Annotated in this window: 53 protein-coding genes and 2 riboswitches (2 of these 55 only partly in view); of the genes, 25 read left to right on the forward strand and 28 right to left on the reverse strand. The window is 39.5% G+C overall.

Annotated features, from left to right (window positions below; all coding sequences use genetic code 11):
* The 3 genes from ACDX78_RS01160 to ACDX78_RS01170 form a co-directional block, all read left to right on the forward strand.
* A protein-coding gene (locus ACDX78_RS01160; RefSeq protein WP_486024632.1) for a DeoR family transcriptional regulator crosses the window boundary here: on the forward strand, positions 1–433 show its 3' portion. 158 nt of this gene lie to the left of the window's left edge; the window shows 433 of its 591 coding nt (coding positions 159–591); its start codon lies off the left edge, out of view; it ends in the stop codon at positions 431–433.
* A 25-nt stretch (positions 434–458) separates the two neighbouring features.
* Positions 459–1,043 carry an SCO family protein gene (locus ACDX78_RS01165; protein ID WP_486024634.1) on the forward strand — a complete coding sequence of 195 codons (585 nt, stop codon included), beginning with the start codon at positions 459–461 and terminating at the stop codon, positions 1,041–1,043.
* Between the two features lie 109 nt (positions 1,044–1,152).
* Positions 1,153–1,665 (forward strand): FixH family protein, encoded by a 513-nt coding sequence (locus ACDX78_RS01170; protein ID WP_486024636.1) that lies wholly within the window; start codon positions 1,153–1,155, stop codon positions 1,663–1,665.
* Positions 1,666–1,775: 110 nt separating this feature from the next.
* On the opposite strand, the gene rpoN is transcribed toward ACDX78_RS01170, so the two are convergent.
* Positions 1,776–3,083, reverse strand: coding sequence for an RNA polymerase factor sigma-54 (rpoN, locus tag ACDX78_RS01175; RefSeq protein ID WP_486024637.1), 1,308 nt, complete (start codon positions 3,081–3,083; stop codon positions 1,776–1,778).
* Between the two features lie 177 nt (positions 3,084–3,260).
* Positions 3,261–4,997: an adenine deaminase gene (gene ade, locus ACDX78_RS01180; RefSeq protein WP_486024639.1), complete on the reverse strand. Its 1,737-nt coding sequence runs from the start codon at positions 4,995–4,997 to the stop codon at positions 3,261–3,263.
* 596 nt (positions 4,998–5,593) lie between these two features.
* On the opposite strand from ade, the gene ACDX78_RS01185 reads away from it, so the two are divergent.
* On the forward strand, positions 5,594–6,688 hold the full coding sequence (locus ACDX78_RS01185; protein WP_486024641.1) for a M24 family metallopeptidase: 1,095 nt from the start codon (positions 5,594–5,596) through the stop codon (positions 6,686–6,688).
* A 13-nt stretch (positions 6,689–6,701) separates the two neighbouring features.
* The gene (locus ACDX78_RS01190) at positions 6,702–8,276 is read left to right on the forward strand and encodes a glutathione ABC transporter substrate-binding protein (RefSeq protein WP_486024643.1); all 1,575 of its coding nucleotides are present in this window, start codon (positions 6,702–6,704) and stop codon (positions 8,274–8,276) included.
* 145 nt (positions 8,277–8,421) lie between these two features.
* On the opposite strand, the gene mgtE (ACDX78_RS01195) is transcribed toward ACDX78_RS01190, so the two are convergent.
* The 4 genes from mgtE (ACDX78_RS01195) to ACDX78_RS01210 all read right to left on the reverse strand — a co-directional run bounded on the left by mgtE (ACDX78_RS01195) (position 8,422) and on the right by ACDX78_RS01210 (position 13,003).
* Entirely contained in the window at positions 8,422–9,780 is a 1,359-nt protein-coding gene (mgtE, locus tag ACDX78_RS01195; protein ID WP_486024645.1) for a magnesium transporter, read from the reverse strand.
* Positions 9,781–9,836: 56 nt separating this feature from the next.
* Complete coding sequence (gene ftsW, locus ACDX78_RS01200) at positions 9,837–10,949, reverse strand: putative lipid II flippase FtsW (RefSeq protein ID WP_486024646.1); 1,113 nt, start codon at positions 10,947–10,949, stop codon at positions 9,837–9,839.
* Between the two features lie 63 nt (positions 10,950–11,012).
* The gene (gene rodA / locus ACDX78_RS01205; RefSeq protein ID WP_486024648.1) at positions 11,013–12,179 is read right to left on the reverse strand and encodes a rod shape-determining protein RodA; all 1,167 of its coding nucleotides are present in this window, start codon (positions 12,177–12,179) and stop codon (positions 11,013–11,015) included.
* A 233-nt stretch (positions 12,180–12,412) separates the two neighbouring features.
* Positions 12,413–13,003, reverse strand: coding sequence for a helix-turn-helix domain-containing protein (locus tag ACDX78_RS01210; RefSeq protein WP_486024649.1), 591 nt, complete (start codon positions 13,001–13,003; stop codon positions 12,413–12,415).
* A gap of 377 nt (positions 13,004–13,380) precedes the next feature.
* Here ACDX78_RS01210 and ACDX78_RS01215 point away from each other — a divergent pair, with 377 nt between their 5' ends.
* The 7 genes from ACDX78_RS01215 (at position 13,381) to ACDX78_RS01245 (ending at position 20,779) form a co-directional block, all read left to right on the forward strand.
* Positions 13,381–14,040, forward strand: a complete 660-nt coding sequence (locus ACDX78_RS01215) for a phosphatase PAP2 family protein (RefSeq protein WP_486024651.1) — start codon at positions 13,381–13,383, stop codon at positions 14,038–14,040.
* Positions 14,041–14,056: 16 nt separating this feature from the next.
* A riboswitch (M-box (ykoK) riboswitch) is annotated at positions 14,057–14,222 on the forward strand.
* Positions 14,223–14,534: 312 nt separating this feature from the next.
* Positions 14,535–15,899, forward strand: coding sequence for a magnesium transporter (mgtE, locus tag ACDX78_RS01220; protein WP_486024652.1), 1,365 nt, complete (start codon positions 14,535–14,537; stop codon positions 15,897–15,899).
* 71 nt (positions 15,900–15,970) lie between these two features.
* Complete coding sequence (locus ACDX78_RS01225) at positions 15,971–17,110, forward strand: YibE/F family protein (RefSeq protein ID WP_486024654.1); 1,140 nt, start codon at positions 15,971–15,973, stop codon at positions 17,108–17,110.
* Positions 17,107–17,877 carry a YibE/F family protein gene (locus ACDX78_RS01230; protein WP_486024655.1) on the forward strand — a complete coding sequence of 257 codons (771 nt, stop codon included), beginning with the start codon at positions 17,107–17,109 and terminating at the stop codon, positions 17,875–17,877. Before ACDX78_RS01225 ends, ACDX78_RS01230 begins: the two co-directional genes overlap by 4 nt.
* A 190-nt stretch (positions 17,878–18,067) precedes the next feature.
* On the forward strand, positions 18,068–19,483 hold the full coding sequence (locus tag ACDX78_RS01235) for a class II fumarate hydratase (protein WP_486024657.1): 1,416 nt from the start codon (positions 18,068–18,070) through the stop codon (positions 19,481–19,483).
* A 136-nt stretch (positions 19,484–19,619) separates the two neighbouring features.
* Positions 19,620–19,835 (forward strand): hypothetical protein, encoded by a 216-nt coding sequence (locus tag ACDX78_RS01240; protein ID WP_486024659.1) that lies wholly within the window; start codon positions 19,620–19,622, stop codon positions 19,833–19,835.
* Positions 19,836–19,879: 44 nt separating this feature from the next.
* On the forward strand, positions 19,880–20,779 hold the full coding sequence (locus ACDX78_RS01245) for a GNAT family N-acetyltransferase (protein ID WP_486024661.1): 900 nt from the start codon (positions 19,880–19,882) through the stop codon (positions 20,777–20,779).
* Between the two features lie 512 nt (positions 20,780–21,291).
* On the opposite strand, the gene dapA is transcribed toward ACDX78_RS01245, so the two are convergent.
* From dapA to ACDX78_RS01260, 3 genes are all read right to left on the reverse strand, one after another.
* Entirely contained in the window at positions 21,292–22,185 is an 894-nt protein-coding gene (gene dapA, locus ACDX78_RS01250) for a 4-hydroxy-tetrahydrodipicolinate synthase (RefSeq protein ID WP_486024662.1), read from the reverse strand.
* Positions 22,186–22,282: 97 nt separating this feature from the next.
* A riboswitch (Lysine riboswitch) is annotated at positions 22,283–22,462 on the reverse strand.
* 89 nt (positions 22,463–22,551) lie between these two features.
* Entirely contained in the window at positions 22,552–23,874 is a 1,323-nt protein-coding gene (dsdA, locus tag ACDX78_RS01255) for a D-serine ammonia-lyase (RefSeq protein ID WP_486024871.1), read from the reverse strand.
* 69 nt (positions 23,875–23,943) lie between these two features.
* Positions 23,944–24,999 (reverse strand): FUSC family protein, encoded by a 1,056-nt coding sequence (locus tag ACDX78_RS01260; RefSeq protein WP_486024664.1) that lies wholly within the window; start codon positions 24,997–24,999, stop codon positions 23,944–23,946.
* Between the two features lie 374 nt (positions 25,000–25,373).
* Here ACDX78_RS01260 and ACDX78_RS01265 point away from each other — a divergent pair, with 374 nt between their 5' ends.
* Both ACDX78_RS01265 and ACDX78_RS01270 read left to right on the forward strand, forming a co-directional pair.
* Entirely contained in the window at positions 25,374–27,005 is a 1,632-nt protein-coding gene (locus ACDX78_RS01265) for an ABC1 kinase family protein (RefSeq protein WP_486024665.1), read from the forward strand.
* Between the two features lie 681 nt (positions 27,006–27,686).
* Positions 27,687–28,493, forward strand: a complete 807-nt coding sequence (locus ACDX78_RS01270) for a polysaccharide deacetylase family protein (RefSeq protein WP_486024667.1) — start codon at positions 27,687–27,689, stop codon at positions 28,491–28,493.
* A 67-nt stretch (positions 28,494–28,560) separates the two neighbouring features.
* Here the strand turns inward: ACDX78_RS01270 and ACDX78_RS01275 are convergent, their stop codons facing one another.
* The 8 genes from ACDX78_RS01275 to ACDX78_RS01310 all read right to left on the reverse strand — a co-directional run bounded on the left by ACDX78_RS01275 (position 28,561) and on the right by ACDX78_RS01310 (position 36,096).
* Complete coding sequence (locus ACDX78_RS01275; RefSeq protein WP_486024669.1) at positions 28,561–29,208, reverse strand: HAD family hydrolase; 648 nt, start codon at positions 29,206–29,208, stop codon at positions 28,561–28,563.
* Positions 29,209–29,333: 125 nt separating this feature from the next.
* A complete protein-coding gene (locus ACDX78_RS01280) occupies positions 29,334–29,918 on the reverse strand; it encodes a nicotinate-nicotinamide nucleotide adenylyltransferase (RefSeq protein WP_486024873.1) in 585 nt (194 codons plus the stop codon).
* A 92-nt stretch (positions 29,919–30,010) separates the two neighbouring features.
* Positions 30,011–31,477, reverse strand: coding sequence for a nicotinate phosphoribosyltransferase (locus ACDX78_RS01285; protein WP_486024670.1), 1,467 nt, complete (start codon positions 31,475–31,477; stop codon positions 30,011–30,013).
* A gap of 74 nt (positions 31,478–31,551) precedes the next feature.
* The gene (locus tag ACDX78_RS01290; RefSeq protein ID WP_486024672.1) at positions 31,552–32,370 is read right to left on the reverse strand and encodes an NUDIX domain-containing protein; all 819 of its coding nucleotides are present in this window, start codon (positions 32,368–32,370) and stop codon (positions 31,552–31,554) included.
* Positions 32,371–32,864: 494 nt separating this feature from the next.
* Positions 32,865–33,989 carry an NAD(P)/FAD-dependent oxidoreductase gene (locus ACDX78_RS01295; protein ID WP_486024673.1) on the reverse strand — a complete coding sequence of 375 codons (1,125 nt, stop codon included), beginning with the start codon at positions 33,987–33,989 and terminating at the stop codon, positions 32,865–32,867.
* A 297-nt stretch (positions 33,990–34,286) separates the two neighbouring features.
* Positions 34,287–34,871: a TetR/AcrR family transcriptional regulator gene (locus ACDX78_RS01300; RefSeq protein ID WP_486024674.1), complete on the reverse strand. Its 585-nt coding sequence runs from the start codon at positions 34,869–34,871 to the stop codon at positions 34,287–34,289.
* 12 nt (positions 34,872–34,883) lie between these two features.
* Complete coding sequence (locus tag ACDX78_RS01305; RefSeq protein WP_486024676.1) at positions 34,884–35,666, reverse strand: DNA alkylation repair protein; 783 nt, start codon at positions 35,664–35,666, stop codon at positions 34,884–34,886.
* Position 35,667: 1 nt separating this feature from the next.
* Positions 35,668–36,096 (reverse strand): VOC family protein, encoded by a 429-nt coding sequence (locus tag ACDX78_RS01310; protein WP_486024677.1) that lies wholly within the window; start codon positions 36,094–36,096, stop codon positions 35,668–35,670.
* Positions 36,097–36,349: 253 nt separating this feature from the next.
* Here ACDX78_RS01310 and ACDX78_RS01315 point away from each other — a divergent pair, with 253 nt between their 5' ends.
* Together ACDX78_RS01315 and ACDX78_RS01320 are read left to right on the forward strand one after the other, a co-directional pair.
* Entirely contained in the window at positions 36,350–36,910 is a 561-nt protein-coding gene (locus ACDX78_RS01315; protein WP_486024679.1) for a hypothetical protein, read from the forward strand.
* Positions 36,907–38,613 carry a GMC family oxidoreductase N-terminal domain-containing protein gene (locus ACDX78_RS01320; protein WP_486024681.1) on the forward strand — a complete coding sequence of 569 codons (1,707 nt, stop codon included), beginning with the start codon at positions 36,907–36,909 and terminating at the stop codon, positions 38,611–38,613. The genes ACDX78_RS01315 and ACDX78_RS01320 overlap by 4 nt, the downstream gene beginning before the upstream one ends.
* Positions 38,614–39,066: 453 nt before the next feature.
* Here the strand turns inward: ACDX78_RS01320 and ACDX78_RS01325 are convergent, their stop codons facing one another.
* The 6 genes from ACDX78_RS01325 to ACDX78_RS01350 all read right to left on the reverse strand — a co-directional run bounded on the left by ACDX78_RS01325 (position 39,067) and on the right by ACDX78_RS01350 (position 45,254).
* A complete protein-coding gene (locus tag ACDX78_RS01325) occupies positions 39,067–40,776 on the reverse strand; it encodes a GMC family oxidoreductase N-terminal domain-containing protein (protein WP_486024682.1) in 1,710 nt (569 codons plus the stop codon).
* 2 nt (positions 40,777–40,778) lie between these two features.
* Positions 40,779–41,699, reverse strand: coding sequence for a hypothetical protein (locus ACDX78_RS01330; RefSeq protein ID WP_486024684.1), 921 nt, complete (start codon positions 41,697–41,699; stop codon positions 40,779–40,781).
* Positions 41,700–41,961: 262 nt separating this feature from the next.
* Positions 41,962–42,099 carry a hypothetical protein gene (locus ACDX78_RS01335; RefSeq protein WP_486024686.1) on the reverse strand — a complete coding sequence of 46 codons (138 nt, stop codon included), beginning with the start codon at positions 42,097–42,099 and terminating at the stop codon, positions 41,962–41,964.
* Positions 42,100–42,378: 279 nt separating this feature from the next.
* Positions 42,379–43,173 carry an ABC transporter ATP-binding protein gene (locus ACDX78_RS01340; protein ID WP_486024687.1) on the reverse strand — a complete coding sequence of 265 codons (795 nt, stop codon included), beginning with the start codon at positions 43,171–43,173 and terminating at the stop codon, positions 42,379–42,381.
* A 12-nt stretch (positions 43,174–43,185) separates the two neighbouring features.
* Positions 43,186–44,160: an ABC transporter permease gene (locus ACDX78_RS01345; protein ID WP_486024688.1), complete on the reverse strand. Its 975-nt coding sequence runs from the start codon at positions 44,158–44,160 to the stop codon at positions 43,186–43,188.
* 95 nt (positions 44,161–44,255) lie between these two features.
* The gene (locus ACDX78_RS01350) at positions 44,256–45,254 is read right to left on the reverse strand and encodes an ABC transporter substrate-binding protein (RefSeq protein WP_486024689.1); all 999 of its coding nucleotides are present in this window, start codon (positions 45,252–45,254) and stop codon (positions 44,256–44,258) included.
* A 551-nt stretch (positions 45,255–45,805) separates the two neighbouring features.
* Between ACDX78_RS01350 and ACDX78_RS01355 the strand changes: the two genes are divergently transcribed.
* From ACDX78_RS01355 to ACDX78_RS01365, 3 genes are all read left to right on the forward strand, one after another.
* Entirely contained in the window at positions 45,806–45,991 is a 186-nt protein-coding gene (locus tag ACDX78_RS01355) for a hypothetical protein (RefSeq protein WP_486024690.1), read from the forward strand.
* Positions 45,988–47,373, forward strand: coding sequence for an amidase (locus ACDX78_RS01360; RefSeq protein ID WP_486024691.1), 1,386 nt, complete (start codon positions 45,988–45,990; stop codon positions 47,371–47,373). The genes ACDX78_RS01355 and ACDX78_RS01360 overlap by 4 nt, the downstream gene beginning before the upstream one ends.
* A gap of 105 nt (positions 47,374–47,478) precedes the next feature.
* Entirely contained in the window at positions 47,479–49,536 is a 2,058-nt protein-coding gene (locus ACDX78_RS01365) for a catalase (RefSeq protein ID WP_486024692.1), read from the forward strand.
* Between the two features lie 59 nt (positions 49,537–49,595).
* Here ACDX78_RS01365 and ACDX78_RS01370 read toward each other — a convergent pair whose 3' ends face one another.
* The 4 genes from ACDX78_RS01370 to ACDX78_RS01385 all read right to left on the reverse strand — a co-directional run bounded on the left by ACDX78_RS01370 (position 49,596) and on the right by ACDX78_RS01385 (position 52,359).
* Positions 49,596–50,003: a YugN family protein gene (locus tag ACDX78_RS01370; RefSeq protein ID WP_486024694.1), complete on the reverse strand. Its 408-nt coding sequence runs from the start codon at positions 50,001–50,003 to the stop codon at positions 49,596–49,598.
* Positions 50,004–50,065: 62 nt separating this feature from the next.
* Positions 50,066–51,013: an AEC family transporter gene (locus ACDX78_RS01375; RefSeq protein WP_486024696.1), complete on the reverse strand. Its 948-nt coding sequence runs from the start codon at positions 51,011–51,013 to the stop codon at positions 50,066–50,068.
* A gap of 70 nt (positions 51,014–51,083) precedes the next feature.
* Entirely contained in the window at positions 51,084–52,112 is a 1,029-nt protein-coding gene (gene splB, locus ACDX78_RS01380) for a spore photoproduct lyase (protein WP_486024698.1), read from the reverse strand.
* Positions 52,105–52,359, reverse strand: a complete 255-nt coding sequence (locus ACDX78_RS01385; protein ID WP_486024699.1) for a transcriptional regulator SplA domain-containing protein — start codon at positions 52,357–52,359, stop codon at positions 52,105–52,107. Before ACDX78_RS01385 ends, splB begins: the two co-directional genes overlap by 8 nt.
* A gap of 159 nt (positions 52,360–52,518) precedes the next feature.
* On the opposite strand from ACDX78_RS01385, the gene ACDX78_RS01390 reads away from it, so the two are divergent.
* The 6 genes from ACDX78_RS01390 to ACDX78_RS01415 all read left to right on the forward strand — a co-directional run bounded on the left by ACDX78_RS01390 (position 52,519) and on the right by ACDX78_RS01415 (position 57,206).
* The gene (locus ACDX78_RS01390; protein WP_486024701.1) at positions 52,519–52,818 is read left to right on the forward strand and encodes a DUF378 domain-containing protein; all 300 of its coding nucleotides are present in this window, start codon (positions 52,519–52,521) and stop codon (positions 52,816–52,818) included.
* Between the two features lie 244 nt (positions 52,819–53,062).
* Positions 53,063–53,347: a transposase gene (locus ACDX78_RS01395; RefSeq protein WP_486024702.1), complete on the forward strand. Its 285-nt coding sequence runs from the start codon at positions 53,063–53,065 to the stop codon at positions 53,345–53,347.
* 315 nt (positions 53,348–53,662) lie between these two features.
* Positions 53,663–54,028: a hypothetical protein gene (locus ACDX78_RS01400; protein WP_486024704.1), complete on the forward strand. Its 366-nt coding sequence runs from the start codon at positions 53,663–53,665 to the stop codon at positions 54,026–54,028.
* 175 nt (positions 54,029–54,203) lie between these two features.
* Positions 54,204–54,518 carry a hypothetical protein gene (locus ACDX78_RS01405; protein WP_486024706.1) on the forward strand — a complete coding sequence of 105 codons (315 nt, stop codon included), beginning with the start codon at positions 54,204–54,206 and terminating at the stop codon, positions 54,516–54,518.
* Between the two features lie 200 nt (positions 54,519–54,718).
* Positions 54,719–55,126 carry a hypothetical protein gene (locus ACDX78_RS01410; protein WP_486024707.1) on the forward strand — a complete coding sequence of 136 codons (408 nt, stop codon included), beginning with the start codon at positions 54,719–54,721 and terminating at the stop codon, positions 55,124–55,126.
* The gene (locus ACDX78_RS01415; protein ID WP_486024708.1) at positions 55,116–57,206 is read left to right on the forward strand and encodes an MMPL family transporter; all 2,091 of its coding nucleotides are present in this window, start codon (positions 55,116–55,118) and stop codon (positions 57,204–57,206) included. Before ACDX78_RS01410 ends, ACDX78_RS01415 begins: the two co-directional genes overlap by 11 nt.
* 60 nt (positions 57,207–57,266) lie before the next feature.
* Here ACDX78_RS01415 and ACDX78_RS01420 read toward each other — a convergent pair whose 3' ends face one another.
* Positions 57,267–57,671, reverse strand: the final stretch of a protein-coding gene (locus ACDX78_RS01420; protein ID WP_486024710.1) for a sensor histidine kinase. Its footprint extends 651 nt past the window's final position; only the last 405 of its 1,056 coding nucleotides appear in the window; its start codon lies beyond the right edge, outside the window — the gene reads right to left on this strand; it ends in the stop codon at positions 57,267–57,269.

Consider the following 57,671-nt stretch of genomic DNA (forward strand, 5'->3'; position numbering starts at 1 on the left):
TGGCGGAATAACATTAAAGTATGTGCCCGTTACGCCCGAGGCCACTGAGGATCATTGTGTTGTCTGCCATAAAACAATTAACGAAAAATTAGCGTACCGGATTATTTTACCCGGATCGAAAATCGAAACGGCGTGCTGTGCCCATTGCGGTCTTATTCGTCATCACCAGTTAAGTGGTGAGGCAATCCAGGCGTTATGCTATGATTTTTTATGCCAAACGACAATAGGTGCTTCTTTAGCAACGTATGTAATGGATACTTCCATTAATATCGGCTGCTGTCAGCCACAGGTGCTTACATTCAACTTGAAAGAGCATGCAGAAAAATTTGTCAAAGGATTTGGCGGTAGCGTTTATACTTTTGAAGAAGCATTAGAAAAAAACGGGAAAAAAATGCATGGTAAATACTGTCCTCACTCCAATTCAATCAACTAATACTATTTACAAGGAGGTTTGCACAATGAAAATTTGGAAATGGATCTTACTTGGTTCTTTATTATTTTTTTTAACAGCATGTGGGGGTTATAATATCGAAACAAACATGGATAGGGAAATAGAAGCATTTGAATTTACAACACAGGATAATGAAACATTCAGTCATGAAGATTTGGAAGGAGAATGGTGGATTGCGGATATGGTTTTTACAAACTGTGTTACGGTTTGTCTGCCAATGACGACAAATATGTCATTACTTCAGGATAAAATCAAAGATGAAAACCTGGACGTTCAACTTGTTTCCTTTACTGTTGATCCAGATTATGATACGCCTGAGGTGCTAACAGAATATGCAGAAGAATATGATGCAGATTTGGATAACTGGACCTTCCTTACAGGATATGACTTTGATACAATCAAAGAAATTTCGATTAAAAGCTTTCAGGCACCACTGATTGAACCGCCGGAAGATGACGACCAGGTTACACATGGTACAAGATTTTATTTGGTCAGCCCTGAAGGAGAAGTCATTAAAGGCTACAATGGCGTTGAATCTTCGGAAACAGACGTCATTATGGGTGATTTACGCAGAGTGGCTGATGAAATATAACATATAACGGCAATGCCAAAAGATTTTAATGAATGATTTAAATACCATCAAAAGCCGATAAAATAATGACCTTTTAATTTCGAAATAAATAAAAGAACGGAGAGGAATCATGCAAAAAAAGTTATGGATGTTTGCACTGCTGCTTATTCTAAGTATAGCGCTAGTGGCATGTAATAATGAAGAAGATGCAGAAGAATTGGAAGATCTCGAAGAAGAACTCGCGGTACTTGAAGTAGATTTACATGTTGACGACAGTATTGACGTCGGCGATACACTGGATATGCATGCCGAAGTAACGTATGGAGATGAAGTTGTTACAGATGCAGAACAAGCGGATTTTGAAATCTGGGAAAAAGGCGAAAAAGATGACAGCTACTTTATAGAAGCTACCAATCATGAAGATGGTACGTACACAGCTGAAACGACATTTGACGAAGATGGAATTTACCATGTTCAAATACATGTAACTGCAAGAGACTTACACACCATGCCTGAGGCGGAAGTAACAGTCGGTGAAGGCGGAGATTACTCTCATGTAGATGAAGAAGATGATGAGCATCATGATATGGATCACGGTGATATGCATCCGGATGATGAAGATGAAGAGGATATGGACGATTAACCAGACAACCCCGCTTTTTCAAAAAAGCGGGGTTGCTTTTATAATGGATATTTATCAATGATACAAGAACCAAGCCGTGAATCAACTACAAGGATTCACCGCCCTTTCAATTAAACTTTTACTTCTTTTCTTTTACTTGATGAAAGAATGTTTAATTCCTCTCTGTACTTTGCTACCGTTCTGCGGGAAATTGTAATCCCTTTTTTTGTCTTAAAATAATCTGCTATCTTTTGATCTGAGTGCGGTTTATATTTATTTTCATTTTTTATATGTTCTTCCAATAATAGCTTAACTTTCGTTTGTGAAGCATTTTCACCGTTATTCGTGTTTAGCTTGGAAGTAAAAAAGATGCGGAGTTCAAAAGTGCCTCTTGGTGTTTGGATGAATTTATTCATCGTAGATCTGCTGACAGTAGATTCATGCATATCAATTTCATCCGCTATCTCTTTTAATGTTAAAGGATTCAGTCCGGAAAAGCCTTCCGTGAAGAAACGTTCCTGTTTATTTATAATTGCTTCTGTCACCTTTAGGATTGTACTTCTTCGTTGCTCAAGACTGCTCATTAGCATTTGATAGCTTTTATATTTATCCTTCACATACTTATTTAACTCATTCTTTCCGTCTATCAAAGTGTTATAACTGCGATTAAATTCTACTTTTGGCAAATACTTATCATTTAAGTAAAATGCCAGATCCCCGGCATGTTCTTCCACAATAATATCAGGGGTTACATACTCGATTGCCTTTTGTTCCAATTGACATGGTTTCGGATTAAGCAAACGGATCGTTTCAAACGCTCTTTTTACTTCAGCCAGTTCTATATTTAATGACTTGGAGATTTCCTGCCATTTTTTGTTTGCCAGCTGCTCTAAATGTGATTTGATGATTAATTCAGTTACTTCATCATCCGGATAATAAGTTTTTACTTGTAAATAAAGACATTCTGCAAGATTTCTTGCTCCTACTCCTACTGGTTCCAATTTTTGCAGGGTTTCGATTCCTGTCCTAACGCTTTCTAATTCCAGACCAAGCTCTGAGGAAATTTCCTCTTCAGGACTCGGCAAATATCCATTTTCATCCAGGGTGAAAATCAAATAATGCAGTAATGCTTTTTCTTTGTGTGAAATATCCAGCCACGTTACTTGTTCCAATAACATTTCTCTCTCATTTGTTTTTTTATCGGGCAAAAAATCGATCGGGTTTTTACCGCTTCCCCCCATATTTTTAATCGGAATACTTCCTTTTTCAAAATGAACATCTTCATTCTCTGTCAGTTCAATTAAAGGATTTTCCAGCTCCTGGTGTTGTAAGTAATCGTATAGTTCCACAGTTGAATATTGTAATATCGCTATCGCTTGACGCAATTCCATTGTCATTACTAAGTTAAGTTTCTGTTTCTGTTGAAGCACCAGCTCCATTACAAATCCCTCCCTTGGAGCGCATCGGTATTATTATAATATAGTATGTTATATTTTAGTAGAATCGAAGAATGATAAACTGTATACGCTTTCACTTCATTATAATATAAATTTGGATAAAATACAGGTTTTTTTTAATTGGGGCCGAGTAAAACGCAAATCGGTTATTTATACCTTTTACTCGGCTGATACAGGAATATGCTCTAACGCCGTGATATCGAATAAACCCTTGGCCGTTAATTTCACTTCTGGTATAACCGGAAGAGCCATAAATGACAAAGTGATAAATGGATTAAATTCTTCTTGAAAGCCAATGGCTTCAAGTGCCACATTCAATGCTTCCAATTTATTTTTCACCTTCCGATAGGGTTCGTCTGAAATAAGTCCGGCTATCGGCAATGCAAGGGCAGCAAGTATTTCTCCATCTTTTACAACAACTACTCCACCGTTTATATCTTTTACATAGCGAATTGCCATCAACAGATCCTCATCGTTTTCCCCTGCTGCAATAATATTATGGGAATCATGGGCAATCGTGGATGCAATTGCTCCTGATTGTAGCCCGAGCCCATGTATAATACCCATACCAATATTCCCTGTCGCTTTATGTCTTTCAACAACTGCCAATTTCAGCATATCTTTTTCAGCTGACGATTGAAAATAGCCATTAATGACATCCGCAGCCATTACATTGAGTTTTGTTGTAATGCTATTAGGTATAATGGAAATTACATTCGCACTTTTACTTTCAGACAATTTGATTTTCAAATCTTTTTCTGTCACGTTTTTTATATGTATACTGTTCATGAGACGATCCGGGATTAGTACAGAATGTTCTTGCTCATACGTGACTTCACCCGTTTTGGCAACAGACATTCCATTAACATAGGTTTCTGTTATATGAAGTTCTTCCAGGTTATTTACAAGCAGGAAGTCTGCATCATACCCCGGGGCAATGGCCCCTTTATTATTTAAACCGAAACATTCCGCTGCATTCAGTGTTGCCATCTGAATTGCAGTTATCGGACTGATACCATGTTCAATAGCAACACGGACATTATGGTTAATACTCCCTTCTTCCATCAATTCATCCAAATGCTTATCATCGGTGACAAATAAACAACGGCGGGCATTTTTTTCATTCACAGCTTTTAAAAGCTCTTTTAAATCTCTGGAAGCAGAACCTTCACGAAGCATGACATACATCCCCCGCTGCAATCTTTCTTTTGCTTCTTCTGCTGTTGTACACTCATGATCACTATGAATATGAGCAGCCATATAAACATTTAATCCATCCACATCAAATCCAGCCGCATGCCCATCAATGAGCATTCCAGCGGTTTGTGCATCCACCAGCTTATCCATCATCTCGTCATTTGTATTTTTTACCGAGGGATAGTCCATCACTTCTCCTAAACTAATTACACTGGAGTGGTCATAAAAAGGAAGAATTTCTTTGGCATGCAATGTTGCCCCATTATTTTCAAATGGAGCTGCCGGCACACAGGATGGGATTCCAAAGTACACATTTAAGGGGATATTTTCAGATGATTTGATCATAAAGTGAATCCCTTCTTCCCCGCTTACATTCGCAATTTCATGGGGGTCCGCAATAACCGTTGTAACCCCCTGCGGAAGTACTACCTTAGCAAATTGATCTGGTGTAACCATTGCCGACTCGATATGAACGTGTCCATCAATAAACCCGGGTAAGATATATTTTCCGCCTGCATCAATCACTTTTTTTCCTTCATAGTTTCCAATACCAGCAAAAACACCATCTGCAATGGCAATATCGGCCTCCATTATTTCTTGATTAAATACGTCAACAATTTTCCCGTTCTTTATTACTGTCTCTGCAGGTACTTTTTTCGCTGCAACATCTATTCTCTTTTTCAACATTTGTTTATCCATAAGTTTTCTCTCCATTAACAAATAATTATCCTTTTATTATACCTTTATTTTCTCAGGAAAAGAAAGTGCAACAAAATAAAAATTTATTTTAATGGAATTTATTTTAATGATCTTTTTAAGGTTCTTCATCAAAATATATGGTTGACAAACAAAATATAATGATGATTTATAGTGACCGCTGCGGAAAAACACTACGCTTTCCGTGGGCTTGAGCTCAGCCTCTTCGAAAAAAAGAAGTTCACTTTTTTCCTGCGGGGTCTTCCCACTGCGCTTTCCCACTGGAGTCTCTGTGTTTTTTTCCTCCGCTAGTTAGTGCCATTACCATATTTATTTACTAATATCAACCATTGATTTTGATGTTGACCCCTTTTTAATACCTAATAATTTTATATAGAGATGACTGCCCGTACCTGATACCCAAAAGATAACAAAAAATGACTATTTTCATTAACATACACCATAAATAGTAAAATATATCTAAAAAAAATAAACATTATGTTGTTTTTCAGAAAAATTTATTGACATTTTGTTCTTTCCTAAATATACTATTTGTTAATCAAATTTAATTTTTAAAAATTATACAACATGAAATGAAGGTGATCAGAATTAGCATAAACAAAAGAATTAAAAGTCTCCAGGAAGTACTTCGCGAGCAAAATCTTGAGGCAGCCATTATCTTCTCCAAGGAAAATCGTCGTTATTTTGCGGATTTCCCAGGCAGCAGCGGAGCACTTATCATTTCACAAACTAATTGTGTGCTGTTAACTGATTTTCGCTACATAGATGATGCCAAAAGCAGCTCCTCCAGCCATTATGAAGTGATTCAGCATCCCGGTGGTCAGCTGGTGCATAGTGTCAGTGAGCAAGTACAGAAAATGAATTTACACAAAGTCGGTGTAGAAGATTCTCTTGCTGTTGGTAAACAGAAATTACTGGAAAGGGAATTACCTGGCGTAGAATTCTCATTAATAGAATCCTATATTATGCAAATCAGAATGATAAAAGATGAATCAGAAATAAATCATATCCGTGAAGGGATTCGTATATGTGACCTTACATTTAACCATATTACCGGATTTATAAAAGCTGGTATGAGTGAAAAAGAAGTCGGTTTGGAACTTGAGTACATCATGAAGAAAAATGGTGCCGATGGAATTAAAGAAAACCATGTAATTGCCTCCGGAGAAAGATCTTCCCTTCCGCATGGTCAAGCTACCGACAGAATTATACAGGATGGGGATTTTGTGAAAATGGATTTCGGTGCAAAAGTGAACGGTTACTATACCGACTTTACCAGAACGGTAGTTATTGGTGAACCGATAGAGAAACAAAGAGAAATTTACGGCATTGTTTCTCAGGCACTGGAAACCAGTCTAAAACACGTGGGGCCAGGCAAGAAATGCAATGAACTCGATGAAGTAGGAAGATCAATCATCAGAAATGCCGGATATGGGGATAATTTCGGTCACAGCCTTGGCCATTCTTTAGGATTAGATATTCACGAAAGCCCTGCTATGAGATCTACAGATGAAACTATACTAAAACCAGGCATGGTGATTACTGTTGAGCCAGGCATTTACATTTCAGGCTGGGGTGGCGTAAGAATAGAAGATTTAGTAGTTATCCGTGAAAATGGCATTGAAAATTTAACTATATCTACAAAGGAATTACAAATATTAAACAACAAATAAAGGAGCTAACAACATGAAGAAATTCATATCATTTATTTTATTTATCAGTTTAGTTGGACTGCTGGCTGCTTGTGCGAGCGAACCCGATCCAGAACCTGCAGAAGAAGGGTCAGAAGGAGAAAATGAAAATAGTGGCGGTGATGGTTCACTTATTGTTGCTGTTGGTTCCGACGCAACATACCTGGATCCGCATATGGGTACAGACATTCCATCAGCAAATGTATACCATAATAGAATTTTCGAAACATTGGTGATACAAGATGAAAACATGGAATTTCAGCCGGGATTGGCTACTGAGTGGGAAAGGGTAGATGACCTGACGTGGGATTTCAAATTAAGAGATGATGTTGAGTTTCATGATGGCGAGCCATTTAATGCAGAAGCTGTGAAAGCCAATCTTGAGAGAGTAACTGACGAAGAGTTTGCTTCACCAAGAGCAGATTTATTTAACATGATTACAGAGATTGATGTTGTCGATGAATATGATATTAAATTAACAACAGAATATCCATTTTCACCATTATTGGCAAATTTCGCTCATTATTCAGGAGGCATGATTAGCCCTGTAGCCATCGAGGCCGATAGCAGCGGAGATGTTCTATTAAATGATAACCCGGTCGGCACTGGACCTTTTTCATTTGATTCATGGGAGCCGGGAGATGAAATAGTCTTAGAAAGAAATGATTCCTATTGGAACGAACCAGCAAATGTAGATTCGGTAACTTTTAAAGTAATTGCAGAGGGCCTGACAAGAATTAGTATGGTGGAAACCGGGAATGCCCATATTGCAGAACCAATTAATACAAATGACATTATTCAAGTGGAAGAATCTGAAAATATGTATCTGTACCGCAGTGAAGGGTTAGGTGTGGATTATATTGGTTTTAATACACAAAAAGAACCATTTGATGACAAGCTAGTCCGCCAGGCAATCAGTCATGCATTGGATACGGAAACAATGATCGACCATGTATATAATGGTGTTGGTATTTATGCTGATGGACCTATTGGCCCCGCCGTAATCGGGCATAATCCTGATATGCAAGGACTTGAACATGATTTGGATAAGGCAAAAGAATTGCTTGCAGAAGCAGGTTACCCGGATGGTTTTGAAACAACTATATGGACAAATGATGACCAGGCAAGAATGGATGCAGCTGAAGTTGCCCAATATCAACTAAGTGAAGTAGGCATTGATGTCTCCATAGAGGTTCTTGAATGGGGTGCTTATTTAGAAGGAACGTCAACTGGTGAACATGATATGTTTATTCTTGGCTGGTCTAATATGACTGGTGACGGTGACTACAATCAGTATTATCTCTTCCATTCTGATTCAGTCGGATCACCAGGAAATCGCAGCTTCTATGAAAACGAAGAAGTAGATGAATTAATCGATGAAGCGAGAAGAGAGAACGATCCTGATAATCGAGTTGATCTTTACCATCAAGTTCAGGAAATTGAAATAGAAGATGCGCCGATGGCATTACTAAGACACACCGAATATATCGCAGCAGTACACAATAGTGTAGAAGGATTCTGGCTGCATCCTTCCAGAATTATGATGCTAAATGATGTAGTTATCGAATAACATAAATTTCACAAGCAGTCCCTTATGATGGATTTCATTAAAATGCGTTTTCATCATAAGGGACTCTTTTAGTTTGCATTATTCATTTCGGGAAGAGGCCGATGGATTTCGAGATTTTAGGAACGCAGCAAATAACTCCGATCACCTACATTAAAGCAGAAATAAACGCCGTAGCAATCCCGAAGTAAATCAGCAAGGACAAAATATCGTTAATCGTTGTAATGAGTGGTCCTGAAGCAACCGCAGGATCCACATTAAATTTATATAAAACAAGTGGGATGATGGTTCCGGCAAGTGTTCCAATAATCAGCGTAAGCAACAGGGAACTCCCCACTACGATCCCCAAAGTAAAGCTTCCCTGCCATACGTAAGCGATAATTAAGATTAATATCCCGCAAGTAACCCCTATCATTATGCCAACCCAAAACTCTCTAAAAATAAGTTTTACCACCTGTTTAAATGATAAGTCCTCTGTCGTCAACCCTCTTACTACAACTGCTAATGACTGGGTTCCCGTGTTTCCTGTCATACCTGCGATCAGCGGCATGAAAAACGCCAGGGCAACAACTTGTTCCAGCGTAGCTTCAAAACCGGCAATAATACTGCCTGACACAAGTCCGATAAATAGAAGCAGTATGAGCCAGGGGAGCCTTCTGATTGCTGCGGTCAATGGTTTTGTATTAAAGTCAATCGCTTTTCCGGAAGCAGATAATTTTTCGATGTCTTCGTTTGCCTCCTGTAATACAACATCGATAATATCATCCACGGTTACGATACCGACCAGCGTATTGTCCTCTTCCACAACCGGGAGGGAAACAAAATCATAGCGGCTGATTATTTTTGCAACCTCCTCCTGGTCTGTATGTACATCTGTTTTCACAATTCTTGTAAACATGATGTTCTCAATTTTATCCTGAATATCAGCCAGGATTAAATCCTTATAGGAAACAACACCTAACAGTTTCTTTTCCTCATCAATTACATATAAATAGTTCAGATACTCGGCAAGCTCCGCAAAATCCTTCAATTTATCAACGGCTTCTCTTACTGTATAGTTTTTCGGTATCCACACATAACGATTATTCATAATTCTTCCCGCTGTTTCAGCGGCGTAATTCATCATGTTCTGAACTACTTGTATTTCTCCCTTGTTCATCCCTGCCAATAGTTCTTCTATATGTTCTGGATCCATTCGGGACAGTAATTGAGCCAGATCATCATTCTCCATCAAATCAAGCACCTGGGATGAACGCTCGATCCCCAATTTTTGCAGGAATTCCAATTGATCCTCTTCTTTAAGTTCTCCAATAAGTCTTTTCATTTGTTCTATGGGTAAAAAAAGAATAAACTTATTCCGGCGTTTAGCAGGAATAAGAATATACTGCTGAGCCATATCATAAGGCTGTAATTGTTCAATAATTCTCAGGAAACGAGGTTTATTCGATTCCTTCAGTGATTGAATAAGTGCAACTGTTACTTCATTTTCTGTCATATTTAATGGCATGCCAATCCCCCTAAAACTGAAAGCTTCTCGTCTTAGTTTACTCATGAATAGGAAAACTATGAAGTCAACCTTTTCCGATGCGCCGATAAATTAACTAAAATTCCGGCTGAAATCAAAGTAAATAGAAGAGATGAACCCCCATAACTAATAAACGGGAGTGTAATACCCGTAATTGGCAACATTCCGGAAACGGCACCCAAATTAATGACAGCCTGAAGTATTATTTGAAATGTCAAACCAATGGCCAACAACTTGGGAAACATGTCGTCCAGTCCTTTTGCAATGGAAACACCACGAAACATTATAAATAAGTACAGAAAAATGATGAAGAACAAACCAATAATCCCAGTTTCCTCAAGAATAACCGCCATAATAAAATCCGTATGTGCTTCAGGCAGAAAACCCAATTTTTGCACACTGCTGCCCAACCCGTTTCCCCAAATTCCACCTGAAGCAATGGCTACATAAGAATTCACCAGTTGATAACCGGAACCTTGAGGATCGTCAAAAACATTTAAAAAAGAGGTCAGCCTCTCCAAACGGTAAGAGGAGGTATATGCAAAATAGGCAAAAGCCAGAATTGCCCCGCTGCCTAACAGGGTAATATGCAAAGGCCTTGTGCCGGAACAGATCACGATAATTCCACAGGCAAGTAAAATCAGCATGGAGGAACCTAAATCAGGCTGCTGCATGATTAATAGAAAAGTAATAGCCAAAACAAGCAATGGCGGTAAAACTGCTTTTCCAAAATGATCGATATAGGACTGTTTTTTTGCAAAGATATATGCAAAATAAATAATCATAAATAATTTCACTGCTTCTGCAGGCTGAAAAAGAAATGAACCTACGGCAATCCATCTTTGGGAATTATTTCGTTCCACGCCAATACTTGGCATCAGTACCATGAGAAGAAAAATGAGGGAAATAATGACAAGAAAAGGACTTAATTTCCCATACACTTTATAAGGGACAAGCGCTGCAGCAAGGAAAAAAAACAATCCAATAAGCAGCCATTGTAATTGTCTGAAAAAGAAATGGCTCCCATTATCATATTCCATGGCTCCCAGTGTATAACTCGCACTGTAAACCATAATAAGGCCAAACGCAGCTAATAAGAGAATGCTTATAATTAAAGAATGATCCATTCTTTTCAACTTGGTCAAAATCATATCCTTCACCACTAACTTTTCGTATTGAAAACAGCAACGCATCTCCCTTGCCCAGCCGTAAAATCATTCTACCTTCGCATCACCAAACATATAGCGCTTCGTTCTGGCATGGACACTTAGCACCAGACCCAATGCCATCATATTCGTTAATAACGCACTGCCTCCGTAACTAATAAGCGGCAGTGCAATACCTGTAATCGGCATTAATCCAATAGTCATGGCTATATTTTGAAAAACCTGAAAAGCAATTAACCCCACCGTCCCAATACAAATATATACACCAAAAAGGCTGTTTGCATTTACAGCGATCATGATAATCCGATAAATAAGGAGGAAATATAAACTTATTAATATGCTTGCTCCGATAAAGCCAAATTCTTCGCCAATCACAGTGAATATAAAGTCGGTGTGAGCTTCCGGAACACGGCCTGACTGAACCTGGACACCTTCATTAAAACCGGTACCTGACATTTGTCCAGACCCAATTCCCCGTATTGCCTGCTGTAATTGATAGCCATATCCACTGGCATATTCACCCGGACTCAGCCAACCATAAATCCTCCCTAATTGATGCGGCTTAAAAATGGAAGTAAATAGGTCATAATTATACTGGTATAAATAGAATAAAAAGAATACAATACTTCCCATTCCACTCATAAGCAAACCTACCATTTTTATAGATATACTGGAGAAAAGAGTTAAAGTTATGACAGTAGCTGCTATGATTAACGCAGAACCTAGATCAGGCTGGATTAATATTAAAGCAAAAGGAATCATGGAAAGCAGGATCACTTTTATTGTAGGTGCTATACTGTTTTTAAAAGAACTTCGCATTTGCCCCAGTTTACTTAAAATCACAGCTATATAAATAACTAGAAATATTTTCATAAATTCGGATGGCTGCAAATCAAAAAATCCCAGGCTAATCCAACGCTGTGCGTCATTTTTTACCGTCCCGAAAAAATGAACGAAAATAAGCAGTACAAGTCCAATTCCATATAAGTAAACAGCCCATCGTTTTAACAGTTCGAAATCAAAGTAAGCAACCCCTGCCATAATAAACAGCCCGACAATATACCATATTATTTGCCTTTTTACAAAATAAAATGAGTCTTCGGTCACATATTGTCCTGAACCGCTATATACAGCAAGCAGACTTATAATAAATAACCCCAATAACGTGGATAATAATATATAATCAATCTTCTGTTCACTTTGTTGCTTTTCCACATCGATTTACCTTTCATTTTTTATATTTAAAATTTGTTTACTGAATAAGAGAGAAAGATGCCCTTATAGGCTTGGATCATAACTTTCTGAAATGGCGATGTTGTTCTACCTGTAAAAAAGTTTCTTTAAGTTATCATAACTTCCAATAATCCCTGAAAAAATAAGCTTTTTATCAAAATGGGGCCACACTTATGCAGTGTCTTTAAAGTATATGCTTAATTGTAAAAATCCTACTATATTTTTTCTGCAGAAAGTGATTGCAGGACCATTTGGACAACAAGTGCATCATCCAGATAACCAACCGGAAATAAATAATCCGGAACAGCATCCATTGTAAAAATAAAATAAAGAAGTGCACTTCCCATGAGCGTTAGTTCTTTTTTCGTACCTTTTTTTTGTCGGAATCGTTCAAACATCATTTCAAGGTGCTGAATGAACGAACCCTTACCGCCAATATTGTTCAATTTATTTTTGAAATTATTAAAAATGGTTTGCTTGCCTTCATGTGTAAGGCTATAATTCTCATACTCTGCTTTTCTTTTTTCAATAAGCTTCATTGTAAGCGTTTCATCATACTCAGGAGAACTTTTTAAAAATTCTCGGATTAAATCAACCGGCCCCTGTTCAGCGCCGGGAATTTTTGTTTTGATTTCATAACCTGTTGCCTCTAATAGACTGGTAACTGATACATGAAGACTTTCAGCAAATTTATATAAGTGATTTAGATTCGCTTTCCGTTTGCCATTGACGATTTTTGAAATCGTAGCTGTGTCTATTCCTGTACGTTTGCTTAGCTTCCGCATGGATAATTTATTACTTTCCATTAATTCTGTTAGTACTTTACGTAAATTCTCGTAATTGTAAATAGTAATCACCTGTTTCTAAAATAGGCATTTCTCTTCGACTAGTTAAAAATATACAGATGCGTTGACATATTGTCAACAGAATTCAATGCCTTGAATAATTCGTTTAACAGATTAAATATGGATAAAGCTTATCATAATCTTTTAAAGCGAGTTGAAGATAGTTTTCTTAAGCGTATATCCGTCTGCCATGTTACGCCACTCACAAGGTGTTGCCCAATACTTTTGTGTCTTCACCCACTAACCTTCAGCATTTTTGTATTTATTTCAGCTTTTATAGATTCTCCCATTATCTCATGTTATACTGTTAACTCAATATGAGAGAAAGTGAGAATCACATGAAATTTACAACATCGAAACAAATCACAATCATTTTAATTAGTATATTTTTATTCCTATTCCTTTCTATCTTCAGAGATGATTTAGTGTGTTTGGATGAGACCATATATGCTTGGCTGACCGCTCACCAATCACCAATGATATTTTCCATCATGAAGAGATTTACGAATATCGGCTCCGGTGAGATGATTTTATTTGTTGCCTTGATCATTGCTGTCATTTTAAGCATCAAGCGATTATGGATGTATGTAACCTTTATACTCGTCGTTACATTCGGTGGCATGTTTATCAATTTATTGTTAAAGATGACATTCCAACGCGGAAGACCTGGTGAGGCAAGAGAACTGGAAGTGTTCGGATATTCACTTGATATAACTTCCTACAGTTTTCCAAGCGGACATACGATGCGCATTGTTCTTTTATTCTTGGTTTTCATCCTGCTCTGCCATCGGTTTATGAAGCATGGAACTTTGAAAGTAATCAGCATTTCCGTACTCACAGGCATACCTGTCCTTGTAGCCATAAGCCGAATTATGATTGGCGCTCATTTCTTCACGGATATTTTGGCGGCAATATTTATTTCGATCGTTTGGTTCCAGCTTTGCTATTTGCTTTTTACCAAAAAATTCAGGTTTGACAAAGGGACAGGTTTCCATTAGAGTATTATTTGTCAATTAAATACTTCGTTAGGTGAGGCTCCTGTGCGGAGATATGCTGCTGCCCAAAAACGTCCAAAGACGCCAATGGGTCAACAGAAACCATCGACATAAGGTGGTTTTTAATGCAGCTGGATCATAATCCTATGCCGCACAGTGTTAAAGCTCTACGAATGGAGGAAGCATAGTTAGTTTATGTTGAAAACTTTTTGCGTACACATTTATTTTTAAAATTAATGTTACACCTTCCATTTGTGGGAGGTGTTTCTTTATTTTGAATAAAGGGAGTGAGAATGACTATGGATCATTATACTGAACCCGATTCATCTTGTATAAAGTATTCATTTAAAAAAATAATAAGATCATCGAGGGTCATTCTCCTTTCCTAATGATTAGAAATCTGGCATTCCCAAGACCTTGGTCGAATGTCCTGACCGCACTTATGCAGACCTGTCTGCTCATGGAAAAAGAATGCCCTCAATCCAGGAGGCAGTAACATGGTTAAATTAGATGCAAAAGACCGTGAACAATATGCACAGCACATTATACACGCTGTACAACAAGAAGATTATATTCAATTTCGCAGGTATTTCCTGGAATTACACCCAACGGATCAGATTGAAATTTTTAATTCGTTTACGAAAAAACAGCGAGAAGCAATCTATCATTATTTATCTCCTGATGAGTTTTCGGAAATTTTCGAGCGGCTGGAATTTGAAAAACAGCAGGAAATTATTCTTGAGCTAAATGAACAGTATTCATCAGAAATGTTTAACGTCATGCCTGCAGATAACGCAGCATATTTTTTGCAGGAAATTCCAGGTGACAAAGCAATTGAAATTTTAGATAAAATGGATCCAGTGGAAGCCTCGGAAGTAAAAGAATTACTGTCTTACCCGGCTGAAACAGCTGGTGCCATTATGACGAAGGAAGTTTATCGAATTTCTTCTTCTGATACCGCATCCAGTGTTATTGAAAAATTAAGAAAGGAACCACCGGATGCAGAAACAATTTATTATCTTTATGTCGTGGATGAGCATGAAAAACTAGTGGGCGTGCTCTCTTTGAGAGAACTCATCACTGCAAACGAAACTAAATGCATTGAAGATATCATGAGTACCCGAGTCGTTTCCGTAGATGTGCAGATGGATCAGGAAGATGTCGCTTTGCTCATGCATAAGTATGATTTCCTGGCTATGCCGGTTGTCTCTAAAAATCAAACATTGCTCGGGATTATTACCGTGGATGATGTCATGGATGTCATGGAAGAGGAAGCAACAGAGGATTTTGGTGAAATATCAGCTGCAAAAGGGGCAACGGATGTGAGTGTCAGTGCCTTTGCTGCTGCCAAAAAGCGTGTACCATGGATTATTATGCTAATGCTTTTTGGGCTCGTAACAGCAGAGGTGATTGGTTTTTTTGAAGAAACACTGGAAGCAATCGTCTTACTGGCAGCTTTCATTCCACTGATTATGGACGCTGCCGGAAATGTGGGAACACAGTCCCTGGCAGTTGCTGTTCGCGGTTTAGCTCTTGGGACGATACAAAAAGGCAGTTTAGGCAGAATGGTAAGAAGAGAATTTGCTACTGGTTTGATGCTCGGTCTCACCTGTATGATCGTTCTCGGTATTACCATAAACTTAATTTACCAGGGCAATGCGATGCTCGCCTTTATTGTCGGTATTTCCATTTTTATTACGTTAAGTATTTCAACCATTATCGGAGCGACTGTGCCACTGGTGATCAATAAATTAAAACTGGATCCGGCCATTGCTTCCGGACCGTTCATTACGACGATAAACGATATTATTGGATTGCTTATCTATTTTTCCATCGCCACAACATTAATTGATTATTTATAAGAGGTTACGTCTTTTAACAGATAAGTTTGAGACTATACTAGAATGTAGCAAATGATGGTTGAGGGATTAAATTGAAATTTAGACTAAATAAATTAAAACGCAACACACACAAACAACTTATTTTATACAGCATATTAGTACTCTGTTTTACCATATCTCTTTTCTTTGTTCATAACAATTATTCATTCTATGAACGCACCATAGCCAACGTTATTGAAACGAGTCTGGAAGATAGTGAGGAAATGGTTGATAGAAATAATAATGAAGATGCCCTATTTATCCAGCATATCGTGGGGGAAATTAAAAACGGGGATGAAAAAGGGGAGCTCGTCCATCTGACGAATGAATACTCTTTATCCGGCGCCTATGATCAGGAATACCATGTTGGAAATGATTTATTTGTAGCTATTGATGAGAGTACAGAGAGGGATTCAGAATTAACCGGTGCCGTCCTTGATGTAAAACGAGATAAATACCTTGTCATTGTTGCATGGATTTTTATCTTTACTTTATTAATCGTTGGAAAGAAACAGGGACTTTATTCCATTATAAGTTTGGCAGTGAATGTTGCTTTAATTTCCTATGCGCTGGATGTTTATATTCATACATCCAACATAAGTCTGTTGTGGATATGCGGGATCAGTGCCGTTTTATTTACGGTTATAACCCTGTTGCTCGTAAACGGCTTTAATGAAAAAACCTATGCAGCCATCGTGGCAACAATTTTGGGAACTTTCCTATCACTGTTCATCACCTATGTTGTTATGTTTTTAACTTCCGGAAGTGGCCTGCGTTATGAGGAAATGGGCTTTCTGACCCGTCCTCCCGAAATAGTGTTTATGGCAGGACTTTTAATCGGTGCTTTGGGAGCAGTGATGGATGTAGCCGTTACCATGTCTACTTCTGTCTTCAGCTTATATGAAAAAAACAACAGAATATCTAACAAGGCGCTTAAAAAATCCGGGCTGGAAATCGGCAAAGACATTATGGGTACAATGACAAATATTTTGTTCTTTGCCTATATCGGCGGTTCCATTCCGGCACTTATTTTGTATTTGAAAAATGGCTCGTTGTTGACATTTACTTTTTCCATTAACCTTTCCCTGGAATTGACCAGGGCACTGGCAGGTGGTATCGGTATCGTATTAACCATTCCAATCGGGTTATATACGGCATTAATATTCGTTAACCGAAAGAGGAAGAGATCATGAATACATTGGCATGGTTGGCAGTCATTTTATTAGTTTTAATGGTGCTTATTGGTGGAAGGAAAGGCTTAAGGTCATTTATTGCTTTAGTCCTGAATTTCGGTGTGATCATTATTTCTATTTTTGTTATGCTCGACCCAACCGGTGATCCGGTGATCGTCACCATTATTGGAAGTACAGTAATAAGTGCGATTACGCTTTTTTATATAAACGAAGTGAACAGTACAACGAAAACAGCATTTATTTCTACGGTGATCACGATCGTTATTTTGATCTTTTTTATTGTGATTATGACAGATGCCGCAATGATTCAGGGGTTTAGTGAAGAGGAGATAGGAGAACTTCAACCGTTTTCCTTATATATCGGCGTGGATTTTGTCAGGATCGGTGCTTCCATGATTATTATTAGTGCAATCGGTGCTATTACAGATATCGCTATGTCGGTTGCCTCACCCATGCGTGAAATTTTTAATCATAACCAATCGATCAGTAGAAAAGAGTTATTCGGCTGGGGATTAACGATTGGCAGAGATATCCTGGGCTCCAATTCGAACACTTTATTTTTCGCCTTTTTTGGAGGCTATCTGGCATTGCTGATCTGGTTTAAAGATCTATCCTATTCACTTGGAGAAATTGTAAATTCAAAAGTATTCAGTGCTGAAATGATCACAATCCTTTGTGCAGGAATTGGTATCGCCCTGGCTATTCCCATTACTTCCTGGATTACGGCATATTTTTTAGTGAAAACAAGGGAAAAGGAAACTGACTGACCAAATAAACTCACACAGATACTTAATGGGAAAAGGGACGCCCATTATTTGAGATGCCATACAATCTTTTTCAATATTGATGTTATAAATTTCGTTTTTTCCTCAATAAGTTGATGTTTATAATATGTTTATTCACATAACAGTTGGAAACAATAAATCCATAGTAATTTAAATTAAAGGAGAACGAAAAATGACGGATAACTATCGGACTGAGAAAGATACAATGGGAAGTATTCTGGTGCCAGCCCATGCTTATTACGGCCCGCAGACACAGCGAGCTGTGGAAAATTTTCAGATAAGTGGGTTGAAACTTCCCCGTTCATTTATAAAAGCGCAGGGGATCATAAAGTCAGCAGCCGCTTCGGTAAATATGAAACTGGGTATGCTTGATAAAGAAATTGGTAACGCGATTATCGAAGCGGCTGAAGAAGTGATAGAAGGAAAATGGGATGATCATTTTGTTGTAGATGTATATCAAGCCGGTGCCGGTACTTCACAAAACATGAATGCCAATGAGATTATTGCCAATCGCGCTTCCGAAATCTTAAGTGGTTCATTGGATAGTTATTCTGTTCATGCCAATGATCATGTTAACATGGCACAATCGACAAATGACACCTTTCCATCTGCATTACATATGGCTGCTGCAGAAATCATCACAGAAAGACTGCTCCCTTCCCTCTTTCAATTACAGAAAGAACTAGAAGATAAAGCAGCATCGTTAATGCCAATTGTAAAAAGCGGGCGCACCCACTTACATGACGCGGTCCCAATCCGGATGGGTCAGGAATTTTCCGGCTACGCACAAACAATTAAATCCGCTCACACTCAAATAGTACAAAGCCTTGACAAGCTATATGAAATTGGACTAGGTGGAAATGCGATCGGAACGGTAATCAACACCCACCCAAAATACCCGCAGCTTGTACTCGAGGAAATTTCCGAACGGACAAACCTGCCATTCCGACAGCCGGAAAACATATTCAGCTTCATGCAAAACAGAAATGCAGCGATACAAATAATGCTGGCATTAAAAGAGCTATCCGTTCATCTAATTAAAATGACCAGCGACTTGCGCTTGCTCGCTTCCGGTCCAAGAACCGGGCTGGCAGAAATTACACTGCCTTCTGTTCAACCAGGTTCAACCATCATGCCTGGAAAAGTAAATCCAGCTATTTTGGAAATGACCCATATGGTATGCTGTCAGGTTATCGGATATGAAACAGCAATGGCTACTGCAGGAATAGGAAGCCAGCTCGAAATCAATGTCATGATGCCGGTCATTGCCCATACATTACTGGAATCTATTGAGTTAATGTCCAATACCATTCCAACCCTGACGGCAAAATGCATTAGCGGTATCCAGGCGAATGAAGTCATTTGCCAGCAATTTAGTGAATCAACCCTTGCCCTTGTTACCGGCCTAAGCCCAATTTTAGGCTATGATCTTGCCTCACAAATCGGTATGGAAGCAGATGAAAAAGATGTTACGCTGAAACAGGTACTCAAGGAAAAAAATATGCTCACACCGGAAATCGAGGAAGCACTAAAACCTGATAAATTCATACAACCTGGTGATTACACTTCATTAAATCAATTCTCTTAACGAACCTGCAGCTTGCAGCCCCTTGCGAAAAATAAATTTGCAAGGGGAAATTGTATTATGTAATTTTTCCCTGGCCCGTGACATAAGAACTTTCCTCATCTATAATAAAAGAGATAAACAAAGGAGGGTTATTTAAATGACAAGATCCAAAGCACAGAAAAAGCGGCAGAAGTTGATCCGTGAAGGGAGATTAAACCCGGAAATCAACCGCAGCCCTTTTGCAGAACTTGATTTGCGAACGCGTAAGACCAAAACGAAAAAGGATTATTTATACCGCACCAAGCACAAAAAGAATCGTTATCCAGGAAAAACGGAAAACGATTCTTTTTTTATGTGTAAAATGCAGTTATAATGATATGGGAAATAATACATAAAGCTTCTTGGGGGAATTTACAGATGAATGAAGTAATAAGACAACTGGACAAAAAAGATTTTCCTATCGTGGAATCAATGCAAACAGGGATAGAAGATGATTACGTCATCCGTATATTTGACCGGCTTTCCGCTCCACCCCATCGTATATTTGGGTTATTTTTGGATGATCAGCTCGTCAGCATGACAGGGTATACTATTTACGCAAAACACTATGCCATGATGGGACGTTTAAGAAGTGACATTCGATATAGAGGAAACGGTCATTCTACAAAACTCACCTCATACGTTTTTAATGAAGCATGCAAGGAAGAGAATATTGTATGGGTTGGGGCGAACACGCAGGAGCAGAATACACCTGCACAGCGTGTGTTGGAAAAAAATAGTTTAGACCAACACACGAAATTGCATGGAGCTATCACAAAAGATACTTCCATGCTGGAAACAGGTGCAAAACCGTGGAACCTGATTACAAGTCTTGAGCGTAAAAAAGCCTGGCTTGCGGAAACATATATCAAAACAGCTCAGCCCTTCCCGTTTGAATGCTATTATCCTTTTCCGGGATCAAAATATCTATTTCATGATGAAGATATTGCGCAATGGAATTTTTATGAAAATGATGATCAAACACGCTTTCTAATCACCAAAAACGATCAAAAGAAACACCATTATTTGCATGCTGTTTATCCGTGGAGTGATTTCACTTCCCAAGAAGGACTGTGGGAAACCATTTCCGGGGATTACCGGAGTTTCGCAGCTCAAAATGAAGAAGAAACCTATATCTGGATGGACTTTACAAAAGAGGAAGCACAGTTATTACCGGATGACAATGCATTTGAACTTCCGGACCCATGGATTTTATATGGGGCTAAGACAGAAGCATGGGGGAAAATCCCAGCTGATGAATTTCAGTCGAGTTTATAGGGGTTATCGTCTTTAAGGTGTCCGTCGTATTTAGACTGCGAATCTATTTGCTGTTTTTGATTTGGATTGTCCGTGACAGAACACGTGCGAAAACCCAATCATACAGTTAACCTTGATGAAGGACACTTAGTGAAAAATAGTAAAGTCAGGGCGTGTAGACGTCTCTCTCTAGTATATCATCGGGGGCAAAAAGTAAGATGACGTACCATAGGGAGCGTCTATGGTATGTCATCGGGGGCAAAAAGCGAAATGAGGTACTATAGAGAGCGTCTATGGTATGTCATCTGGTGAAAAAAGCGAAATGAAGTACCATAGAGAGCGTCTATGGTATGTCATCTGGTGCCAAAAACAAAATGACGTACCACAGAAACCTTGTCTGGAATCCGACTCAGAGAAATCACCGCTTCTTCGTTTAAAATAGCCTTCACAACATCCACAATAACAATACCTGTTGAATTTAAATTCCACACCAAAAAAGAGCTCAATCCACGTCGAATCAAGCTCTTCCGAAATTAATATCCTGCAGCTTTTTTCGTTTCATATGCTTCCATCACGTGATATAATGAAGCACGCTCTGTATCATTCAACGGTATGAGCGGCAAACGTACGCCTCCAACCGAGATGCCAAGTTGATTTAAAGCTTCCTTTACCGGCGTCGGATTCGGCGCTGAAAACAACACCTTCATCATCGGCAATAGCTGACGGTGTAATGCCCCTGCTTGGACAACTTCTCCACGCTTAAATGCAGTAACCATTTCATGCATTTCATTTCCAATAACATGAGCAGCTACAGACACTACTCCTGTTCCACCAATGGACATTAATGGCAGCGTGTTACTGTCATCCCCGCTGTACACACTAAAATCATCTGATGTTTTACTAATGATTTCTGCAGCTGCATCAAGGTCTCCGCTCGCTTCTTTTACAGAAACGATATTATCTATTTGAGAGAGTCTGATAATCGTTTCAGGCTCCATGTTAACTATACTTCGTCCAGGAATATTATATAGCATTACAGGCAATGAAGTGCTTTCTGCAATCATTTTAAAATGCTGATACATTCCTTCCTGTGACGGTTTATTATAATATGGTGTGACGAGCATAATACCATCTGCACCACTAACTTCTGCTTCTCTTGTCAGCTCCACGGAAGCCCGCGTGTTATTTGACCCTGTCCCTACAATTACCGGCACGCGTTTATTTACCACTTTTACAACGAAGTTAAATAATTGCAGTTTTTCTTCATGGCTTAACGTGGGAGATTCACCTGTTGTTCCTCCAACAACGATCCCTTCTGTTCCGTTATTGATCAAATGATTTACCAAAACTTCTGTCGAACTGAAATCTACTTCCCCATTCTCATCGAATGGCGTTACCATTGCTGTTAATACACGCCCGAAATTCATTTAATCTCACACCCTATTCTAATATTTTTTCTGGTGTGGAGAGCCAAAATAAAAACAACAACGAAAGGCCGCTGTTGCTTAAAGAACGATATGTTCTTAGCATGATAGCCCCCCATATAGTCTCCTATATGACAATTCTGCATCTATTCAATAACAGAACCAGTTTCCGAATGATGAGCATCCATCCACTTCGGCAAATTCCCCTTTCCCTATGAATCAACGGAGCCCATTCTCCTCTTCATAAGTACTAATGGTATTTGCAACCTCTACCCTTATCTTAAAAAAAACTTAAAATAAGATATATAAACTTACTACCCTAAATGTAACAGAAAAAAACTTTATTAACAAGCCTTTTTCCTGTTTCTTTTACATAGACTTACCTTTTTGATAAAAATCTTCTATTTCTTCTTCTGGTACTAACCCACCGCCGGTAGCCCAGGCAATGTACGTTGCATTTTCACTATTTATCTGATGTTTTTCCAGGTAATCTGAATTAAAAATTTCAATTGGACCGGTTAATCCTGCCGTTGCAGAAGGTTCAAGGTATATGTTTTCAGTGTCTGCTATCATGGCAAGCAATTGGAATAAAATGGTGTCTTCAAAAGTATAGATTCCGCTTATCAGCTGCTCGCTGGTTGAACTGGCAAAAGTAGAAGGTCTGCCAACAGCTAGTCCATCTGCTTCTGTTTTATTATCCAGTCCAATATCCTGCACACTAATCTTATCTTTTTCTCCGGTAACAAGTCCTGTTAATACAGACGGTGATTGAACAGGTTCAACAAAAAAGGCATGGACGTGATCCCCAAAAATGAGCTTCATGCCAAAGGTGATGCCGCCAGGTGCACCGCCAACACCACATGGGAGATAAACAAATAAAGGATGTTCTGCATCTACTTTTATCCCTTCCTGTTCAAATTGTTTTTTCAATCTTAGCGCTGCAGTGCTGTAACCGAGAAATAAATGCTGTGAACTTTCATCATCTACAAAATATCCCTTTGGATCAGCAAGTGTTTCTTCTCTTCCGGCTTTTATTGCCTTGCCAAAATCTCCTTCAAATTCATAAACATTTGCCCCTTTTTCACGGAGCAAATCCTTTTTCCACTGCTTTGCATCATGCGACATGTAAACCGATACCGTAAATCCAAGTTTAGCGCTCATAATCCCTATACTTAACCCTAAATTTCCGGTGGAACCGACTCCAATCTTATATTGCGCGAAAAAATTTTTAAAGTCATGGCTGGAAAAAGCCTCATAGTTATCTTCCTTTGTAATTAATCCGGCATCCAATGCCAATTTTTCCGCATAATACAATACTTCATAGAAACCGCCTCTTGCCTTAATGGAACCGGCAATAGACAGTTCATTGTCACATTTTAGGAACAGCCTTCCATCAAGTTTTGCAGCATAATTATTCTCCAGTGCATTTTTCATTTCCGGTATTTCCCTTAAAGGAGATTCAATAACCCCCTCTGCTTCCCTCGTTTCCGGGAATTCCTTCATTAAAAATGGAGCAAACCTCTCCCATAATTTTTCTGCTTCATGGATGTGGTCCATTGTAAGAGAAGATTCCAATGCTTCTACGTTTTTTTTATACGGATTTTTCCATAGAACAGGTTCTTTTTTCATAATGGATTGAAGTATTGGGTGTTTTTGCTGAATTTTTCTTAGCTTATCCTGTGAAAAAATGATAATCGCTCCTCCTGGTAAATAAGTCTAATTAAGATATACCCTCTTTAGCTTTTCCTTATTCATTTGTCCCTATTTATCCTGTTTTTTTGCTTTTAATTCTTTCACTCTCACGAATCGTTCCAATTTATCCAATTCGTAAAATAACTCAATAATACTGCTGGCAATCGGAAATACAACCGTCCATTTTTCAAAATCAGATCCCTGCAGCTCATCAATCAGATTATTGATCGTAATTTGCATGGCTGCTTTGGTCTCTTTTTGTAAATCTTTATCCAGTACTATTTTATCTTCATATAACATGAGAATATTTTCGCTGTAATTACTTATTTCATTAACTAGCTTTTTAATTAGGAACCTTTTGTTTCCTGCGCTTTCTTCAATTTTTTCAAAATGCTTTTCCACTTGCAGGATCAATTCCTTTTTCTTAATCAGCACCTGTATCATATGCTTGTAAATAACGATGTTTCTAAAAAAGCGAATTCGGTTACGTATAAAAATATTATTCCGCTCATCAACAATAATTTCAAAATAGTCCTTGGCATCATCAATCAGATCTTCCATTTCCTTATCTTCTGCTTTTATTTGAGGAACACTCATTGTGTTATTTGTACTGACACGTAAGAGGAAATTTGTTTTCTCGCTCGCTTTCTTAATCATTTTAAACAAATTTTTATCATGATTTGGCGGAAAAACTATCACATTAATAATAAAAGCGGACAATACACCGATAGCAACAAGAGATAACCGCTGAACAACATAGATAAACGACATCCCTTCTCCTGTGCCTATCATCATAACCACAACGGTCAATGTAGTCAGACTGACTGTTTTAGTCAACCCTAACCTAACATTAATAGCGATTGCCAGCACAACCATAGCACCGACGGACAACGGATGGGAACCGAGCAGAAAATATCCTGCCAGTGCGAAGACAAGCCCGATACTATTGGAAATAACAACCTCTTTTATATACGTATAAGACCTCATGATGGAAGGACGCATTGCTATGACCGCAGCAATCGCTGCTACAATTTCGAGATCAAGGTTTAACGTACCGGTGATAATCAATGTGAGAGCAACGGCCAGACCTGTTTTCACCATACGTGGTCCAATATTAAAATCCATTTACAGCACCTCAAAAACCTAAATTATTTTTACTTTTTACGTTCTACACTTATTAATATTAAATTTTATCATAATCATGATGTATACTTGTAGTATATGTACAATTCCTTTTCATTTTTCTCGTAAACAGCTTACTAAGCAGAAAAATGCTATAATTACTTAAAAACCGGGTAAAAATTAATGGGGAATTTATAATAATTCATGATTAAGCTTTTCCCGTATATTTCTATAATAAGACATCATCTCATTAAAATGAAATAATACAGCAGGTTATAAATAAAACAATGAAGAGTTGTCACTGAAACATTGCTGAAGGAGGGGTATCTATTTTCAAGAGAAGAATTCGACATATGCAAAGATACAGGGATATAATTATGACATTAACGCGTTACGGTTTTGGCTACTTAGCCATGGAACTGGGGCTGCATGAGATTCTTTCCTTGCCAAGAAGGATTTTCTTAAATCAACAAAAAGAAAATAAACATAAAACAACAGGAGAGAGAATTCGCCTGTTTATGGAAGAATTGGGTCCCACCTTTGTTAAACTCGGGCAATTTGCAAGTACCCGTGCAGATGTACTGCCAAAGGATATCATTATTGAACTTGAAAAGCTGCAAAGCAATGTAGCACCCTTCCCCTCCAATGAAGCAAAAGAAATATTGGAAGAGGAACTTGAAGAATCTGTAGAATACTTGTTTTCCGAATTTCATGAAACACCCGTTGCTGCTGCTTCCATTGGACAGGTACATTACGCTGTTTTAAAAACCGGTGAGCCTGTAGCAATAAAAATCCAACGTCCTAACATTCAGGATAACGTTAAAACGGATCTGGAAATTTTAAAAGATATTGCCAAAATCGCGGAAAAGCGTCTGGAAATCGCAGCCCGTTATAATATCGTCGAAATCATTGATGAATTTTCCAAATCATTAAAAGCAGAACTGGATTATTTAAATGAAGGAAGAAACTCCGAGAAAATAAAGGAGCAATTTAAAGGCGACTCCTATATCCATATACCGGAAGTCTTTTGGGATTATACGACAAACCGTATATTAACAACAGAGTTTATTACTGGGACAAAGTTGGAAAATGTCCAACAGCTTGAAATGAAAGGTCATGATCCAAGTATAATTGCAGAGCAAGTAGTAGAGGCCATGTTTCATCAGATATTTATTGAAGGTTTCTTTCATGGCGACCCGCACCCCGGCAATATTATGGCTCTGCCAGGAGGAAAAACAGTATTCATAGATTTCGGTTCTGTCGGACGGATTACCTCCGAAATGAAGGACAGCCTTTCCATGTTTGTCATCGCACTGAGAAGACAGCATACGGACGGCATCATTAAAGCGATAAATCGGATGGGCATGGTTCCCGAAGACGTGGATTTAAATAAATTAAACAAAGATGTTGAAAAACTAAGGGATAAATATTATGACATTCCTTTAAGCCATGTCAGTTTAGGTGACGCCATTAATGAGTTATTTACAGTTGCCTATAACCACCATATCCGGATCCCAGCTGATTTAACCCTTCTCGGGAGAGCATTCCTTACGATTGAAGGAATGGTAGAACGAATGGATCCGGAACTCAGTATTATTAAAATGGCAGAGCCTTTTGGCAAACAGTTATTAAAAGAACAATATAACCCAAAGCGACTTGCCGAAAATATGCTAAATGATCTTTTGGAATATCGTGAACTGCTTAAGGATTTGCCAAAAGATATACAGGAAGCGAAGTCAGTAGTTAAAAGAGGAAAAGTCCGCTTGGAGGTTTCCATACCAAAATTGGATGAATCCTCAAAGAAAATGGACAGAATCAGTAACCGGCTCGCTTTCAGCATTGTATTGCTGGCCTTCAGCATCATCATGACAGGACTTATAATCGGCTCAGCCATCGTAAGCCAGACAAGCCAAATCTGGAACATACCCGTCATCGAAGTCGGCTTCATTGTCGCCGCCGGCATGTTCATATGGATCCTATACGCCATATTCCGCTCCGGACGATTTTGAAACACGGGGACGGTTCTTGTGTTGCAAAAACGCAGGAACCGTTTTTTTGCGGTTTTTTTAATAAGAACTGGTTTGCCTGAAGACTGGAATATTAACTTGCTAAAATTCTAATTGACTTACGAGGTTTTTGATGCGCTTGAATTATTTTAGATGGGCTATTCGACGTATGAGCTGGTTTTGAATGGCTGGACGGCAGTTAGATTAGCGCTATTCAACGATGGAGCTAGTTTTGATGGGCTGAACGGTAGTTAGACCAGCACTATTAACGGTGAGCTAGTTTTAACGAGCTAGACGGCAGTTAGTACGGCGCTATTCGACGGCGGATCTGGTTTTAGTGGACTAAACGGCGGTTAGATCAGCGCTATTTGACGAATGAGCTATTTTTTGATCGGCTATACGGCGATTAGAAACATTATATATCAACGCTTTCTTTTTTTCGCAACTCATTCGGACATTTAGTATATTTCTTCGTTCGGTAATCCTTTAATTCTCCCACTTTAAGGATTTCCCCTTCTCTCAAGTAAATCCATTTTATATTAATCGTTATAAAAACTCCCACCTCCGATAAATCATTTTATAATTTTTGTAATATCGGACAAGATAACAAAAGATTACGCAGAATTAAAGTGAAATATGGTATTTTCACCCTGAAAATCCCGACATGAAAGGAATGGTTGTAAAGTGAACAAATCCGTACTTAAAATGATAACAGGTCTAATCATTCTGTTGGGAACGCTGTTCATTGGATTAAATCTTAGCCAAGCCCAGCAAGAGGATATTCCTGATTTAGAAGATGGGGAGGAATATGAGGAACGGGTACGTCATCCTGTGTCAAATATTATTTTGCAGCAGCGGTTCCCTGATATTCTTGTATTAAGTGCAGCACCCACGGAAAATACTGTTGCACTAACGTTTGATGATGGTCCGGATCCGCGGTTCACCCCACAAATTCTAGATCTGTTAGCTGAATATGATATACAGGCAACTTTTTTCGTTACGGGAGCCAGAGCTGAAGCTTATCCAGAGCTCTTACAGCGCATCGTTAACGAAGGTCATATTGTTGGTAATCATACTTATGGACATCCAAACCTGGTAGAGGCCAGTGACATGGATATTCTGGAAACTGAGGTGCAGAAAACAGAGGATATAATCAATTCAATAGTAGGGTATCGAACCAAACTTTTCCGTGCTCCATACGGCTTTTTATACGATGAATTGCTGGAACAATTAGGTTCAATGGATTACACCGTTGTAGGATGGTCGGTGGATTCTCTTGACTGGCGGGAAGATCCCCCTGAAGCTATTGCCTATAATGTAATAAGCAACATTCATCCTGGTGCGATAGTTTTAATGCATGATGGGGCCGATGTAACGGGCGACAGAACAAACACTATTGAAGCCTTAAGGCAGATCATTCCCAACTTAAGGGATCAAGGTTTGGAATTTGAAACCGTCCCGGACATGCTGGATATCCCGTATCAAAAATAGGCCCTCGAGATGGCGTCTCGAGGGCCAAATCATCTAATGAATAACTCAAGAGGCTTTTTCGGGTACCTCATTGGGCAAGATATGCTTGAACAAACTCCCTAAACTCTGCTATATCTTTAAAAAGCCTATCCGGCTTCACTGTAAATTCCGGCGCTTGATAGTCAGGAAGCCATTCGACACCAATTGTAGTGACTCCAGCTTGGTTTCCCGCTTTTATATCAGCGTCACTATCCCCGATGTACATGGATTCTTCCGGCTTAACATGAAGTGAACCCATCGCCTTATGTATTCCTTCAGGATGAGGTTTCGCCTTATCCACTTCATCGCCGGCAATCGTAATATCAAAGTATGAAGCGAGATGAAGCATTTCCAATGAGATATCAAGACTTTTTCTTCCCTTTCCTGTAACAACGCCTAATTTGAAGCGATTTTCCTGCAAAAATTCAAGTAGCTCTTGGATTTCCTGATTTTCCTTAACGAGTTCAGCATGGCTGTCCGCATAAACGCTATAAAAGGTTTCCATTGCCTTTTCTTTATTTTTATAATGTAGTCTATCGTTAATAATTCCCACTTCTGACGGGCCAAACATCGACTTTACATCCTCGTCTGTAACATCCACATCATCAAATTGCTTAAAAATCGTTTGAAAGGAATAATAAATTGTTGGAAGCGTGTCAGCAACGGTTCCATCAAAATCAAAAATGATTGCTTTCATAGAAACTCCTCCAATAATAAGATATTAATCTTACAATCTAACAACACAAACGTTTAAAATGGTGCGCTTCTTCTCCCAATTGCAGAATGCCCTTCTGCTTTACAATATCTGAATAAATATATTTTTCATCTGACCTCCTCCTGGTACAATTGATACGCTTTAATATAATGATAACAGCTTGCCGGCAGAAAATATCTCGGCTCTCCGCCGCGGGAAAATTCCTCTCTTATATATGTGGAGCTGATTTCCATTGTCAATCCTTTATCCAACAACTGAAATCTTCCATCATCATAATTCCGGAGTAATGGAGATTTTGCAATGATGCCCAGCATATTTACATTATCCTGTGCCATTACAATAAACTGATTGCAACTGATCAACTGTTCATCCATCATCCACTTACCATAATCAATATCAACGGATAAGTCTGCTACCATGATAAAGAAAAGTTCTGCTTGCGGCAAAAATGCCTTAAAATGCACCATCGTATCATAGGAGTAATTCTTTCCCGGTGACGTGGAATTTACATACGTATCCACCAAAATTTTCCAATTATAATTTATCGCTAATGGTACCATTGCCGATCTATGCTCTTCATTGATTGCCAGGTTTTTATCCCTTTTTTTGTCAGAAGAGGGAAGAAAAATAACATAATCTAATCCTTTTCGATGAGCTACAGTGGATGCTGTCCATAAATGTTCATTTGTTATTGGGTCAAAGGAAGAGCCCTATACTTCCACTTTAACCCCTTTAGTGAGCATCTTTTTCCGAATTCAATTCCTGAAAATAGTCGATCACTGACTTACTCATGCCCGACCATTTCCTTCACCTTGCTCCGAATGCGGTGGATGTTTTCCATTTTATTATTCCAAGTCTTTTCGCTCAAATCTACCGGATACGCTTCCGGATTTACAGTACGCTTATATTCTTCCCACAGCAATTTTAATTGTTCTTTTGCATAAGCCTTCATTTCCGGCAGCTCCGGATTTTCGTAGACAAGCTTACCTTCTTGGAATATTTCGTGATGCAGGTTTACTGCGTCAAAATTTGTTACAAATTTACTGATATACGTATGGATCGGATGAAACATTTTTAACCTATCTTCTTCCTGAGGCTGTTCATCCTCCAGCGTTATATAGTCTCCTTCTGACCGGCCGTTCACCTGATTGACAATACGGTAAACCTTTTTCATTCCCGGTGTCGTTACTTTTTCCGGGTTACTTGATATTTTCAACGTATCCACCATCTCACCGCGATCGTTTTCTATCATCGCCAGTTTATATACAGCACCAAGGGCTGGCTGATCATAGGCAGTAATTAATTTTGTGCCTACACCCCACACATCAATCTGTGCTCCTTGTGCTCGCAAACTAATAATGGTGGATTCATCCAAGTCGCTTGAAGCATAGATCCTCGCTTCAGGAAATCCTGCTTCATCCAGCATTCTTCTCGTTTCCTTTGATAAAAATGCCAAATCCCCGCTATCAAGCCGCACCCCCTGGAAATTGATTTTATCGCCAAATTCTCTGGCCACCTTAATCGCATTTGGTACACCTGATTTTAACGTGTCATATGTGTCTACAAGAAATACACAATTTTTATGGCTATTCGCATACTTTCTAAAAGCTTCAAGTTCCCTTCTGTAAGCCTGAATCATGGAGTGGGCATGTGTACCTGAAGGAGGTATTCCGAATAATTTGGCTGCCCTCACGTTACTCGTAGCATCAAACCCGCCAATATAGGCTGCCCGTGTACCCCAAATGGCAGCATCCATTTCCTGTGCACGTCTCGTTCCAAATTCCATTAGCGTTTGATCCTGAACGACTTGTCTAATTCTTGAAGCCTTCGTAGCAATCAATGTTTGATAGTTGACTATATTAAGGAGAGCTGTTTCCAATAATTGCGCCTCAGCTAAATTAGCTTCTACACGAAGTATCGGAACGTTCTCAAAAACTATTTCCCCTTCTCTTAAGGCCCGAATATTTCCAGTAAACTTGATTGACCGGAGATAGTCGATGAATACCTCTTCGTAACCGAGATCTTCCTGCAAATAGGCTAAATCAGACTCGCTGAAACGGAGGTTTTTGATATATTCAATTGCTTTTTCCAGTCCTGCAAAAACAGCGTATCCATTGCCGAAGGGCTTTTTGCGGAAATATAAATCAAAAACCGCCCGGCGATTATGCACATCATCATCCCAATAGGTTTTAGCCATATTTATTTGGTATAAATCCGTGTGCAATGCTAAACTGTCATCTTCATAATACATGATGAAAACCTCCTGATTTATGTGTAGGTATATTTTAATTTTTAATTGCTTTATTAAATTACTGTTATTGTACCTTATTCCCAAATGGAAGCAACTACATGTTTATCATTGAATTTATATAATTGGGACGGTCGATACGAATTTCTTTTTGTTTTCTTAAGATTGCCTTTCCGATCATACACTTTATCAATAAAATCAAGTTTTGGTACTTTGGCAAAAAAAACGGAGTTATTCCTTATTTTCGGTGTGTTTGTTACCGTTTGCAATACACGCTGCAATTCCGAGAGCGTAAATTCTTCCGGAAGAAAGTTTCTTGCAATCGTAGTTTCCACCATATCTTTCTTGATTAATTCTGCAGCATCCGAAATGGCTTTCCGATGGTCAAAAGCTAATTCAAGTTGCAGTGCTTCATCCAACGTAAATAGTTTTACTTCAGAAGCGTCATAAGCTGCTCTTCGTTTCATTAACTTCTGTTCCGAAACGATCGCATAATATGCGTTTGAAATAATCCAGCCGCGCGCATCCTCTCTAAATTTATCATACACGCCGAAGTGCTTTAAATACAATTCCTTTACACCCGTTTCTTTCTCCAGTTCCCTTGCTGCAGCTTCCCTTGCTGTTTCCTTTTTATGACCGTCAATAAAGCGGCCGGGAAGTGCCCATTTGTCTCCTTCGATATTTGGCTTTCCTTCTTCATCTATTTCAGCCCTTTTTATAAGCATAATTTTCAGCACTTTACGATCCGGTTCCTTCATCTTTTTTTCCACACCACGGCGGCTTTTTTTCGAGATAATCGTAAATACGGCAATATCACTCTTATAACCATCAGGAGTGATATATTTACTCCTAACATCGTTCCGGAACGCATCCGCTTCTCTATTATAATTTGCCACACAACCACCTCATAAAACCAAACTAATTTGTAATTCATTAATTACTCATTATTATAAACAACAGATCAGGGAATCGCAATACAGGAACATTTTCTTGTCGTATTTTGCCCAATAATGTCCACCCAAAAAGTAAAGCCTATACTATGCACTTCCATCATGCTAAGCCCAGGCTTTACTTCCTATTATTCTCCAAGTAAATATACTTACCAACTCTATCTTTCTTACACTTTTTCTAGCATACAATAATTGAGTAAATTTCTCTCATTGAGTCGGATCACCAAGTTTCCATGCTCTACAGATTAATATATTATGATCATTTGCTGATTCTTTGCGGTGTAAACCAGACGAGTTCGGATAAAAATCTCCCCTCAATAAGAATTTAATTTCTTATTCATAGAACTTGTTGTTTGCCTTGAACTATGACATGCCTGTAACAGCTTGTTACATATGTAAGCTGAACCTCCTCATAACGGGAAGTTCAGCTTTTTTTAATATTACGCCAGCTTGCTAATGGCTCGCATTGGATCATATAATGATAGATCGATATCGACTTCTTTATTTACTGCAAGAGAGGCTGCCAGCGAACCAACATAAGGTCCCATTGTTAACCCTGAGGCACCAAGTCCATTTGCAAGTATTAAATTGTTAAAAGGCTGTACATACCCAAGCAGCGGTGCCATATCCGGTCCCATCGGTCTGAATCCAACTCTGATTTCCTCTACAGTCCCATTGTCAAGACCAGGAGCAACCGTCAATGTTTCCGCCATCACCTCGGCCATTCCGCCGGCAGTGACACGATGATCAAAACCTGATCCCTTTTCCCTGGTTGCACCTGCTACTACTCTCGAATCGTCAAAAGCAAGCATATAATGTCCCTTTTGCGGTACTAACAACGGCCAGTCTGAAGTGTCCGTTTCTGGTAATTTAAGATGGACAATCTGCCCACGCTGCGGCATTACTTTTAATTGAAGACCCAATGGTTTCAGTAATTCAGGTGCCCAGGCACCACCAGTAGCAATAACGGAATCAGCATAAATATCATTGCCGCCGTTAACCCTGACCCCTTTTACATTACCTTCATCACTAATCAGTTCAGCTTCTCCATACATCATTTCCGCACCATTTTTTTCCGCAGCCCGCTTTAATGCATCTCTAAGCAAACGGCCATCCACCCGGGCACCACCAGAAACATATACTGCTTCGAATTCTTCATTCAAAGGGGGAAATAATTCCTTTGCCTCTCTTCCGCTCATCCTTTCAAACATCCCCATCTCTGGAGCATCTTCATACTTATTTTCTAAATTAAGCATCAGCCTGTCCATCTCTTCCGGATATAAACTGACTGCTAAAGCACCGACTTTTTTATACCCTGTATTTGTTTCCCCGTCTTCTTTTAACTGGGCGATCAATTCCGGATAATATTTAGCTCCCCTTCTTACCATCTGGTACCAGTTTTGATTATTTGTTTTCGACATCCACGGGCAGACGATTCCCGCTCCGGCAGCTGTCGCATTCCCCTCATGGTGGTTATCCACCATCACTACTTCGATATTATTTTTTACTAGATGATAAGCAGCACTGGTCCCTGCAATCCCGCTCCCTATAATTATTACTTTCATGAAGCCACATCCTTTTCTCTATGTTTTAATATACGCTGCAAAAGACTCGCTAATCTCTTTGCAAATTGAAATACAGTAAAGTTGAAGAAATTTGTATTCCTCTTCCCTTTTGATTTAACGAAATCTAAATTTCTTTTTACTTACAGCCCTTCTAGTGACAAAATTATCCTCAACCCTGCAAACAGCAAAATAAATAGTATAGAAAATAATACAATGGTATATACAAAAAATTAACTCGAAATAGCCCCCATCAAATAAACCATAAAAGTCATGATTATTATAGCAAAAATGGTCCCTTTATCTTCTCACCCCGCGCATTAAAGCTATCAATACCTTCATCACCTCATCTATCGATTTTTCTCTGTCCTTGTTTTCCGCAACCCAAAGTACAGCTTCATTCATGGCTCCGGATAGCGTATGTGTTAATGCATCGATGGAGCTGACATTAATCAGCTTTTGCTCCTGCATCGCTGTAAACAGTTCTCTCAGTGAATTCATGGCGTATTTTTGATCCATCATGCGAAACGTATCCCACCCCAAAACAGAAGGACCGTCTATCAATAAAATTCTTTTATGATCAGGACGGGATGCGGTATCCAAAAATGCCTTGCAGCCGCTTAAGAATTGATCCCACAAATCATTACTTTGCATCGCTTTTCTTTCAACCTGCCCCCCTACTTCTTTCTGAATATCTTCAAATACAGCTAAGAATAATCCTTTTTTATTTTTAAAATGATGGTACACTGCGCCTCTTGTTAACTTTGCCTCCTGCACTATATCTTCTAAAGAAGCATTAGCATACCCATATTCAGTGAAATAGTGTTTTGCTGTATTTAACAGCAAGTTTACCGTTTGGATAGTCTCCTCTTTCGTTTTCCTCATATTTTCACACCCTTATTTCAGCGACATTACTAAGCGATTTGCTTCTGCATTCTCCTTTTTTAATAACGTCCGCAAACCATGTATTATTACTTTTTCATTTACATTATGAGGGTTTTCCAAGCATACTTCGAGCCAAGCGATAACAACAGAAGGAAAATCCTTGGTTAAATCATTGATATGGTTTGCTACAGATTTTTGCACATAACGTGAAGGATCATTCATCATCGGTTTAAGCAGGCATAAGTTGTTAACAGGATCATTTTTTATCGGCTCTATTTTTTTCGCCCACGGCAGTCTTGGCCGTGTCCCTTCACTAACCAGTCTTCTCACATGGGGATTAGCATCTGCCTGCCATTTCTCAAAATATTTTAGACAGCGATCTGTATCCAAATTAAGATAAGGCCTAATTGCATATTCCGAAGTGTGCCGCTTCGTTATTTCATATAAGGCTTCCATGGATAAATCAAAATGATCATGCCCGTATTTTTCAACATAATTTGCAATTGGCATCAAAAAATATCCTTGCGTAAACATACCTTCTACCCCATTATTTTCGGGACCAAGAATCTTTAATAAAATATTTACAGCTTTTGGATAATCAGTAGGAAGATGTTTATATAGCTCATCTGCAATAACTTCCACTCTTGCTTTGAGTTCCTTCCCATCCACCCCTTTTTTAACTCGTGATATAAATAATTCAGATGGGAAATCTTTATAGTAATGCTGTATTAAATTCGATAGTCGAGTGGCTAATTCATCATTAAAATAAAGCTTCAAAGGAACATAATCACTCATATTATTTGTCCTTCCAAACCTGTTCATGATAATTTTCCCGGAATGAATCATCAGGTGGGATAACACTAATCACATCGAGCAAAACGCCATTTGGATCACTCGTAATGAAATGACGCTGGCCGAATGCTTCATTTCTGATATCCAAATGTAGGGGTAGTTTGTTTTCCCTAATTATAAGTTGATAATAATGGTCAACGTCTTCCACTTCGAAATTAAGAATAAGTCCTTGTATAGCGTTGTTATATGATGTTGGTACCGTTTCATGCTGCCTGGCCAAAATAGCCAGTTCATAGTCCGTATTTACTTTTTTCAAGCTTACATACCAATCTGCCTCAAAAACAGCTGAAAAATGGAAGTACTTTTGGTAAAACAAACTTGTTTCCGCTACTTTATCTGTCATTAATACCGGATAAAAACTATTGATTTTCATTTAATTCACTCCACTCCTTAAATTATTAATTCAAATTTAACATACATTCAGTATGTATGTAAATGATTTTTTTTTAGATACCTTTTAAATTAATTGATCAGGATTTTATCCTTTGTATTGTTTAGCATAAAAATACGAATGAAATAATACGATAATAATAGTTTGTTAAATTGGAAAGAGGTGAATCTTTATCAGATTCCATGACCAGTATCACGAATACGTAACCGCAAATTTTCAGGCTCTTACGGATTCCTTGCTGCCACCTGCAAACCAATTAGGATATGGAACCTCTTATGGCATAAGTGATTTGCAGGCACATGAATATGTAATTGATGGTTTAAACCAGTACATTTCCATTCAGCAGCAAATCTATCATCTCCCCGTCCAACTGGCTTATCCCACAGCTATTATGTTAGATATTGCAGCAACGCAACTTGTAATCACCCATCAGGCGCAACCCTTACCCCAAAGCCCGTTTCCTGATGGAGGCATGTTTTCCCAACTGTCCCGCACAAACCGGCTTAGAACGTTATCGGCTTTAGAAAATTTGGATATTGATTTGTATTTATTGCCATCCCCTTTTCAAAATAATGGCGGGATGGTCAAACATGTAACTGATGCATTAAATCGATTTTCCTTGTTTGGCTATTATTCAGAGTGGCCGGCTTATGGTTCTACAAGAGCATATCCGCCAAATGATCGCCGACTCGAGTTTTTTCCACCGGGGTGGCAGCAGGTGGGATATCCGGGGGTGGCTTTGGGGTATCGGGATTTTCGCGGATTTTTATTTACAATGGCAGAGGTGAGAATATGAAAACAGATCCAGATGTAATTGTTATTGGAGCTGGCGGTGGCGGTCCTGTTATAGCCAAAGAACTTGGGGAAATGGGAATCCGTGTATTAGTACTTGAAGCTGGCCCATGGTATGGAAATAAAAATTGGCCAGAACCAAATGAAAATCGCGGCAAAGTAAAAGAAAGTTCCGACCCAAGGGATTTGGATGGTTCTCTCTATCGAAGGCATCTCACAAGGCTTGAAAATGATATGAATGACTTTGTAACCGGAAAACTCCGCTGGGGACCGGCAGATCGCAGAAAAAGCCCCTGGTTCAGAAACATCCCGGACCGTGCTGTATTATGGCAGAGTTCAGGTATTGGAGGAACCACCATTCATTACTATTCCAATTCTCCCCGTGCCTTCCCTGAAGCAATTGATAACGAATGGCCAATTAGCTACAATGAGCTTATTCCATATTATGAGAAAGTGGAAGCTACATTGCCGGTTGAATTTGCACCAACAACAACGAAAGAAGCACTTTTTTATTACGGAGCGGAAAAAGCAGGGTTTCCCCAGAATCGAACGTTGAATGTAACCAGTGTCGGGTACCGTCCGCAGCCGAATGCCATATTACCCCCGAATGAAAATTTAATGAACCCTGACTATTCGATGGAAGAAATAAGTCATATGGAAGGATGTACATTAAGCGGACATTGTGGGCAAGGTTGTCCTTATGGACCATCCTATGAAAAAATGGCAAAGCGTTCTACCAATGTCAGCTATGTTCCACTGGCAATGAAAACTGGAAATGTATCGTTCAGACCGAATACATTTGTTACGAAAGTTTTGACGGAATATGACGCTAATGGCAGTCTCCAAGCTTCAGGGGTTCAGATCAGGGATACATGGACAGGTGAAATGGAGGAGCTGCGTGCCAAGGTAGTTGTCATGGCAGCCGGTTGTGTAGAATCCCCGCGCCTTTGGTTAAACTCTGAATTGCCTGACAACCCTTGGGTAGGGCGAGGTTTAACCAATCATTATTTGAATACGGTGACAGGCACGTTTGATGAGCAAACATTAATGAAAATTGTTGGAAGTCCAACAACGAATCCATTTGCCGGGCATACATCAGCTGCCAGACTTGATTATCCCGGTTTAGGTATGATTGAAACTTTAGGGGAGAGCCCTGGTCTTTCGGCACAATCCTTATTCGGGTTCAGTCAATACGGTTACAACAGTCTTCACCACAGTGGTTCAGATATGTGGGAGCAACGTGGAAGACTTGCAGGTGATGAATTAGGAGAGGCCATGAAAGACTACGGGCGGACTCTTACACTTCTCATTGTTACTGATGATGAAGTGAGTTATCGAAATCGGGTAGAATTGGATCCTCATATTAAGGATGAGCATGGGCAGGTAGCAATGGTACACTATGAACCTACTGAAAAGTCGATAAAAAGAAGAGAACAATTAACAAAAATAGCAACATCTATATTACGGCAGGCAGGTGCAAAACAAGTGCACAACAGTGACAATCCGCCAAACTATTATATCCATTTACAAAGTACGATGCGGATGGGCTTTGTGGTTGATACATCCTGTGAAGCATACCAGGTTGACCGATTGTTTATCGCAGATAGCAGTGTTGATTATAATTCACTCGGGGGGCCTAATCCGACTATTACGACCCAAGCTCTTGCAACACGGACGGCAGAATTGTTAGCGGAGAAATATTTTTAATGTAAATAAGGCGTTTAACAAGAATATACGGAAACAATTAATTGACATAAAAATAACATGTAAGAACACAATTAATTTCACATGTTATTTTTAATCACATAGAGACGGGCTATATGACCGAACGGAAGAGATTTTCAATTGTTCAGTCACTTAGAGACGGGCTATACGACCGAACGGAAGAGATTTTCAATTGTTCGGTCACTTAGAGGCGGGCTATACGACCGAACGGAAGAGATTTGCAATTGTTCGGTCACTTAGAGGCGGGTTATACGACCGAACGGGAATGATTTTCGCTTGTTCGGTCACTTAGAGACGGTTTAAACGATCGAATGATAAGGGGAATTCAATTGTAAGTTAACATTGTCTCCTATATAAGGAAATGGCAGGGGTATTTTTTTCAAATTCCCCTGCCATTTTATCAGCAACCTGCATAAAACTGCCCAATCAACCTCTTCAACTAAAATACTTCATCGCTATTTTTTCCGCAGTTCGTGTAGCCAATGCTTGCGTAGTCAAAGTAGGGTTTGGCCCTCCAATGCCATTATAGTGGACACTATTATCAGCGATAAACAATCTCTTAACCTGGTACGCCTCACAATTAGTATCTGCTACATAACCCATCCGCATGGTAGATTCAATATGGGCAAATAAGCTAGATGGCCAATTTGTACGGATAATCTTTTTCGCTCCGGCTTTACGTAAAATATCAGCGGAGATTTTAGCTAACTCCATTCGCTTGCGCTCATCTTCTTTGCTAGGTGTATAGTGGACTGCAGGGACTGGTCCATGTTCATCTTTGATATGAGGATCCAATGTGACACCGTTCCGTTTATGCGGCTGATCGTCAGCAAAAATCAAAATACTTAACGTGTTTCGGTAATACTGCATCCACTCCTGCAAATCATTTCCCGTCACTCTTCCCTCTAGATCCCAAGGAACTCCAGGAGGCACCGGGTTATGAGATGCTTCCCCGCTTTGACTGAATCCAAAAGTTAAAGAAGAAAACAGCCCTGGACTGACCCCGGAAGGCTGGATAACGCCTAGTCCCGGATAATCCAGCCGAGCAGCAGATATCGGACCGACAAATGGATTGACATTGTTTTGACCCAATATTTTCATCAGATCTTTTTCATCAAACACCCCGGTTATCCAATCCCAATAATGATTGGTTAACCCGCGTCCGACCCAGTCGTTGTTGGGAAGTTCCGAATTAAGCCAAAGACGTGGACTTTCGATACAACCTGCTGCCATAACAATCACTTTAGCATATAATTCCCCGGTTTCTCCTGTCCACGTATCTCTAAACTGTACGCCAAATGCTTCTTCTCCATCTGTGGAAGGTTTCTCAGTTAAAATTTTTGTTGTGTATGTATTAGGACGGATTTCTACATTTCCTGTTCTCAAGGCCATGGGGACATAACTGACAAGCGTGGAACGTTTAGCCACTTTATCCACGGATGGGCCATATGGACAGCCATTGCCGCAGTGACCAGCTAATACACACCCTTCCATATGGCTTACTTCTTCTAATGAATATTCTGGATTCATTAACTTTTCGTTTGGTTGTAATATGGCATTGGGCTGCGGTCGATAACCCGGAGAAATAACGTTTGCAGTATCAATGAAAGACCAGCCCGCCTTTTCCGCTCCGTAATAAAATAATTCCTCTTTTGGTGTGGAAGGAGCAGGCCGAACAGGCAAGGTTTCCTCGGCCTTTTCATAGTAAGGAAGCAGTTCTCTATAGGAAATTGGCCAGACACCATCCACCGCTTGTATAAAAGCCCGTGGGGAGTTTGCCCAGTAATGCTGTGTTGTCCCTCCTACACCGGTGTTTTGCCAAACCAACCCATTCTCCTGGAGACTCCGATGCCAGCCCGGTCTGCGCCGGTCTGCGGGACCCCAGCGGAAGCGTCCGGAAACAACATCATTCATATTATGTTCTTCTCTTGTAAAATGCTTCCTTAACAGATTAATATCCAAGTCATCCTGACTCGAGCTGCTGACAGGACCGCGACACTGATTTGGTTCTTCCCACTGCTTATTTCCGTACCAGGGACCAGCCTCAAGAACAAGCACCTTGATGCCTAATTCTCCCAATTCCTTGGCAGCAACTGCACCTCCAGCACCAGCGCCAATGATTATTACATCTGCATCAACTTTCATTTTTATTTCACCTCTTCCGTGAACTCTTCAACCAGAAATCCCCGAAACGCACGATAGCCGAGCGAAACACCGGGATAACCTACTAATTCCCATGTGTATGGAAATCTTTCCAGCACCCTTTCCTCCGGAGCAGCGAATTTGATAGAACCATAAGCATGCCATTCCGAATAAAATCCGAATTTTACCATTTGAAAAACATAGGTGATGACGTATTTTACCAACTCGCCATCGTTTTGAAATGGAGGAGGCAGTATTCCTAAATCGATTTGCAGATTCTCCAATAAAAGTACAGCTTCTGTTCTTTCATTATGGGAAAGGTTTGCAAATCCCCCTCCTTCAGATGGCGTTGGGGTACCTTTCATAAACATGAGTTGTGTAGCAGCTTTATCAAGCATTACAGCTGTGGGGGTTGATAAATGAAGTGTTTTTACATTAAAGTTTTCTTGAAAAGCAATTTGATGATCCAATATCATCATTAAATATTCATCCATTTGTAATTCCACTGCCCCTAAGGCTCCCCAGGTCGACGGAATCATTACATCGACAAGTGCCATAAAGGTGGCCTTTTTTTGGGGAGATTGAGGTTGATCCGTTGGTGACCATCCTAAATTGGAAGGTAGATCATGTCGATTTTCTTTTACATTATGTCCCGGAGTCTGTTGGTTTTGATACATAAAAAGTGTGTCATGATACAATTCATTCGCTTTCCGGTGGAAAGTTAAAATATCATCATGCTTCAACAAATAGGGTTGTTTAATGGACGCTTCCATATCTTGCAAGAGATCATTAAACCGCTGATACCATTGTTCCTGCTGTCCTGCACCATTTTCAGGCAACATCAACCTCAATTCAAATTGGTGGTGGGTATATTGAGCCCAATCAACCAAATACTGTAAGTAATCCAGATAATTCATTTGGTTCACGTTCTTCCCTCCCTCGTTAAATTAATCCTATCCCTTTCAATTAAGTAGTGAAAAGAACAGTTTTTACACCTTATAAACTATATGTAGAAAAAACGCCCCCTATGTTAGCTTACAAGCATTCCATCCCACTCTGCCCTTATGGTTCCAGATCGTATATGTTTGTACCAAGTAAGCTAGCTTCAAAACTTCGAACATCCCTGGGAGTATCATTTTCCCCTGAAATGGAAGTCATTCATAATTGTAGGACCACGAATTCCTGCTTTTACAGAATCTTTATCATCCGATATTTTAATCTCTGATTGGTTGTTATTTTCTTTCCCGCATTTTTCACACGATATTGTTCGAATTGCTTATTTTCACTCTCACCAGTAAACTTATTCCTGTTTCTTGACTCATCCATTTAATCACCACTTCTCGTTATCATTTTTAACCCAATATATACAAATGCAATATGCCTACTTGTGGAATACCTTCTGATTACTGGTGAAAAGTTTTTATTTTGCTGCTAAAATGGGAAATCAAAAAGACAGGGGATCCTTGCCGGATAAACACCCCCTGTCTTATCAGTTAATTTACTATTTTAAAGATATTTTGGCCAGGTGAGCACGGATATATCATCCAAACCCTACAAGCCATTATAATTTCACATCTGCATGCCTCTAATTTTTATCCACACCTGTCACCCCAGCACCGCACGGTCATCTTCAAATTGTTCGCCGCGCGCACGTTTAAATTCATGTAATAATTTCTCGATGGTTAAATCCTGCTTTTCCTCTCCTGCAACATCAAGAATAATTTCACCCTTATCCATCATGATCAGTCGGTTACCCAAATCCAGCGCCTGTTGCATGTTGTGCGTCACCATTAACGTGGTTAATTCAAATTTCTCCACAATGTCATGCGTAAGCGCTGTAATTAATTCCGCCCTGGAAGGGTCCAGTGCTGCAGTATGTTCATCCAGCAGCAAGATATCTGGCTCTGTAAATGTAGCCATCAATAATGATAATGCCTGTCGCTCACCACCGGAAAGTAATCCTACATTTGCCGTTAAGCGATCTTCAAGGCCAAGATTCAAGTTTTTCAGGTATTCTCTGAATAAATCCCTTCGTTTGGCCGTAACGCCGGGAAGCAACTTTCTTTTTTTATTACGTGCATAGGCCATGGCAAAGTTTTCTTCAATAGTCATGGATGGTGCTGTTCCAGCCATGGGGTCCTGAAACACGCGGCCAATGAAAGCAGAACGCTTATACTCCGGTAGATGAACGACCTGTTTCCTATTAATAAATACCCCGCCAACATCAGGTGTAAGGTCCCCGGATATAACATTCATTAACGTGGATTTCCCTGCCCCATTACTTCCTATGACGGTAACAAAATCTCCCTTTCCCAATTCCAAATTTATGGATTGCAATGCTTTTTTTTCATCGGGAGTTCCTTCATTAAATGTGATGGAAATATCTTTTAAATGTAACATGCTATAACTCCTTCAACTGATATTCGCAAGTTCAGCCTGTTTCCGCATTCGCCGTTTTTTCTCCCTGTGCGAATGAATAATCCTTGGTGCTACTAATGCTCCAATTACAAGAATAGCTGTAATTAACCTCATGTCCCCTGTTTCAAGGAACTCAACACGGAGCGCCATCGTAACAACAATTCGGTAGATAATGGCTCCACCAATTACCGCGAGTGTTGCTCGGACAATTGTTTTTGTTCCAAACAATGCCTCACCAATGATGACTGAAGCAAGACCGATAATGATTAACCCAATACCCATCCCTACATCGGCAAATCCGCCGTGCTGGGCGATCAAGGCACCAGCTAATGCTACAAGCCCATTCGAAATGCCAACGCCAAAAATAATTAATGTATCGGTGTTAGCAGAAAGACTGCGAATCATTCGTTTATTGTCTCCCGTTGCTCTCAATGCAAGACCAACCTCTGTCTTTAAATAATAATCAATCAGCAGCTTAATACAGAGCGTCACTACAATCATAACAACCAAAATAGCCCATGTACGGGGAAGGTTTTCCATTCCCAGTGATGCCAGTATCCCGTTCAGCAGTGAATCAATCCCAGTCATTGCCCAAATGGAATCCATATTATCAAAAACAGTAGATTCACTTAATAGCGGCAATGTAGGCTGACCCATGATCCGTAAATTGATCGAATATAAAGCAATCATCATGAGAATCCCTGATAAAAGGGGATTAATTTTCCCTTTTGTATGCAGCAATCCTGTAATACAACCAGCCAAAAAGCCGGCAACTATCGCCATTAAAGTTGCTACAATAGGTGATACACCGTTTATAATGGAGATCGCTGCTACAGCGGCACCTGTTACAAAGCTGCCATCAACCGTTAAATCCGGAAAATCCAGAATACGAAAAGTTAAATATACACCTAATGCCATAATTGCATAAATAATACCTGATTCAAATGCACCAAACAATGAAATAAGCATGTGATCCCCCTTTCTGGCCAGTTAATAATGAGGCAAGCTTTCGCAGCCTGCCCCATACGCAGAGAGCTTTTATGAACATCTTTTTATATCTTATATTAGTCCATCTCGACAAATTCCGCTAAATCATCCCATTCGTCATTCCACTCAACACCCTGATTTTCGGCAGCTTCCTTATTAATAAACAACTGGATATCTTCCGGATTTTCAACAAGAAAATCTTTGGTTGTTTTCTCCCCTGTTAAAATTTCTGCAGCCATTTCGCCGGAACGATAACCAATGGAATGATAATCTATCCCGAATGTGGCAAACCCACCTCTTGCAAGGGAATCAGGTTCTCCGACAACGAGTGGAATCCCCTGGCTTTCAGCAACACCCACAACACTTTCCAGTGCAGAAACGACGGTATTATCCGTTACGATAAAAAACACATCAGCTTCACCTACTAAGGATTCAGTTGCTTGCTGTACCTCAGCTGAGTTAGCTACCGTCCGTTCTGATATGCTTAAGCTTGTTCCCTCTGCCGCTTCTTGTACAGCATTTACTTGTACCACAGAGTTCTGTTCCCCTGCATTATAAATCAATCCGACATTTGCACCCTCAAAATACGTATCCACAAACTCCACTGTTTGTGCTATTGATTCAGGGTGCAAATCAAGCACGCCAGTAATGTTTTCGCCTGCTTCATCCATAGAATCAACTAGACCGGCCTCCACTGCATCTGTAACAGAAGTAAAAACTATCGGAATATCATTTGTTTGCTGCAGGGCCCCTAATGCACTTGGCGTTGAATTAGCAAAAATTAAATCCACATTATCCGCGACAAAATTTCCTGCAATTGGTCCGACATTATTTTGGTCACCCTGCGCACTTTGGAAATCATATTCCACATCTAAACCTGCATCCCCTAGTGCTGCCTGAAATCCATCATACGCCTCATCCAATGAGGGGTGCTCAACAATTTGTGTTGCACCAATTGTATATGTTTCACTTTCGGCACCTGTATCATCTGACGCTTCTCCTGAACTATCATCTGTGCCACAGGCAGCCAGCGTAATTAAACCAATAAATAAGAAAGAATATAAGACTTTCTTCATGACTCTTCCTCCCAGTGATCATTTTATAAATAAATTTCGTATAATTATACCAAATAACACCTGGAACATACAACTTCTATTTTTAATTTTTAGGATTATATTTTATATTTTTGCAAACTAATATATTGTTTCTTCTTTACATAACACCATGCTTGATCCATTTAATATTAGATAACGATCTTTAGTGTATTAACATGCAATTAATAAGTTCTAGCCAAAAGGACCCAGTGCAGATTTTTTATTGAGCAATACGCCCTAAAGAAAAAAACACATTGCAATATACTATTAATTTGGATACAAGAATGTTACAACGCTGCATTCACTACAATTCATATTCATGCAATTTGTTAGTTACTTGACTATAAGCTGCGAGAAGACCATCTGATTAATTAGTATTTTAAGTGAATTGTTTTGATTAGTTCCTAATTAATCGTGAGGAACGCCAATTCATCCGCAGAATCACAAATCCCATTACTCAGAACTTCCCTTTAAGCACTTTTTACCGCCCAATTCATATTGTAATTACATACACCTATAAGGAGGAAAACCAAATGAATAACGAAAATTTTATTAGAGAAAATTTATATATTCAAAAGTTACCTGTCTCTGAATTCGAGCTCCCCTTTATTTGCAGATTACTTTATAACATCAATCAGGCTGGGAATGCGCTTCATGCATTTCCTGATTTAAATCTGGAAACTTCAATTACCATTGTAGATAAGGAGCTGATGCAATGACAGAACTAGCTTTTTCAACAGCTGCAGAGCTTGCACCACTTATTGAATCAAGACAGCTCTCCCCCGTTGAATTGACAGAACAAATCTTAAACCGGATTCATCACATTGATCCAACAATTAAATCCTATATAACTCCCCTGCCCGAAATTGCTATGAGGGATGCAAGAGAAGCGGAAAGGGAGATCATGCAAGGCTTTTATCGAGGACCAATGCATGGAATTCCTGTTGGTATTAAGGATAATTTTTATACAAGAGGCATTCGAACGACTGTGGGCTCGAAACTTTTTGCTGATTTTATCCCTGACCAAACTGCTACATCTGCAAAAAAATTGCTGGATGCAGGGGGAATTATGCTGGGAAAGCTGAACATGCATGAACTTGCAGCAGGTTCCACCGGCACCAACCCATATTTCGGTACTCAAAAAAACCCATGGAATATTAATTATGCACCGGGTGGTTCAAGTGGTGGCAGCAGTGCCGCTTTAGCAGCGGGACTCGCAACACTGGCAACCGGGACAGATACATTTGGGTCGATTCGCTTGCCGGCAGCCATGTGCGGTATTTACGGATTAAAAGTAACTTACGGACTAGTTAGTACAGAAGGCCTTTTCCCAACAGCTCCATCTTTGGACACGGCAGGTCCGATGGCAAGATCGGTCCCAGATTTGGCTCTCATGCTTCAATATATGGCAGGTTATGATCCCAATGATCCCACTAGCATGAAAGTGCCCATTCCAAATTACATGGAGGATTTAAATAAGGGAATAAGCGGATTAAAAATCGGTATACCGACTTATTATATGAAAGGATTAGACCCGGATGTTGAAATACTTTTTAATAATGCTATGGAAACGTTAAGAGGGCTAGGTGCCGAGATCAGAGAAATAGAAATACCCGCGTTGTCCATGTCCACTTTTTCAGGATATACCATTGTTACCGGGGAGGCAGCCAACACCCATTATGAATGGATGCAGACGTGTCCTGAGGATTATTCTGCGGATATTCATTCTTTCTTTCTCACTGGCACTTTGACAAATCAACCGGAATACGTCAGAGCACAGCAGGCCCGAAGAAAAATGAAAGAAGCATTTGATAAAGCATTTCAAGGTGTTGATATTATGCTCGGCCCGACTATACCTATAACAACCCCGGCGTACGCTGAAAATTGGGTGGACCAAAATTTAGATGTGATCAATCGCTGTCTGCCATTCACCGTCCCAATCAATTTAACAGGCGTACCAAGCTTATCCGTCCCAATTGGCCTTGATTCCAATGGACTTCCTGTCGGCATGCAATTTATTGGAAACCATCTCTCCGAAAAATTGTTGCTGCAAGTGGGAAATGAATGGGAGAAAACAAATCCATTAAGTTTTGGACTTTGAGGGGAGGAAGGGGTTGAGCACTGTCACTTCTTATATATATGTATGTTAGCGTGATCTCCAACATACCCTATAAAGGAAGTTTAAATTTAAAGGATAGGTGATTACATGGATGAGCAGTCATCAAGAAACAAAAATCCTGTAAGCGGAAACAGCAAACAAGAACAGCTGGATAAGTACCGTATACAAAACACCGGGAAACCAATGACCACAAATGAAGGGAGGAAAGTATCCAATGATTCGGAAATTTTAAAAGCAGGGGTACGCGGACCTTCATTACATGAGGATTATCATTATTTTGAAAAAATGACGCACTTTGTAAAGGAAGAGGCACCAGAAAGAGTAGTTCACGCAAGAGGTTACAGTGCTCATGGAGAGTTTGAATGCTATCAGTCCATGAGGCAATTCACAAAGGCCGGGTTTTTACAGGAACCTAGAAAAAAAACTCCTTTAACTGTACGATTTTCTACTGTTCAAGGGGCTAAAGGGTCTTATGACACTGCGAGAGATTTACGGTGTAAGGGCGTAAAGTTTTATACAGAAGAGGGAAATTACGATCTGACAACGATTGCCATGCCTGTTTTAATTAATCAAGACCCGATGAAGTTTCCAGATGCAATGCATGCGTACCAATCCAAGCAGGATGATGATATACCAACAGCTTCCGGTGCACATGATCACTTTTGGGATTATGTAGCCAATAATCCAGAAGCACTTCATATGGTGGAATGGATTATGTCGGGTCGGGGTATTATAAGAAGCTATCGAATGATGGAATCCTGGTCAATTAATACTTATTTGTTTGTCAACGAACAAGGGGAAGCAACCTTTGTAAGGTTTGTATGGAAGCCTGTCCTTGGTGTTCATTCCCTGCTTCAAGATGAGGCGCTAACAATTGGCGGACTTGATCCGGACTTCCACCGGAGAGATTTACGGGAAGCAATTAACAAGGGTGCTTATCCTGAATATGAATTAGGTGTTCAGCTGATCCCGCTGGAGGATGAATTCAAATACGACTTTGATGTACTTGACCCTGCAAAGTTTTGGCCGGAAGAAATTGTTCCTGTTCAACTTATCGGGAAGATGACATTAAATAGAAACATTGACAATTACTTTACGGAATCAGAACAAGTCGCATTTAACCCTGCAAATGTTGTTCCGGGAATTGACTTTTCCAATGATCCTGTCCTGCAGGGTAGGTTGTTTGTTTATCAGAGCGCACAATACCATCGAATTGGAGTAAATCATCAGGAATTACCAATCAATAAACCAATTTGTCCATTTCATAATAATACACGCCGAGGCCCTATGAGGTATCGAATTGATGTGGACCAGGTAAACTATCATAAAAATTCATTAGCAAATAACACGCCGTACACGACACCTCCAGAAGCAGGCGGGTATGAACACTACCCGAAAAAAGTAGAAGGACACGTCATCCGCGGCCGAAGCGAATCATTCAATGATTTCTTTACGCAGCCAAGAATCTTTTGGAATAGTTTGAACCCTGTTGAAAAGCAGCAAACAATTAATGGGTTTAGTTATCAGCTCGGAAAAGTGAAAAGTGAATCTGTACGCCGGCAAAATGTTAATTTGTTGGTTAATGTGGATCAGGAGTTGGCTTACATTGTCGCTGATAATATCGGTGTAGACCGTCCTAAAGGTTCCCATGTTCCGGTTTCAACAAGCTATCCTTCCCTTAGCCAGGCTAATACGCCCAAGTATGCATATACCCAAAAGGTCGGTGTACTGATAGGCAATGGTTTTGACAGCAATGAGGTAGCCAATCTACTGAATTTATTTCAGCAGAATGGTATCTTCTTTGTCATCATAAGTGAAACGCTTGGTACTGTCACAAGTGCGGATGGTACGAAATTTAAAGTAGATGAAACCTTTATGACGACAAGCCCCTATCTGGTTGACTCGCTCTATATTGTGGGAGGTAGTGCAAATAACCAAACTCAATTTAATCAAAATGTCGTTGATTTTGTAAGTAATGCCTATAAGCACTATAAGCCGATTGGTGTTGCTTCAAGCGGCCAGTCTTATATTAAAACATCCGACAAAAATAACTTAGCCGGAGTTGTATTTTCTAAAAACAATACTAATTTCGGGGAGGAGTTTGTAAAGGCAATCGCACAGCAACGCTTTTGGAATAGAAAATAATTTTAGGGGTACCTGCCAATTGTCGAAAACTCGACAATTGGCAGGTACCCCTCTATAACTCATAACCTATTCAATATATCTCCAATTGCTTCTTCACCAAATTCCTCCCATTTGCTCTTATCACGGATATAGCCATCCTTATCAAGCGGTTTTTGGAATTGGTTGAAACCAGTTGCAGTGAGCAACGAATTCTCGTCCCTGTCCAGCCCTACATTGACAACATGTTTGATGACAAAGGGCTGTTGGAATTCGACCCAGGCATCTTTTCTGTCCAGTTCCCCTTCAAGTACTTGAAAAGGCATTCGAATATAATAGGTTTCTCCTTCTTCCCGGTGCATCACACCATCGAAAATTCCGCTATCATATTCCCAATTTCCCCCCATCGTAAAACCATGCTTTCTCAGTATTTTCTGGGCGTGACCAAAGGACATTTGCTTCCCTTCCATATCTGTATCCAAATGTAGCATCAATTCGCTCCTTTAACCTTTTTCCCTAGTATGAACCATTATCTGGAATACATACATTTTTCTCAGTAAAAAAAGGGGTGCAACCATTGCAGCAAACTGTATAGTAATGGGATTGTCACAACACATAGCAAGGTTGTAACCAGAACGCCAAATGATGCAAATGAGGCATCACCACCAAACTTTTGTGCGTAGATAGAGGTGGTGGAAGCACTCGGCATGGCAGCTGTTAACACGGCAATAATTATTAAAGGGTATGGCACAGGCAGAAAGAAAAAGATAAACAAAAATGACGGAATGATGAGTAATTTACAGCTTGCTGCAATCCAGATATAGATATTTCTACAGTATTGCTGAAAATCACGCCACCTGATATCTGCCAAAAGGCTGCCTATCAATATCATTGACAATGGGATCGTCATTTGACCAACACTTTCAAGCGATTCTAACAACGGCCCAGGCCATTGAAATGGAAGAAACAGCATGCCTAATCCAATCATGGTTGATAAAATACCAGGATTGAAAATTATCCCCTTCCAATTTACGCTTTTTTCATTCTTCGTAAAAAGGTAGATGCCGTATGTCCAAATTAAAATCAAGTAGCAGATGTTAAAAAATGTTAAGTAAATAATTCCTTGTTCTCCCATTAATATATAACTGATGGCAAACCCAATAAAACCCTGATTACCAAAAATGATTAAACTTTCATAGACACTTTTTTGCTTTAAGGGCAATGCGGATTTACTCCTAAGCCATGCACCGGCAAAAACAGATATACCCAATATGAAAATGGACATGGTGACCAGCCAAGCAAAATCTGTAAAAATATCAATAGAAAAAGGTGTATTAAGTGAATATAGAATCAATGCTGGCAAGGTAATGTAAAGCATCAGCTGTGTAATGATCTGATTGGCATCGGAATTAAATATTTTCATTCTTCGGGTTACAAAGCCAATCAGGGCCATGATATAAAGGGGAACCATCGCTAATAAAAATGCACTGGTCGAAAGCAACAGCCTTCTCTCCTTTCTGTCATGCTTTAGCGTATGAATCGAAAGGAGAGAAGGTACTGTATTTGTAGTTTTAAGTAAAATATTCTATTTTAGCATCAGGGAAAAAGCGTCTTACATAGCCGCCTATCGTATCTTTGATTGCTTCCTGCTGTTCATCCTGGTATACATACTTGTATATCCCATACCGTCCCCATTTCGTTTTCCTTTTGGACTCATCCAATTCCAGCTTCGTCATCGGATAATTTTCCTGAATCACCCGTTTAGCAGGTTTTGTAAAGCGGTGCTGTATCATTTCGAAAGTCAAGTCCTTCCTCGCAAATGCTGGTAAGGATGCCTCAAGCTTTTCGAACATCTCCAAATACCCTTCTTCCCAACCGTCATGAAGATAAATGGGAGCAACAATAAACCCCAATGGATATCCGGCTTCAGCGACTTTGACCGCTGCCTCTACACGCTCATGCAATCTCGAGGTCCCCGGTTCAAAGTACTTGATGATGTAATCGTCATTTATACTAAAACGAAAACGTGTTTTGCCACGATGTTCTGCATCCAGCAAATGGTCGACATGGGCAAACTTCGTAACGAATCGGAGCTTGCCATGCTTAGATTCACCAAAAAATTCAATTGCCTGCTTTAAATGATGCGTTAAATGGTCTACACCAACAATGTCAGAAGTGCATGATGCTTCAAACCTGGTATGTTCCGGCATCCGTTCCTCCATATAGCTTTGTGCAGCGTCAAAAATTTCATCGACATTTACATAAGTACGTATATAAGGTTTACTGCCCATGGTGGTTTGTAAATAGCAATAATGACAATGACCCATACAGCCGGTAGCTAGTGGAATAGCATATTCCGCAGAAGGCTTGGACGTATCGAATTTCAATGTTTTGCGCACACCAACAACGAGCGTAGACTTAGCAATACGATATTTTTGGAAATGATTTTCTCCCGGCAGGTTACGAATTTGATTATGGGAAGTTGTCTTGTGTATTTCTATCCCCATATCCTCAAATTTTGAAATCAGCTTCTTTCCATTTGGATATTCCAATGCCCGTTGTTCTACATAAACCAATTGAGGCACAAACGGTTTAACCATAGTAACTACCACCTACACTGCCAAATGCTTCCTGATAAGCCGTTTCTGCATCTTCTTCTGTTGTAAAAATGGCAAATTCATCCGTGAGAGGGTAGTAATTGTCATGTGAGAAAAGGGCCAATTCATTAGGGTTTTCCGGATGCTGCACGATCGCTGCCTGTTGAACCTGTGCAACATCCTGTGCATGAGGATTTCGAATGATAATGTATACGATTTCTCCCGGTGTATAGTTTTGTTCCATTTCCATTATTTCACCTAATTTCTTTAATTTATTACACCTCTATTGTTCCTTAAAAACAGTAAATTATGTTCGATAACAGGTATTAAAATATTGTTATAGTAAAAGCTAAAATGGAATCTTATCGAAAAAAGGTTCTTTAAAATGAATAATGGAGGTTAGATGTCAATGGAAATTTTAAAAAGAATCGCCTTGGCTCTTGTCATCATTGGTGCTATTAACTGGGGACTCATCGGGTTGTTTCAATTCGATTTAGTTGCTACATTATTTGGTGGTCAAGCCGCTGCGCTATCTAGAGTAGTATACACGCTTGTCGGCGTAAGCGGAATAATTTGCTTAGGGTTATTATTTGAACCTGTGGAAGAAGGGAATAGAGACAGATCGATGCGAAATGGCAGGGTAAATTACGGTACGGAATTTGGAGATGAAACTGATTTATCCAACGAGAATCGAGATAAACGTGATTAGCATCCAAATTAGCCTAAGTAAATAATAACTTTTATCCATAACAAGAAGCCTGGAAATGACAGTGCTTCTTGTTTTCTTTTATTACAAATTCCTTTAATGGTACCCTGCCAAATCTTGTTCCGCATTATTCTATAGTATAGACAGATACCCTCTTGCCTGTTCGAAACCCGCGGTATAGCATTTTCATCTAGCGTACAAACTAAACAGGAAAACTGACTTGGTAAAGGATGATTTTTTGAAGTTCATGCTGATTGCCGGAAGTATCGTTCTTCCTTTCATAATGTACATTTCTCAAAAAAAATGGATACAATTTAGGCTTATTTTTAATGCAGCTGCCATTATAGCTGTACTTGTATTTGGAAATATTGCTTCCCTGTCGGTATATCAAATTATAAAAGATAATACGGTTTTCATGACAGCTATCCATGCAATATTTTTAAATCCCTTTTTCCTAATTACAGGATCTTACATAGGAATCTACCTGCTTTATAAGCTTATCCTGATAAGTATGGAAGAACAACAAAAATAACTGACAAAAGGTTGTGGTACTATGGATACGTTTCTTTTCTTCTTGCTTGGCTTTAGTTATGTTTGTTTTTTCATATGGGGACTTTTTCTGACCAAAAACCATGGCATTTGGAATCTTAGCAACGTACTTCTGCTTGTCATTGTCGGACTGATATACGATAACCTTATTATTGCATTAGGAAGGTTTATCGGTGAAGGGAACATATTGGAAAATTTAAGCTACGTCCGATTTTGGTTACATGCTCTATTCACCCCTACCCTCATCCTTTTCGCTTGGCACATTTACTCTAATACTAGTTTACCACGAGCTAAAAATATGTACTTGAAAGTATTGGCATACCTCTTAACCATTGCGTTAATTCTTTATGATCTGTTTACTTCTGTACAAAGGCTAAAGCTGGAACCAACCTGGAAAAATAGCATATTGACATACGATAGTGTGGAACAGTCAGGTATTCCGATCATGGTTATACTTATTACCCTGATTCTCGGGGCTGTTGGCTTACTTTTAATAATGAAGTTTCGCTTTTATTGGCTTTTTATCGGAACACTCATTGTCATTTCAGGCGGTATATTAAACATCTGGGTTAAATATTACCCGATGATGAATATACTGGAACTTCTTCTGATTGTCTCATTACTTTTAACTAAGCAATTTCTACTACAAAAAAAGAGCTCATAGTGAATAAAGATTCTGTCTGACCAAATGTGGATCTCTTTGCAATTTGATCTCATTTTAAGGATATAAATTTCGAAAGTGACAATTTTTACGGTGGGACGAGCATTTAGCACAGTCCCAGGCACCCAAAAAGAAACCTGACTTCTGGGATTGTGAGATCCCAAAAGGCAGGTTTGCTATGCTCGAATTAGTTATTGCGGTTACGGTTTTTATCGCGATTGTTGTTTCGATTATTGTTACGGTTGTTGTTATTATTGTCGTCATTGTCAAAATTGTTGTCATCAAGAAACTCATTTGCAAATTCAACGTTATCGTTGTTGTTCTGGTTACGGTTGTTATTTCTGTTGTTGCGGTTTCTGTTATCGTTGTTGTTCGCCATTGCTTAACCCTCCTTGTTAAATTTTTCGAGTCAAAACTTATAAGTAAATGGAATGAATTCTTGAATTTCCCCATAAGCAATGACTCAAAATTATTATGTCCATTTTTTAAATAAAAACCCTTTTTTTTTTAAATCATAACAAAACCAGAAGATTAAATAAGCAATTGTTGTGCATCTAACTTATTGGATTGTACGTTTTTCACCAAAATTTTGATTTAAAAACGTTATTCCCCCAATTTGTAACATGTCGTTCATTCTCCATTCATGATTATGTCGTACCTTTAACATGATCATGATTTTTAAGGAGGAGTAAAATGAAAAAACAATTAAAATGGAGTAAAACATTAATCAGAATCGCTGCCATCTTCGGTATCATCGGCGCAGGTCTGGGAGCACATATGGCAGGTGCAGGATCTCTTCAATTTCGGCCGATCCATGCACATATCCTCGTTGCCGGGTTTCTTACCCTTCTTGCATGGGGAATCTATTACCGCATGGTGAAAATCAGGGCACCACGGCTAGTTTCAGCCCATGTATACACAGCAATCATTGGTTCAATCGGGTTGACTGTCGGTATGTGGCTGGAATTTATGGAGCCATTTCCATTGCCGGATTTTGTAAATTTATTAACGTATATTATTGGCGGAAGTATATTGCTTGTCAGCTTTATTTTATTTTTTGCAACGACCTTTTTTATGGTGGATAAAAAACATGAATCGTAAAAGTATTATATGGGGAATTATTGTTTTTTGGTTTATACTGGCAGGCGCTGCCGCTTTCATAGGTCCTTCCGCCGGAGATGTTACATCAACGCCGCCTTATTCCGGTCTGCCGGAGTCAGCTCCATCTATTCAGGCTGAACAGAAGGTAAATCAGGCTTTTCCGGATGAAAATGGCATCCCGCTTCTTACAGTAGTGGAATCAGAAGAAGATTTAACAGCTGACATGGTCACTGACTATGCTGAAGCAATAGAATCTGCTGCAGAAGCATTCGACAATGAAATACAGGAGGTTTTGCCGCTTTCACACATCCCCGAAGAGCACAGAGGAGAATTTCAATCAGAGGATGCACCTGTTTTCTTTATTCCGATGATGTTGAAGGAAGATCTGGATAACGGAGAAATAAATGATGTTGTAGAAAATTTACAGGAATCTATTGAAAGTAGTGGCCTTCCGCCTGACATAAGTGTTTATTTCACAGGTCCAGCAGGCATTTTATCGGATACCATTGCACTTTTTTCAAAGGCTGATCTTGTACTGCTTTTTTCAACTATTGGATTGATTTTCGTTCTGCTCATCGTTATTTACCGCTCTCCCGTCCTGGCAGTCATTCCGCTTATTGTATCTGCCATCGTTTATCAGATAGTGGAACGGCTGATCGGACTTGGCGGAGAAAATGGCTTGTTTGTTGTAGAGAATCAGGCTTTGTCCATCATGATGGTTTTACTGTTTGCAGTACTTACTGATTATGCTTTATTAATTGTGGCGCGTTACCGGGAGGAACTGCAGTCAGGGAAGGATAATATTCCAGCCATGTTTCAGGCAGTTCGGGGTGTAGCTGAACCTATTTTGTTTAGTGGAGGCACCATCATTGTTGGCGTATTAACACTCTTAGCAGCGGTGTATGCACCTTACCATAATTTTGCCATCGTATTTGCGATTGCAGTAGCGGTTATGGTACCCGCTGGTTTAACTTTGCTCCCTGCACTTATTGTTGTAACTGGAAGAGCCGCCTTTTGTCCGTTAAAGCAGAATACAAGTACAAAACCATTACCGATTTGGTCTAGGATAGCTAAAACTATAAAAGTATACCCAAGACGTATCATTGCAAGTGTCCTTCTTTTATTCAGTCTGGGGATTGTCAGCTTTTTTAATATGTCTTCTTCCTATGATCTGCTGGATTCTTTCCCGGATGAATTAACTTCCAAAGAAGGATACGATGTGCTGGCAAAAGCCTTTTCACCTGGAGAAATGGCACCAAATAATGTATTAATTGAATCCGGGAAACCACTGGAAGAGGAAAACATTTCAGCACTTGAAGCCCGCTTGAATGAACGGGAGCAAATTGATGAAGCATTCTTGTTCGAAATGAATGAAGAAGAGACTATTGCCAATGTTCGTGTTCTATTAAAAGAAAACCCCTATTCATCAAAATCGCTGGATGAAATAGAACAATTAAGGGAATTGATAGCAGATAATTGGCCAGGAACTTCCAATATTTATCTAGCTGGAGAAGCAGCGAAACATGCGGATATCAGGGCGCATAATGAAACGGATACAGTGAACGTCATGATATTAATGACAATTGGAATCACGGTTATGCTCGCGTTTCTGACTCGATCCATCATTGCACCGATCATCATGATGGGAACATTGCTTGTTTCTTACGCTGCTTCCCTGGGTCTCGTGCGCTGGCTGTTCACGGATGTCTTTGATGGCGGAGATATCAGCTACCGTATTCCGCTCTATACGTTTGTCTTTATGATTGCTTTAGGCGTGGATTATTCCATTATGCTGATTTCACGGGTTCAACAAGAGATGAAAGAGCATTCTCTTGAAGCTGCGGTTCAAATTGGCATCGAAAAAACCGGCGGAGTCATTTCAGCTGCAGGTACTATCCTTGCAGGCACATTTGGCGTACTCATTACTCAGCCGGTGATGGAACTTCGTCTCTTTGGAATCGCTATGGCACTGGGAATACTGATCGATACCTTTATCGTCAGGCCGTTTTTGCTGCCGGCTGTTATACTTCTTTTTGGTAAGTGGAGCTTCTGGCTGCCTTTTAGAAAACAAAAAAGCTGATAATGTAACAAAAAACACTTTATTTGCAAATTAGAAATGAAGTGTTTTTTATAATAATATTTACTTTTTTGGTAATGAAACACTCACGCTTGTTCCTTCTCCGGGCTTGCTATCAATTTCTATGCCGGCATGATGGAGTTCTACAATCATAAGCACAATGGTCAGTCCAAGTCCCGATCCTTTTACTCTACTTGTTCTCGAAGAATCTGCACGGTAAAAGCGTTCAAAAATACGTTTCTTTTCTTCTGAGGAAATTCCAATACCAGTATCTGAAAAAGTTATGCTGATGAAAGAATCGCCCTCCTCAGCAGATACTTCGATACTACCGCCTGGTTGGTTATACTTAATTGCATTACCTAAGAGGTTATCCCAAACTTCATTTAGTAAATTTTCATCTCCAATGACATTTATCTCGGGAATGGAATAGGAAATCATAATCTCTTTCTCATCCAGCTTCCATTGTTT

It is taken from the genome of Virgibacillus oceani (assembly GCF_041521345.1).
Taxonomy (GTDB): domain Bacteria; phylum Bacillota; class Bacilli; order Bacillales; family Amphibacillaceae; genus Virgibacillus_N; species Virgibacillus_N oceani_A.

What these genes read in the sequence shown, in the direction of transcription:
- ACDX78_RS01165 (WP_486024634.1), top strand. Translation starts at nt 459, where the DNA reads ATGAAAATTTGGAAATGGATCTTACTTGGTTCTTTATTATTTTTTTTA.
- ACDX78_RS01170 (WP_486024636.1), top strand. Translation starts at nt 1,153, where the DNA reads ATGCAAAAAAAGTTATGGATGTTTGCACTGCTGCTTATTCTAAGTATA.
- rpoN (WP_486024637.1), bottom strand. Translation starts at nt 3,083, where the DNA reads ATGGAGCTGGTGCTTCAACAGAAACAGAAACTTAACTTAGTAATGACA.
- ade (WP_486024639.1), bottom strand. Translation starts at nt 4,997, where the DNA reads ATGGATAAACAAATGTTGAAAAAGAGAATAGATGTTGCAGCGAAAAAA.
- ACDX78_RS01190 (WP_486024643.1), top strand. Translation starts at nt 6,702, where the DNA reads ATGAAGAAATTCATATCATTTATTTTATTTATCAGTTTAGTTGGACTG.
- mgtE (WP_486024645.1), bottom strand. Translation starts at nt 9,780, where the DNA reads ATGCCATTAAATATGACAGAAAATGAAGTAACAGTTGCACTTATTCAA.
- ftsW (WP_486024646.1), bottom strand. Translation starts at nt 10,949, where the DNA reads ATGATTTTGACCAAGTTGAAAAGAATGGATCATTCTTTAATTATAAGC.
- ACDX78_RS01210 (WP_486024649.1), bottom strand. Translation starts at nt 13,003, where the DNA reads ATGGAAAGTAATAAATTATCCATGCGGAAGCTAAGCAAACGTACAGGA.
- ACDX78_RS01215 (WP_486024651.1), top strand. Translation starts at nt 13,381, where the DNA reads ATGAAATTTACAACATCGAAACAAATCACAATCATTTTAATTAGTATA.
- mgtE (WP_486024652.1), top strand. Translation starts at nt 14,535, where the DNA reads ATGGTTAAATTAGATGCAAAAGACCGTGAACAATATGCACAGCACATT.
- ACDX78_RS01230 (WP_486024655.1), top strand. Translation starts at nt 17,107, where the DNA reads ATGAATACATTGGCATGGTTGGCAGTCATTTTATTAGTTTTAATGGTG.
- ACDX78_RS01235 (WP_486024657.1), top strand. Translation starts at nt 18,068, where the DNA reads ATGACGGATAACTATCGGACTGAGAAAGATACAATGGGAAGTATTCTG.
- ACDX78_RS01240 (WP_486024659.1), top strand. Translation starts at nt 19,620, where the DNA reads ATGACAAGATCCAAAGCACAGAAAAAGCGGCAGAAGTTGATCCGTGAA.
- ACDX78_RS01245 (WP_486024661.1), top strand. Translation starts at nt 19,880, where the DNA reads ATGAATGAAGTAATAAGACAACTGGACAAAAAAGATTTTCCTATCGTG.
- dapA (WP_486024662.1), bottom strand. Translation starts at nt 22,185, where the DNA reads ATGAATTTCGGGCGTGTATTAACAGCAATGGTAACGCCATTCGATGAG.
- ACDX78_RS01260 (WP_486024664.1), bottom strand. Translation starts at nt 24,999, where the DNA reads ATGGATTTTAATATTGGACCACGTATGGTGAAAACAGGTCTGGCCGTT.
- ACDX78_RS01265 (WP_486024665.1), top strand. Translation starts at nt 25,374, where the DNA reads ATGACATTAACGCGTTACGGTTTTGGCTACTTAGCCATGGAACTGGGG.
- ACDX78_RS01275 (WP_486024669.1), bottom strand. Translation starts at nt 29,208, where the DNA reads ATGAAAGCAATCATTTTTGATTTTGATGGAACCGTTGCTGACACGCTT.
- ACDX78_RS01285 (WP_486024670.1), bottom strand. Translation starts at nt 31,477, where the DNA reads ATGTATTATGAAGATGACAGTTTAGCATTGCACACGGATTTATACCAA.
- ACDX78_RS01295 (WP_486024673.1), bottom strand. Translation starts at nt 33,989, where the DNA reads ATGAAAGTAATAATTATAGGGAGCGGGATTGCAGGGACCAGTGCTGCT.
- ACDX78_RS01300 (WP_486024674.1), bottom strand. Translation starts at nt 34,871, where the DNA reads ATGAGGAAAACGAAAGAGGAGACTATCCAAACGGTAAACTTGCTGTTA.
- ACDX78_RS01305 (WP_486024676.1), bottom strand. Translation starts at nt 35,666, where the DNA reads ATGAGTGATTATGTTCCTTTGAAGCTTTATTTTAATGATGAATTAGCC.
- ACDX78_RS01310 (WP_486024677.1), bottom strand. Translation starts at nt 36,096, where the DNA reads ATGAAAATCAATAGTTTTTATCCGGTATTAATGACAGATAAAGTAGCG.
- ACDX78_RS01320 (WP_486024681.1), top strand. Translation starts at nt 36,907, where the DNA reads ATGAAAACAGATCCAGATGTAATTGTTATTGGAGCTGGCGGTGGCGGT.
- ACDX78_RS01325 (WP_486024682.1), bottom strand. Translation starts at nt 40,776, where the DNA reads ATGAAAGTTGATGCAGATGTAATAATCATTGGCGCTGGTGCTGGAGGT.
- ACDX78_RS01335 (WP_486024686.1), bottom strand. Translation starts at nt 42,099, where the DNA reads ATGGATGAGTCAAGAAACAGGAATAAGTTTACTGGTGAGAGTGAAAAT.
- ACDX78_RS01340 (WP_486024687.1), bottom strand. Translation starts at nt 43,173, where the DNA reads ATGTTACATTTAAAAGATATTTCCATCACATTTAATGAAGGAACTCCC.
- ACDX78_RS01345 (WP_486024688.1), bottom strand. Translation starts at nt 44,160, where the DNA reads ATGCTTATTTCATTGTTTGGTGCATTTGAATCAGGTATTATTTATGCA.
- ACDX78_RS01350 (WP_486024689.1), bottom strand. Translation starts at nt 45,254, where the DNA reads ATGAAGAAAGTCTTATATTCTTTCTTATTTATTGGTTTAATTACGCTG.
- ACDX78_RS01355 (WP_486024690.1), top strand. Translation starts at nt 45,806, where the DNA reads ATGAATAACGAAAATTTTATTAGAGAAAATTTATATATTCAAAAGTTA.
- ACDX78_RS01360 (WP_486024691.1), top strand. Translation starts at nt 45,988, where the DNA reads ATGACAGAACTAGCTTTTTCAACAGCTGCAGAGCTTGCACCACTTATT.
- ACDX78_RS01365 (WP_486024692.1), top strand. Translation starts at nt 47,479, where the DNA reads ATGGATGAGCAGTCATCAAGAAACAAAAATCCTGTAAGCGGAAACAGC.
- ACDX78_RS01370 (WP_486024694.1), bottom strand. Translation starts at nt 50,003, where the DNA reads ATGCTACATTTGGATACAGATATGGAAGGGAAGCAAATGTCCTTTGGT.
- splB (WP_486024698.1), bottom strand. Translation starts at nt 52,112, where the DNA reads ATGGTTAAACCGTTTGTGCCTCAATTGGTTTATGTAGAACAACGGGCA.
- ACDX78_RS01385 (WP_486024699.1), bottom strand. Translation starts at nt 52,359, where the DNA reads ATGGAAATGGAACAAAACTATACACCGGGAGAAATCGTATACATTATC.
- ACDX78_RS01390 (WP_486024701.1), top strand. Translation starts at nt 52,519, where the DNA reads ATGGAAATTTTAAAAAGAATCGCCTTGGCTCTTGTCATCATTGGTGCT.
- ACDX78_RS01395 (WP_486024702.1), top strand. Translation starts at nt 53,063, where the DNA reads ATGCTGATTGCCGGAAGTATCGTTCTTCCTTTCATAATGTACATTTCT.
- ACDX78_RS01400 (WP_486024704.1), top strand. Translation starts at nt 53,663, where the DNA reads ATGTACTTGAAAGTATTGGCATACCTCTTAACCATTGCGTTAATTCTT.
- ACDX78_RS01405 (WP_486024706.1), top strand. Translation starts at nt 54,204, where the DNA reads ATGCTCGAATTAGTTATTGCGGTTACGGTTTTTATCGCGATTGTTGTT.
- ACDX78_RS01410 (WP_486024707.1), top strand. Translation starts at nt 54,719, where the DNA reads ATGAAAAAACAATTAAAATGGAGTAAAACATTAATCAGAATCGCTGCC.
- ACDX78_RS01415 (WP_486024708.1), top strand. Translation starts at nt 55,116, where the DNA reads ATGAATCGTAAAAGTATTATATGGGGAATTATTGTTTTTTGGTTTATA.